This is a genomic window from Micromonospora sp. PLK6-60, assembly GCF_019890675.1.
GTDB lineage: Bacteria > Actinomycetota > Actinomycetes > Mycobacteriales > Micromonosporaceae > Micromonospora.
In genome coordinates this window covers 114,939-169,853 of record NZ_JAIOAA010000009.1, presented here as the reverse complement: position 1 = coordinate 169,853, position 54,915 = coordinate 114,939, and the positions used below count along the sequence as shown (strand labels likewise).

At 74.1% G+C, this 54,915-nt stretch carries 57 protein-coding genes, 1 tRNA gene, 1 other RNA gene and 3 pseudogenes (2 of these 62 running past the window's edge); 18 read left to right on the top strand and 44 right to left on the bottom strand.

From position 1 onward, the window contains the following. The 5 genes from K7640_RS18980 to K7640_RS18960 form a co-directional block, all read right to left on the bottom strand. Window positions 1–1,399: the 5' portion of an RNB domain-containing ribonuclease gene (locus K7640_RS18980; protein WP_222956203.1), read on the bottom strand. The gene continues 32 nt to the left of window position 1, outside the view; only the first 1,399 of its 1,431 coding nucleotides appear in the window; the start codon lies at window positions 1,397–1,399; its stop codon lies off the left edge, out of view. Window positions 1,400–1,461: 62 nt separating this feature from the next. After that, window positions 1,462–2,250 (bottom strand): histone, encoded by a 789-nt coding sequence (locus K7640_RS18975; protein WP_222956202.1) that lies wholly within the window; start codon window positions 2,248–2,250, stop codon window positions 1,462–1,464. Window positions 2,251–2,334: 84 nt separating this feature from the next. Then, window positions 2,335–2,535, bottom strand: a complete 201-nt coding sequence (locus K7640_RS18970) for a hypothetical protein (RefSeq protein WP_222956201.1) — start codon at window positions 2,533–2,535, stop codon at window positions 2,335–2,337. 129 nt (window positions 2,536–2,664) lie between these two features. After that, complete coding sequence (locus K7640_RS18965) at window positions 2,665–3,630, bottom strand: hypothetical protein (RefSeq protein WP_308042597.1); 966 nt, start codon at window positions 3,628–3,630, stop codon at window positions 2,665–2,667. Beyond that, entirely contained in the window at window positions 3,624–3,956 is a 333-nt protein-coding gene (locus K7640_RS18960) for a PadR family transcriptional regulator (RefSeq protein WP_222956200.1), read from the bottom strand. Before K7640_RS18960 ends, K7640_RS18965 begins: the two co-directional genes overlap by 7 nt. 263 nt (window positions 3,957–4,219) lie before the next feature. Between K7640_RS18960 and K7640_RS18955 the strand changes: the two genes are divergently transcribed. Both K7640_RS18955 and K7640_RS18950 read left to right on the top strand, forming a co-directional pair. Further along, window positions 4,220–4,591, top strand: a complete 372-nt coding sequence (locus tag K7640_RS18955; RefSeq protein ID WP_222956199.1) for a hypothetical protein — start codon at window positions 4,220–4,222, stop codon at window positions 4,589–4,591. After that, on the top strand, window positions 4,588–5,079 hold the full coding sequence (locus tag K7640_RS18950; RefSeq protein WP_308042596.1) for a roadblock/LC7 domain-containing protein: 492 nt from the start codon (window positions 4,588–4,590) through the stop codon (window positions 5,077–5,079). The genes K7640_RS18955 and K7640_RS18950 overlap by 4 nt, the downstream gene beginning before the upstream one ends. Before the next feature lie 91 nt (window positions 5,080–5,170). Here the strand turns inward: K7640_RS18950 and K7640_RS18945 are convergent, their stop codons facing one another. From K7640_RS18945 to K7640_RS18935, 3 genes are all read right to left on the bottom strand, one after another. Next, complete coding sequence (locus tag K7640_RS18945) at window positions 5,171–5,746, bottom strand: hypothetical protein (RefSeq protein WP_222956198.1); 576 nt, start codon at window positions 5,744–5,746, stop codon at window positions 5,171–5,173. Between the two features lie 123 nt (window positions 5,747–5,869). Next, window positions 5,870–6,022 (bottom strand): hypothetical protein, encoded by a 153-nt coding sequence (locus tag K7640_RS18940; protein WP_222956197.1) that lies wholly within the window; start codon window positions 6,020–6,022, stop codon window positions 5,870–5,872. Between the two features lie 130 nt (window positions 6,023–6,152). Then, window positions 6,153–6,785: a LysE family translocator gene (locus tag K7640_RS18935; RefSeq protein WP_222956196.1), complete on the bottom strand. Its 633-nt coding sequence runs from the start codon at window positions 6,783–6,785 to the stop codon at window positions 6,153–6,155. Between the two features lie 99 nt (window positions 6,786–6,884). Between K7640_RS18935 and K7640_RS18930 the strand changes: the two genes are divergently transcribed. Both K7640_RS18930 and K7640_RS18925 read left to right on the top strand, forming a co-directional pair. Then, entirely contained in the window at window positions 6,885–7,346 is a 462-nt protein-coding gene (locus K7640_RS18930; RefSeq protein WP_222956195.1) for an Lrp/AsnC family transcriptional regulator, read from the top strand. 413 nt (window positions 7,347–7,759) lie between these two features. Continuing rightward, window positions 7,760–8,299, top strand: a complete 540-nt coding sequence (locus K7640_RS18925) for a cupin domain-containing protein (RefSeq protein ID WP_222956194.1) — start codon at window positions 7,760–7,762, stop codon at window positions 8,297–8,299. Window positions 8,300–8,609: 310 nt separating this feature from the next. On the opposite strand, the gene rnpB is transcribed toward K7640_RS18925, so the two are convergent. The 3 genes from rnpB to K7640_RS18910 all read right to left on the bottom strand — a co-directional run bounded on the left by rnpB (window position 8,610) and on the right by K7640_RS18910 (window position 11,123). Continuing rightward, an RNA gene (gene rnpB, locus K7640_RS18920) (RNase P RNA component class A) lies at window positions 8,610–9,024 on the bottom strand. Window positions 9,025–9,183: 159 nt separating this feature from the next. Further along, window positions 9,184–10,614 (bottom strand): hypothetical protein, encoded by a 1,431-nt coding sequence (locus tag K7640_RS18915; RefSeq protein WP_222956193.1) that lies wholly within the window; start codon window positions 10,612–10,614, stop codon window positions 9,184–9,186. Then, a complete protein-coding gene (locus tag K7640_RS18910) occupies window positions 10,611–11,123 on the bottom strand; it encodes a SigE family RNA polymerase sigma factor (RefSeq protein ID WP_222956192.1) in 513 nt (170 codons plus the stop codon). The genes K7640_RS18915 and K7640_RS18910 overlap by 4 nt, the downstream gene beginning before the upstream one ends. A gap of 157 nt (window positions 11,124–11,280) precedes the next feature. Here K7640_RS18910 and K7640_RS18905 point away from each other — a divergent pair, with 157 nt between their 5' ends. Further along, window positions 11,281–12,042 (top strand): sulfite exporter TauE/SafE family protein, encoded by a 762-nt coding sequence (locus K7640_RS18905; protein ID WP_222956191.1) that lies wholly within the window; start codon window positions 11,281–11,283, stop codon window positions 12,040–12,042. A gap of 82 nt (window positions 12,043–12,124) precedes the next feature. Here the strand turns inward: K7640_RS18905 and K7640_RS18900 are convergent, their stop codons facing one another. Next, window positions 12,125–13,348: an MFS transporter gene (locus tag K7640_RS18900; RefSeq protein WP_222956190.1), complete on the bottom strand. Its 1,224-nt coding sequence runs from the start codon at window positions 13,346–13,348 to the stop codon at window positions 12,125–12,127. A 58-nt stretch (window positions 13,349–13,406) separates the two neighbouring features. Here K7640_RS18900 and K7640_RS18895 point away from each other — a divergent pair, with 58 nt between their 5' ends. Further along, window positions 13,407–13,886, top strand: a complete 480-nt coding sequence (locus K7640_RS18895) for a MarR family winged helix-turn-helix transcriptional regulator (protein ID WP_222956189.1) — start codon at window positions 13,407–13,409, stop codon at window positions 13,884–13,886. Between the two features lie 83 nt (window positions 13,887–13,969). Here K7640_RS18895 and mctP read toward each other — a convergent pair whose 3' ends face one another. From mctP to K7640_RS18860, 7 genes are all read right to left on the bottom strand, one after another. After that, a complete protein-coding gene (gene mctP / locus K7640_RS18890; protein WP_222956188.1) occupies window positions 13,970–15,625 on the bottom strand; it encodes a monocarboxylate uptake permease MctP in 1,656 nt (551 codons plus the stop codon). A 58-nt stretch (window positions 15,626–15,683) separates the two neighbouring features. Then, window positions 15,684–15,941, bottom strand: coding sequence for a DUF3311 domain-containing protein (locus tag K7640_RS18885; RefSeq protein WP_222956187.1), 258 nt, complete (start codon window positions 15,939–15,941; stop codon window positions 15,684–15,686). Between the two features lie 139 nt (window positions 15,942–16,080). Continuing rightward, complete coding sequence (locus tag K7640_RS18880) at window positions 16,081–17,199, bottom strand: bifunctional RNase H/acid phosphatase (RefSeq protein WP_222956186.1); 1,119 nt, start codon at window positions 17,197–17,199, stop codon at window positions 16,081–16,083. Between the two features lie 4 nt (window positions 17,200–17,203). Beyond that, complete coding sequence (locus tag K7640_RS18875; RefSeq protein ID WP_222956185.1) at window positions 17,204–17,941, bottom strand: zinc ribbon domain-containing protein; 738 nt, start codon at window positions 17,939–17,941, stop codon at window positions 17,204–17,206. Continuing rightward, entirely contained in the window at window positions 17,931–18,806 is an 876-nt protein-coding gene (locus K7640_RS18870) for a Nif3-like dinuclear metal center hexameric protein (RefSeq protein WP_222956184.1), read from the bottom strand. The genes K7640_RS18875 and K7640_RS18870 overlap by 11 nt, the downstream gene beginning before the upstream one ends. A 39-nt stretch (window positions 18,807–18,845) precedes the next feature. Continuing rightward, on the bottom strand, window positions 18,846–19,424 hold the full coding sequence (locus K7640_RS18865; protein ID WP_222956183.1) for a flavoprotein: 579 nt from the start codon (window positions 19,422–19,424) through the stop codon (window positions 18,846–18,848). Between the two features lie 16 nt (window positions 19,425–19,440). Continuing rightward, window positions 19,441–20,673 carry a helix-turn-helix domain-containing protein gene (locus K7640_RS18860; RefSeq protein ID WP_222956182.1) on the bottom strand — a complete coding sequence of 411 codons (1,233 nt, stop codon included), beginning with the start codon at window positions 20,671–20,673 and terminating at the stop codon, window positions 19,441–19,443. 205 nt (window positions 20,674–20,878) lie between these two features. On the opposite strand from K7640_RS18860, the gene K7640_RS18855 reads away from it, so the two are divergent. Beyond that, on the top strand, window positions 20,879–21,550 hold the full coding sequence (locus K7640_RS18855; RefSeq protein ID WP_222956181.1) for a bifunctional DNA primase/polymerase: 672 nt from the start codon (window positions 20,879–20,881) through the stop codon (window positions 21,548–21,550). 47 nt (window positions 21,551–21,597) lie between these two features. On the opposite strand, the gene K7640_RS18850 is transcribed toward K7640_RS18855, so the two are convergent. The 5 genes from K7640_RS18850 to K7640_RS18830 are packed head-to-tail and all read right to left on the bottom strand — an operon-like array spanning window position 21,598 to window position 27,810. Then, window positions 21,598–22,332 carry an FAD:protein FMN transferase gene (locus K7640_RS18850; protein WP_222956246.1) on the bottom strand — a complete coding sequence of 245 codons (735 nt, stop codon included), beginning with the start codon at window positions 22,330–22,332 and terminating at the stop codon, window positions 21,598–21,600. Between the two features lie 47 nt (window positions 22,333–22,379). Continuing rightward, window positions 22,380–22,985, bottom strand: coding sequence for an FMN-binding protein (locus K7640_RS30620; protein WP_222956180.1), 606 nt, complete (start codon window positions 22,983–22,985; stop codon window positions 22,380–22,382). A 15-nt stretch (window positions 22,986–23,000) separates the two neighbouring features. Next, window positions 23,001–24,413 carry a ferric reductase-like transmembrane domain-containing protein gene (locus tag K7640_RS18840; protein ID WP_222956179.1) on the bottom strand — a complete coding sequence of 471 codons (1,413 nt, stop codon included), beginning with the start codon at window positions 24,411–24,413 and terminating at the stop codon, window positions 23,001–23,003. After that, window positions 24,410–25,789, bottom strand: coding sequence for a DUF1501 domain-containing protein (locus K7640_RS18835; RefSeq protein ID WP_222956178.1), 1,380 nt, complete (start codon window positions 25,787–25,789; stop codon window positions 24,410–24,412). The genes K7640_RS18840 and K7640_RS18835 overlap by 4 nt, the downstream gene beginning before the upstream one ends. Window positions 25,790–25,797: 8 nt before the next feature. After that, window positions 25,798–27,810: a DUF1800 domain-containing protein gene (locus K7640_RS18830; protein WP_222956177.1), complete on the bottom strand. Its 2,013-nt coding sequence runs from the start codon at window positions 27,808–27,810 to the stop codon at window positions 25,798–25,800. Window positions 27,811–28,204: 394 nt separating this feature from the next. Here K7640_RS18830 and K7640_RS18825 point away from each other — a divergent pair, with 394 nt between their 5' ends. Continuing rightward, a complete protein-coding gene (locus K7640_RS18825; RefSeq protein ID WP_222956176.1) occupies window positions 28,205–28,462 on the top strand; it encodes a DUF3040 domain-containing protein in 258 nt (85 codons plus the stop codon). 220 nt (window positions 28,463–28,682) lie between these two features. On the opposite strand, the gene K7640_RS18820 is transcribed toward K7640_RS18825, so the two are convergent. The 3 genes and pseudogenes from K7640_RS18820 to K7640_RS31010 form a co-directional block, all read right to left on the bottom strand. Continuing rightward, window positions 28,683–29,648 (bottom strand): SWIM zinc finger family protein, encoded by a 966-nt coding sequence (locus K7640_RS18820; RefSeq protein WP_222956175.1) that lies wholly within the window; start codon window positions 29,646–29,648, stop codon window positions 28,683–28,685. Then, window positions 29,645–32,320: pseudogene (locus tag K7640_RS18815) on the bottom strand (DEAD/DEAH box helicase); the annotation flags it as partial. The gene K7640_RS18820 and the pseudogene K7640_RS18815, both read right to left, overlap by 4 nt. A gap of 140 nt (window positions 32,321–32,460) precedes the next feature. After that, window positions 32,461–32,920: pseudogene (locus K7640_RS31010) on the bottom strand (ATP-dependent helicase); the annotation flags it as partial. Between the two features lie 154 nt (window positions 32,921–33,074). On the opposite strand from K7640_RS31010, the gene K7640_RS18810 reads away from it, so the two are divergent. Beyond that, a complete protein-coding gene (locus tag K7640_RS18810) occupies window positions 33,075–33,947 on the top strand; it encodes a carbohydrate kinase family protein (protein ID WP_222956173.1) in 873 nt (290 codons plus the stop codon). A 41-nt stretch (window positions 33,948–33,988) separates the two neighbouring features. Here the strand turns inward: K7640_RS18810 and K7640_RS18805 are convergent, their stop codons facing one another. After that, a complete protein-coding gene (locus K7640_RS18805; protein WP_222956172.1) occupies window positions 33,989–34,510 on the bottom strand; it encodes a DinB family protein in 522 nt (173 codons plus the stop codon). 82 nt (window positions 34,511–34,592) lie between these two features. Here K7640_RS18805 and K7640_RS18800 point away from each other — a divergent pair, with 82 nt between their 5' ends. Next, window positions 34,593–34,796, top strand: a complete 204-nt coding sequence (locus K7640_RS18800; protein WP_222956171.1) for a hypothetical protein — start codon at window positions 34,593–34,595, stop codon at window positions 34,794–34,796. Window positions 34,797–34,811: 15 nt separating this feature from the next. On the opposite strand, the gene K7640_RS18795 is transcribed toward K7640_RS18800, so the two are convergent. Continuing rightward, the gene (locus K7640_RS18795) at window positions 34,812–35,957 is read right to left on the bottom strand and encodes a polysaccharide pyruvyl transferase family protein (RefSeq protein ID WP_222956170.1); all 1,146 of its coding nucleotides are present in this window, start codon (window positions 35,955–35,957) and stop codon (window positions 34,812–34,814) included. A 77-nt stretch (window positions 35,958–36,034) separates the two neighbouring features. Beyond that, complete coding sequence (locus K7640_RS18790; protein WP_222956169.1) at window positions 36,035–36,625, bottom strand: TetR/AcrR family transcriptional regulator; 591 nt, start codon at window positions 36,623–36,625, stop codon at window positions 36,035–36,037. Between the two features lie 91 nt (window positions 36,626–36,716). Between K7640_RS18790 and K7640_RS18785 the strand changes: the two genes are divergently transcribed. From K7640_RS18785 to K7640_RS18770, 4 genes are all read left to right on the top strand, one after another. Next, window positions 36,717–37,289, top strand: coding sequence for a dihydrofolate reductase family protein (locus tag K7640_RS18785; protein WP_222956168.1), 573 nt, complete (start codon window positions 36,717–36,719; stop codon window positions 37,287–37,289). Window positions 37,290–37,341: 52 nt separating this feature from the next. Then, window positions 37,342–38,280, top strand: coding sequence for a phosphotransferase (locus tag K7640_RS18780; RefSeq protein WP_222956167.1), 939 nt, complete (start codon window positions 37,342–37,344; stop codon window positions 38,278–38,280). A gap of 127 nt (window positions 38,281–38,407) precedes the next feature. Beyond that, window positions 38,408–38,911, top strand: coding sequence for a SigE family RNA polymerase sigma factor (locus K7640_RS18775; protein ID WP_222956166.1), 504 nt, complete (start codon window positions 38,408–38,410; stop codon window positions 38,909–38,911). Next, window positions 38,908–40,350, top strand: coding sequence for a hypothetical protein (locus tag K7640_RS18770; protein WP_222956165.1), 1,443 nt, complete (start codon window positions 38,908–38,910; stop codon window positions 40,348–40,350). Before K7640_RS18775 ends, K7640_RS18770 begins: the two co-directional genes overlap by 4 nt. An 18-nt stretch (window positions 40,351–40,368) precedes the next feature. On the opposite strand, the gene K7640_RS18765 is transcribed toward K7640_RS18770, so the two are convergent. Next, window positions 40,369–41,142 carry an alpha/beta fold hydrolase gene (locus tag K7640_RS18765; protein ID WP_222956245.1) on the bottom strand — a complete coding sequence of 258 codons (774 nt, stop codon included), beginning with the start codon at window positions 41,140–41,142 and terminating at the stop codon, window positions 40,369–40,371. Window positions 41,143–41,271: 129 nt separating this feature from the next. Here K7640_RS18765 and K7640_RS18760 point away from each other — a divergent pair, with 129 nt between their 5' ends. Further along, entirely contained in the window at window positions 41,272–41,901 is a 630-nt protein-coding gene (locus K7640_RS18760) for a maleylpyruvate isomerase family mycothiol-dependent enzyme (protein WP_222956164.1), read from the top strand. Between the two features lie 26 nt (window positions 41,902–41,927). Next, entirely contained in the window at window positions 41,928–42,347 is a 420-nt protein-coding gene (locus tag K7640_RS18755; RefSeq protein WP_222956163.1) for a VOC family protein, read from the top strand. On the opposite strand, the gene K7640_RS18750 is transcribed toward K7640_RS18755, so the two are convergent. The 11 genes and pseudogenes from K7640_RS18750 to K7640_RS18705 form a co-directional block, all read right to left on the bottom strand. Continuing rightward, window positions 42,344–42,556 carry a hypothetical protein gene (locus K7640_RS18750; protein ID WP_222956162.1) on the bottom strand — a complete coding sequence of 71 codons (213 nt, stop codon included), beginning with the start codon at window positions 42,554–42,556 and terminating at the stop codon, window positions 42,344–42,346. The two genes, K7640_RS18755 and K7640_RS18750, sit on opposite strands and share 4 nt — an antisense overlap. A 79-nt stretch (window positions 42,557–42,635) precedes the next feature. Beyond that, entirely contained in the window at window positions 42,636–43,598 is a 963-nt protein-coding gene (locus tag K7640_RS18745; RefSeq protein WP_222956161.1) for an FAD-binding oxidoreductase, read from the bottom strand. Between the two features lie 135 nt (window positions 43,599–43,733). Continuing rightward, entirely contained in the window at window positions 43,734–44,219 is a 486-nt protein-coding gene (locus K7640_RS18740; protein ID WP_222956160.1) for a hypothetical protein, read from the bottom strand. A gap of 25 nt (window positions 44,220–44,244) precedes the next feature. Next, window positions 44,245–44,682, bottom strand: coding sequence for a MarR family winged helix-turn-helix transcriptional regulator (locus K7640_RS18735; protein WP_222956159.1), 438 nt, complete (start codon window positions 44,680–44,682; stop codon window positions 44,245–44,247). A gap of 134 nt (window positions 44,683–44,816) precedes the next feature. Continuing rightward, window positions 44,817–44,888, bottom strand: a tRNA-Val gene (locus K7640_RS18730). A gap of 81 nt (window positions 44,889–44,969) precedes the next feature. Then, entirely contained in the window at window positions 44,970–45,437 is a 468-nt protein-coding gene (locus K7640_RS18725) for a peroxiredoxin (protein WP_222956158.1), read from the bottom strand. 80 nt (window positions 45,438–45,517) lie between these two features. After that, window positions 45,518–45,955 (bottom strand): DUF3052 domain-containing protein, encoded by a 438-nt coding sequence (locus K7640_RS18720; protein WP_222956157.1) that lies wholly within the window; start codon window positions 45,953–45,955, stop codon window positions 45,518–45,520. Between the two features lie 113 nt (window positions 45,956–46,068). Further along, a complete protein-coding gene (locus tag K7640_RS18715) occupies window positions 46,069–48,408 on the bottom strand; it encodes a transketolase C-terminal domain-containing protein (RefSeq protein WP_374198104.1) in 2,340 nt (779 codons plus the stop codon). Beyond that, window positions 48,406–48,888: pseudogene (locus tag K7640_RS30865) on the bottom strand (transketolase); the annotation flags it as partial. The pseudogene K7640_RS30865 and the gene K7640_RS18715, both read right to left, overlap by 3 nt. Beyond that, complete coding sequence (locus K7640_RS18710) at window positions 48,888–49,418, bottom strand: MarR family winged helix-turn-helix transcriptional regulator (RefSeq protein WP_222956155.1); 531 nt, start codon at window positions 49,416–49,418, stop codon at window positions 48,888–48,890. The gene K7640_RS18710 and the pseudogene K7640_RS30865, both read right to left, overlap by 1 nt. 53 nt (window positions 49,419–49,471) lie before the next feature. Continuing rightward, window positions 49,472–50,887: an MFS transporter gene (locus K7640_RS18705; protein ID WP_222956154.1), complete on the bottom strand. Its 1,416-nt coding sequence runs from the start codon at window positions 50,885–50,887 to the stop codon at window positions 49,472–49,474. A gap of 91 nt (window positions 50,888–50,978) precedes the next feature. Here K7640_RS18705 and K7640_RS18700 point away from each other — a divergent pair, with 91 nt between their 5' ends. Beyond that, a complete protein-coding gene (locus K7640_RS18700; protein WP_222956153.1) occupies window positions 50,979–51,797 on the top strand; it encodes an AraC family transcriptional regulator in 819 nt (272 codons plus the stop codon). An 80-nt stretch (window positions 51,798–51,877) separates the two neighbouring features. Here the strand turns inward: K7640_RS18700 and K7640_RS18695 are convergent, their stop codons facing one another. Next, window positions 51,878–52,282, bottom strand: coding sequence for a YjbQ family protein (locus K7640_RS18695; protein ID WP_222956152.1), 405 nt, complete (start codon window positions 52,280–52,282; stop codon window positions 51,878–51,880). 23 nt (window positions 52,283–52,305) lie between these two features. Continuing rightward, window positions 52,306–52,590: a hypothetical protein gene (locus K7640_RS18690; RefSeq protein WP_222956151.1), complete on the bottom strand. Its 285-nt coding sequence runs from the start codon at window positions 52,588–52,590 to the stop codon at window positions 52,306–52,308. Between the two features lie 161 nt (window positions 52,591–52,751). Between K7640_RS18690 and aceE the strand changes: the two genes are divergently transcribed. Next, on the top strand, window positions 52,752–54,915 hold the 5' portion of the coding sequence (gene aceE, locus K7640_RS18685; RefSeq protein ID WP_222956150.1) for a pyruvate dehydrogenase (acetyl-transferring), homodimeric type. The gene runs 581 nt beyond the window's last position; the window shows 2,164 of its 2,745 coding nt (coding positions 1–2,164); it begins with the start codon at window positions 52,752–52,754; its stop codon lies beyond the right edge, outside the window.

Here is a 54,915-nt window from a genome sequence, read left to right as displayed (position 1 = left end):
CCGGGTCGGCGGTAACCAGCCGTACCCGGACCCGCTCGCCGAGCGGCAGCTCGCCGACGCAGCGGGCGCGCACCGGCGGCTCGTCCAGCGCCACCGTGCCGCCCGGCTCGCGGCCAGGCTTCGCCTCGCCGGCGGGCGGCGCGTCCACGTCCAGCACCGCCGCGTCGAAGGTCTCCCCCACCCGGTGTTCCAGCAGCACCGCCTCGGCCAGCTCGATCGCGCCGCGGGTGGCGGCGCCGGCCGTCCGGTCGGTCACCGCCATCACCTCCGGCAGCTTCGGCAGCGCGGTGCGCGCCCAGTCCGGCACCTCCCGGCCCGCGTGCAGCGCCAGGCAGACCTCGGCGACGTACCGGTCGGCCAGCCGGCGCAGCGGCGCCGTGACATGGGCGTACGCGGCCCCGACCCCGCCGTGGCCGGGCTGTTCCGGCAGCTCGCCGTCGAAGGCGGTGTACCCGGCGCCGCGCATCAGCTCGGCGGCCTGGTCGATGAAGGCCGCCGACCGGGGCTCGGCGGCGTCCAGCCCGGCGAGCAGCTCGCCCACGCTCATGCCGGCGGGCCAGTCGACGCCGAGCGGGGCGGCGGCGGTACGCAGCCGCTGGACCGCCTCCGGTTTGGGCGGGGGCATGGTGCGCAGCAACCCGACCCGGCCGGCGAGCATGATGTCGGCGGCGGCCATGCCGGTGAGCAGCGAGATCTGCGCGTTGTGGTCCTCCATCGGCACCGGCCCGCGCAGCACCAGCCGCCAGCCGTCGCCGTCCGGCTCGACGTCCTGCTCGGGCAGCGGCAGGTTCATCGCGCCACGCCGCAGCCCCCGGGCGGTGAGCAGGGCGCCGATCTCGGGCAGCAGGGCGATCGGGTCGGGCAGCCGGCCGGCCTCCGCGTCGGCCTGCACCCCGCGGTAGTCCAGCTGGGCCCGGCTGCGCACCCGGGCGCGTTCCAGCTCGACCGCCACGATGCCGCCGTCGGCGTCCAGGTCGATGGTCCACAGCACCGCGGCCCGGTCCTGGCCGGGCAGCAGGCTGGCCGCGCCCTCGCTGAGCGTGTGCGGGTGCAGCGGGACGTTGCCGTCGGGCAGGTAGACGGTCTGCCCGCGCCGCCAGGTCTCCTCCTCCAGCGCGCCGCCGGGGCGTACGTGGGTGGCGACGTCGGCGATGGCGTACCGGACCCGGTAGCCGCCCGGCCGGCGGCCGAGGTGCATCGCCTGGTCCAGGTCGCGCGAGCCGACCGGGTCGAGGGTGACGAACTCGACGTCGGTGCGGTCCGCGGCGGGGGGCAGCGGGGCCGCCGCCGCCTCGTCGGCCTCGCGCCGCGCCGCGGGCGGGAACTGCTCGGGCAGTTTCAGCTCGCGGCGCAGCGCGCCGAAGTCGATACGGGGTGCCAGTACGCGTCGGATGACCACGTGTCAATCTTGGCAGCGGGCCGCCTGATCCGCCTTCCGGCGTTCGGCCCGTGCCCCGACCGTCAGCCGGTGGCCCGGCGGGAGGTGGCCCGTACCCCGCGCGGAGCGGTCGCCCGGGCGGCGGCCGTGCGGGCCGGCGCCTTGCGGGCGGTGACCTTCTTGGCGGCGGTGGTCTTGCGGGCCGGCGCCTTCTTGGCCGCCGTCGTCTTCTTGGCGGTGGTGGCCTTCTTCGCCGGTGCCTTCTTCGCCGCCGCCGTGCGCGCCCCGCCCGGGCGGGTGGTGGTCGTCTTGCGGGCGGTGGTGGTGGTCTTGCGCGCCGGCGCCTTCTTGGCCGTGGTCTTCCGCGCGGCGGTGGTCTTCTTGGCGGCCGTGGTCTTCTTCGCCGCCGTGGTCTTCTTCGCGGCGGGCGCCTTCTTGGCCGTGGTGGTCCGCGCCGTGGTGGTCTTCCTGGCCGGAGCCTTCTTCGCCGCGGTGGTCTTCTTCGCCGCCGTGGTCTTCTTCGCGGCGGTGGTCTTCTTGGCCGCGGTGGTCTTCTTGGCCGCCGTGCTCCGCGCCGCGGTGGTCTTCTTCGCGGCGGTGGTCTTCTTCGCCGTGGTCCGGCCGGCCGGCGCCTTCTTCGCGGTGGTCTTCGTGGCCGGCGCCGTCCTGGCGGTCGTCGCCTTCCGGGTCACCGTCTTCTTGGCCGCCGCCTTCTTCGCGACCGCCTTCTTGGCCGGTACCCGTCCGGCGCCGGCACCGGACGCGTTCGCCGAAGCCCGGCCGGCCGACGTCGTCCGGGTGGACCTGGTGGCGCCCGACGTGCTCGTACGCTTGGCGGCCGGGCGGGTGGTGGCCTTACGTGCTTCGGCCATCTGGGTTCCCTCCTTGGGGACATGCGCTCGCGTGCTCCCCCACGGAGCACGGAGTTCCTCGACGCGGCCGTCCCGCGTCGTCTGTCAGCCCTCCCCGGCCCAACGGGCGTCCTCGGTTTCCCACGCTTCGTTGCGCTCCCGCACCTTCTGCAGGGCGTTCTCCGCGTCGGCCGCCGAGGCGTACGGTCCGAGCACGTGCTTCGCGGGACACACGTCAGCATCGGTCTCGACCCGGTGGTGTCGCGTGCACCAGTAGTAGTGCCCACCACTTCCGTTGTCGCTCATGCGCTCACTGTGCACCGCGAACCGCCCGGCCGCCACCGGAACGCCACAAATAGTCGCCGGCACCTCCACATTAGACCTGCTCAGGGCCGTCGCGGGCGGGAACGGCGGAAGTCGCGGAACGGCCGCGGATCAGGCGACCGACGGCACGGCCACCGGCTCGGCCGCCGGGCCCGGACGGGCCACCGCGACGGCGTACGCCACCGCGTACGGGGTGCAGGCGAGGTAGAACATCGGCTCGACCAGCACCCGGTCGGTGATGAGGAACAGCTCCCAGTCGGTCGGGCGGGGCAGCCCCAGCGACGAGTCGGTCAGGCAGTTGAGCAGCCAGAGCGGGGCGGAGACCCGGTCCACCGCGTCGGCGGGCAGCTCGGTGACCGGCCCGACCGGCACCGCCGGGATCGCGGAGACCACCGCGAGCACCACCGCGGCGTCGGCCGCCACCAGCGCGCCGAGCAGCCCGACCAGCCAGGCCAGTCGGGTACGCCCCCGGCGGGCCAGCCACCCCGCCGCCCAGAGGGCGGGCGTCAGCAGGGCGAGCCAGAGCAGCGTGCCGGACACCATGTCGAGCGCGCCGCCCTCTCCCCGGCTGGCGAACAGAGCCAGCAGCACGGTCGCCGTCGCGCCGATCGGCAGCAGCACGCCGAGCGCGGTGGGCAGTGCCCCGACCCGGACGGTGTGCCGGGCGGCCCGGGTGACGGCGAGCGCGAGCACCACGGCCAGGCAGGCGGTGAGCCCGGTCCAGATCGGCAGCTGCGCGTCGGTGGCCCAGGCGACGCGCACCGCGAGCTGGTCGTATCCCATCGCCATCGCGAGGCCGGTGAGCGCGACGACCGCGACGCAGGCCGGCGGGGCGAGCAGCAGCACCCCGGCGGTGCGCCACAGCCGGCGGTGCAGCACGGCGCGGTCCACCAGCGGCGTGGCGGGCCGGCCGGCGGCCAGGCTGGCGGCGAAGCGCAGCATCGGCCAGCGGCGGCCGGCCCGGGCCAGCACGTGCAGCTCGGCGGCCCACTCCCGGGCCAGTTCGGCGCGCAGCTCCGCCGGCCAGCGCCGGACGGCCGCGCGCAGCAGCAGCCCGGCCAGCCGCCGGGTCAGCACGCCGGGGCTCCGGCCGGCGCGGCGCCCCCGGCGGTGGTGGGCGCGGCCGAGGCGAGGGCCCGCAGCTCGGCCAGGGCCAGCCGGGCGGCGCGGGCGCCCTCGCCGGTGAGTTGGTAGTAGCGGCGGGCCGGCCGGCCCTCGGTGACCGGGTCGACCTCCTCCCAGTCGGCCGCCAGCCAGCCGGCGGCCCGGAGCCGGTGCAGCACCGGATAGAGCGTGCCGCTGGGCAGCCCGGTGGCGCGCATCAGGTCGAGGCCGTAACGGGATGTCTCCGGCTCGGCGAGGAGGGCGGAGAGCACCTTCGCCACCGGAACGGTCAGCCGCATGGCCGTACTCTATCGGTTTTCTACATAGGGGTGGGGGCGGCTGTACCAGCCATGGTCGACTTCGGCCATCCCACGGGGAGTCCCATTTGCGGGACCGCAGTAGCGCGTACGGGTCCGCGCGGGTGGTTGAGGGTGCCGCCGGATGCACCGCGGCCCGGCATGTGCGAGCCTCGTCGCAGCACATACGCGGGCCGCTCGGCTGTCACCGCCGGAAACCCCGGCCGGACACCGGACGCACCCGTCAGAACCTGGGGAGAACAAGCGTGAGCAACCTTGACGCGGCGCTGAAGAGCGCGATGAGCATCGACGGAGCGATCGGCGCGGCACTTGTCGACTACACCAGCGGGATGACCCTGGGGGTGGCCGGCGGCACCGGGGAGATCGACCTGACCGTCGCCGCCGCCGGCAACACCGACGTGGTCCGCGCCAAGATGCGCACCATCGAGATGCTCGACCTCAAGGACGAGATCGAGGACATCCTGATCACCCTCGGCACGCAGTACCATCTGATCCGCCCGCTCACCAGCCGCACCGGCAAGGGACTCTTCCTCTATCTGATGGTGAGCAAGTCCCGCACCAACCTCGCGCTGGCCCGGCACCAGCTGCGCAGCATCGAGGAGACCCTGGAGCTGTGAGCGGGGCGGAGAGCACCGGACAGACCCTGCCCCGCCGCGCCGCCCGCGCCGCCGACCTGCCGCCGCCCCGCGAGCTGCCGCCGTCGCTGGCCGGGGACCCGTCGCTGCCGTACGCGGCGATCGGGCGGGAGCTGGCCGACCTGCGTACCCAGATCCCCGGGGTGCACGGCTGCGTCCTCGGCGGCGTGGACGGCCTGCTCGTCGCGCACAACCTGCAGAACGCGGCGGACCCCAACGACCTGGCGGCACTGGCCGCCACCACGTACGGCCTCGGCCGGCAGATCGGCCTGCGGCTCGCGCAGGGCGGCTTCCAGCAGTCCACCGTCCGCAACGAGCACGGCTACCTGAGCGTCTACGCGGTCAGTGAGCAGGCGCTGCTCGCCGTGATCGGCGAGGACAGCATCAACGTGGCCCGGCTGCACCTGCACGCGCCGGGGGTGGCGGCCCGGCTGGCCGCCCTGCTGGCGGACGCGGCGGCGGACGCCTGACCGGCACGGGTCGCCGCGCGTTCCAGGCGGACCTCTGCCCGGCGCGGCCCGCAGATGTGGCGCGGGGTGCCCGAGGGCGGGTGACCGGCGGTCAGCAGGCGGCCCGGTAGTCCGCCTTGGTGGCCCGCCGCAGCTCGACCCGGGTCGGCGGATCGGGCGGGTTGTCGTCGCTGGTGGAGGACCGGGCCACCCCGTCGGGATCGATCTTCGTGATCGTGGCCTGGAGCCGCAGCAGGTCGCCGTCCCGCTCACCGGCGAGGCCGTTGAGGAAGAGGCCCGGTTCGTGCCGCTCGGGGCGGGTCTTCACCGAGAACCTGGTGCCCTTGAAGTTCTCCGGATCGCCCCACACCTCATACACGGTGCGCTGGCCGGCCCCGCACACCTTCGCGGCGCCGTCGATCTCCGGGCAGTCGTAGCACTTCTGGTCGCGCGGGTCACCGATCAGGTGCAGGACCAGCCGGCGGTCGTCGCCGTCCGCCATGGACACCTCGCCCTGCCAGTAACCGGTCAGGGCGGGCCGGCCGGGCGCCGACACCCACGGATTGAGCAGCCAGTGCAGCCCGTAGATGAGGCCGAGGCCGACGACGATCACCAGGACCAGACCCACGATCACGCGAACCGGCCTGCCCTTACGCCGCCGCTGCCGCCACAGTCCAATGAGCGCCATCGCACCCTCCTCCAGGCCGTCTCACCGTACCCATCGGGGTCAACGGTCGAGGACGGCCGCGCGGGGCATCGCGGGCGTCCGGTCGGACGGACTTCGCGGGTCCGGCCGGACCGGGCGGGCCGGTCATCCGCCGTCCGCGCTTCCCGGCCCGAGCCGCGTGACGGCGGCGTACGCGACGCTGGCCGGCAGGACGCCGAGCAGGGACACGAAGCTGCCGTCCCAGGGCTGCGGCCACCGCCCGCCGAACATCGACTCGGCGCCGAGAGCCACCGGCACCGCGAGCGACAGGGCGGCGGCGAGCAGGGGCGGCCGTCGTACTCGTCACCGGCTCGCTCATCCCTCGATGGTGTCAGCATCGGTCGCCAGTGGATATTGGCTGGTAGGCCACCGTGTACTGGCGGCTGGCCTACCTGGCCAGCTCGACGATGCGCTCGGCGAGCAGGGCTGCTCCGACGAGGAGCATGGCCGCCCCGGCGACGGTGGCGGTGAGCTGAGCGACGCGGGGCCGCGCGCCGAGCACCCGATCGGCGGCGTAGCCGAGGGGAAGGTAGAAGAGCGCGGCGATGAGGATGAAGATGCCGCCGAGGGCCGCGAACTGCACCGGCAGGGGCCATCCGCCGGTGCTCCCGGTGAACTGCGGCAGGATCGACAGGAAGATCAGCAGTCCCTTGGGGTTCAGTGCGCTCACGCCGACCCCTCGCGCGAAGGAGCGGCCGGAAGAAGCTGCCGGCGCGGGGGCCGTGTCGACCGGGCCGATGCGCCCCGTGCCGCGTAGGGTGCGGACGCCGAGATAGCTCAGATAGCCGGCCCCGGCGAGGGTGAGCCCGGTCATGACCCCGGGCAGGGCCGCGACGAGCGGACCGACACCGACCACGACCAGGCTCGTGATGAGGGCGTAGCCGGCCATCAGGCCACCCACGGCAGGCGCCACGACATGGTCACGCGTGCCGGCGGCGAGCACGAACGCCCAGTCCGGGCCGGGAACTGCGATGAGGGTGAACGCGACGGCCGCGAACCCCAGCACGGCGGCAAGTTCCACGCTGCCTCCCCTCTCCAGGCAGGAAGCGTATCCATTAGGTGACAGAAGGTGTTTCCCTCTTTTGCGCTCAGGACCATGTTCCGTGGAAGAATCTCGGCTGTGGACGCGCTGGATCGGAAGATTATTGCTGAGCTTCAGGTCGACGGGCGGCTGAGCCTGACCGACCTGGCGGCCCGGGTCGGGTTGACGGTGTCCCCCACGCACCGCCGGGTGCGCGACCTGGAAGCGGCCGGGGCGATCACGGGCTACCGGGCGGTGGTGGATCCGAAAAAGCTGGGGTTGGGCTTCGAGGCCCTGGTGTTCGTCACCATGAGGCAGGAGGACCGCGCGACGCTGCTCGCCTTCGAGGAGGGCGTGGCGGCCGTCCCGAACGTCCTGCTGGCTCAGCGCCTGTTCGGTGACCCGGACTACCTGCTGCGGGTGCGGACCACCGACCTGGATGCGTACGCGCAGCTCGAGGACGACGTGTTGTCGACACTTCCCGGCGTCCAGCGGTTGAACTCCACCCTGGTGATGAAGAGCTTCGTGCACGATCGGCCCTACCCGACCGACCTCGCCTGACGCTCCTCAGGCGTCACCGGGGCGGGCAGCCATCCGATGCGCTGCGCCCACGGCTCCCGGAAGTAGCGCCCACCGAGGCATCTGATCCGCGAGCGCAGCCCGGTTGCGGGCACCGTCACCAAGAACGATGTCGACCTGAGACGCCTCGGTCAGGCCCAGCGCGATGCGCGCTTCCACTTCACGCCGCACACGTCAAACACCATCACGACTTTGCCGGGGCCCTGCTGCGGTCGGCGGTCCGGCCGAACATGCGAAGTTCATCTGCCGGCCCATATTTTTCGGTGTCGATAATCACGAGCCCGGCCGCCTGCACTTGCTTGCACTCAAAAATGAACGGGCGTAATTTTCGAATCAGAAACGGCCGTGAATGCGGCATTCAAAACGAACTCCGACTGTTCGAGGAGGAGAGAAAAATGGACCTGAAGGTGCCTGGGCCGGACAACGACGACCCGATCTGGACCGCCGCGAGGGGTTTCGTGGTGCGCAAGGACGAGGGCCCGCTGAAGCAACTCAACGGCGGCCGCGAGCGTGTCAAGGTCAAGCTGACCGGCGAGCAGAGCGGCAACCAGCTCAGTCTCATGGAGATGGACGTGGCACCGGGCTTCGGCAACCTCGCGCACGCCCACGGGGCCGAGGACGAGGCCTTCTACATCGCCTCGGGCGAGTTCAAGTTCATCAACGGCGCCGGCACCTTCGAGGCCGGAGCCGGTGACTTCATCTACATCCCCCGCATGACACGGCACGGGTTCAAGAACATCGGCTCCGGGACGGGCACGCTGATGGTGTTCTACACGCCGGCTGGGGCCGAGCAGTTCTTCCTCAACTACGGCGACGACCCCGACCCGGACGGAGGTCCGGCACCGGAGTGGACGCAGGAGCGCTTCGAGGAGATGGGCAACGCCCTCGCCGCTCACCACATGATCCTGCTGCCCAAGAGCGGTGACTGGGACTGACCGTCATGGATCGCTGGCGCAACGACCTCCGTCAGCACGAAGCCACGTGAACGGGGTCCGTGTGGCATACATCGACGGGGGGCTCCGGCCCGCTCGTCGTCCTGCCCCACGAATTCCCGGAGAGCATAATCGGAGCCTACTGCGGCATTCCTGCTAACGAATGTGTCGTCAAGCTGGATGCCAGCGGATCACCATTTATCCTTTACCCTATCGATTATGATCCCGCAATTACTACCTGACGTGGGCGTAGTCGGCAGCCACCACTTCAATCCTGATGTGGGATGACGGGCCTGCCTCACGCGGTGGGCGACGGACGAGTCGACCTGTACGCCGGATTCTGTGCCCGACGCGTACCCCGGAAGGCACGCGCCGGCGGCGGCCATCCATCTCGGCCTGCCGTCGCCGGCAGGCTCGTGCGGCCTACCCGCAGACATCGGGCGGGCAGCCCTCAAGCGTCTGCGCGGGTCGTCATCTTGCGGTGACGGCCCATTCTTGGCCTTGCTCCGGGTGGGGTTTACCGAGCCACCCCGGTCACCCGGGGTGCTGGTGGGCTCTTACCCCACCGTTTCACCCTTACCGTCCCGTTACGGGCCGGCGGTCTGTTTTCTGTGGCACTGTCCCGCGGGTCACCCCGGGTTGCCGTTAGCAACCACCCTGCCCTGTGGAGTCCGGACGTTCCTCGGCGGCGGGCCGGAGCCCGCCGACGCGACCGCCCGGTCGACTCGTCCGTCGCACCCCCATCCTAACGACGCCCATACCGCCGCCATTTCCGCCCCGAGGGCGGTCTCGATGATCGTTGGCGGCTGAGCGGTACGACACGCCGTGGGCGCTACCGCTCAGCCGCCAAGGATCAACGGGGCCACCAGCCGCCAAGGATCAACGGGTCACCAGGCGGAGAGGAGGGACTCACCGAAGAGGCGCGGGCCGAATATCGGCTCACGGAACTCCGCGCTGGCCAACGTCGTGCCGCGCGCGTCACGCGCCACCAGGGTGGCCTGCTTGCCGACCGGCAGGGGCACCACGGCGACGCCGTCGGTCACGGTCCCGACGGTGGTGGAGCCGTCCGGCCGCCGCGCCTCGACCCCGGTCGCCCCCTTCGGGACCACCACGAGCACCCGGTCGTCGAGTTCGGCGTGCCCGCCGGCCCGGACCGGCAGCCGCACGGCGGTCAGCTCGCCGGATCCGCTGCCCGTGCTGGCCAGCGCCCAGTCGGCCCGGCTGGCGGCCATCGTCTCGGTGTCGTCCGGGGTGGCGTCCTCGGGCGGGGCCAGCGCCAGCAGCGCGTCGCCGTTCGGGCCGAGTTGCAGCAACGCCGGGGAACCGTCGGTGCCGCCGGTGACCACCGCCGCGGCGGTGCCGTCGGGGAGCCGTCCGCTCCAGCGCAGCACCGGCTCGGCGGCGAGGCCGCTGGCCCCGGTGAGGATCCGGTACGTGCTCTGCGCGGCGGCCCGGGTGCCGACGACATCGGCGAGGTCGGTCGGCGTACCGGAGGGTGGGGCGAGCGCCTCCGAACGACCGCTGACCTCGCTGACACCGAACCCGACGGGGCCCTGTTCGCGGACCTCGCCGTCGCATTCCACCCGCCACCACCCGCGCACATGCGGATCCGTCAGGTGCAGGTAGCCGGGGGTGGGGGACGGCCGCCAGGCGCGCCCGATGGTCCCGTCGGGACGTACCGTGCCGGTCTCGGCCCAGGAGACGGCGCAGCCCTCCGGCGCGAGGCCGGTCACCTGCCGCACGTCGTTGCCGTCCACGCCGCCGAGCACGGTGAACGGCAGCAGGGGTGCGTTGCCGAAGGCGCTGCCGTGCAGCAGCTGCCTCGCCGTCGCACCGGCCGGGGCCTGGTGGACGGCGAGGGCGGCGGCACGGTCCGAGTGGTACGCGACGGCGACCTGCCGGTGGCCGCCCGCCTCGTGGACGAAGAGCACCTTCACCTCGGGCAGCCGGCCCATGCCGCTGTCGCCCCGGCCCGCGGTGAACACCCGGGTCAGTTCGTCGACCAGCCGGCGGTCGCCGGCCAGGTTGCCCCGGGTCGGGGAGTCGATCAGCCGCCACACCCAGGGCGAGTTGACCGCGTACCCGGCTTCGGTCGGGCCGTCGTCGCGCAGCCAGCCGGTCACGCCGCCGACGCCGACCCCGGTCGCGGGCACCACCAGCAGCGCGGCGAGGGCGCCGGCGAGCGCCGCGCCGAACGCGGTCCGCCGCACCCGGCGGCGCCGCCGGGCGTGCCGCAGCAACCGGCCGTACGGGTCCTCGGGCGGCACCACCGTCGCGGCGGCGCGGGCCAGCCCGGCCCGGAGTTCGTCCACGCTCATGCCTGCTCCCCGATCAGTCGGTCGGTGACCGCCGGGCGGCCACCGGGTCGCAACACGTCCCGCAGCCGGGCCAATCCCCGCGCCGCCTGGCTCTTCACCGTCCCCACCGAGCACCCCATCGCCGCCGCCACGTCGGCCTCGGCGAGGTCCTCCCAGTAGCGCAACACCACCACCGCCCGCATCCGCGCCGGCAGCCGGCCCAGCGCCAGCAGCAGTTCGTCCCGCTCGGCCACGCTGTCGGTGTCGTCGGCGCGGGGCCGGTCGGGCAGGGCGCCGGGCAGCAGCTCGCGCAGCCCGATCCGCCGCCAGCGGTTGGTTCGCTCGTTGACCATCGCCCGCCGCACGTACGCCATCGGTTCGTCGACCCGCCGCCAGCGCCGCATGGTCTTCAGCAACGCCTCGTGCACCAGGTCCTGGGCCGCGTCCCGGCCGCCGGTCAGCAGGTACGCGGTGCGTAACAGGTCGCCGTAGCGGGCCTCGACGAACTCGCGGAAGTCGGGATCATCCACCTGGCGTCCCCTCGCCGTCACCGGTCACCTCTGTCGCTCCCTTCGTGGGTCTCGCCCGGTACGACACCGAACCGGCCCGCGAGGTTGAGCGCCACGGGGAAACGCCCGGAACCCGGCGGGCCACGGCCCGGGCCGGTGAGACTAGCCTCGGGACACGATGGATCTCTCCGACGCCGCGCTGCTGCTGGCCGCCGGTCTCGCCGCGGGCACGGTGAACGCGGCGGCCGGCGGCGGTTCCCTGATCACCTTCCCGGCGCTGCTCGCGGTCGGCCTGCCCCCGGTGTCCGCCAACGTCAGCAACTCGGTGGCGGTCTCCCCCGGTTACCTGGCCAGCGTGGCGGGCAGCCGGATGGACCTGCCGCACGGCCGTACGCTGTGGGGTCTGCTGCCCACCGCCGTGCTCGGCGCGGTGGCCGGCTGCGTGCTGTTGCTGGTCACCCCGGCGCGGGCGTTCGAGGTGGTGGTGCCGTTCCTGGTGCTGGGCGCGACGGCGGTACTGGCCTTCCAGGACCCGCTGCGCCGGCTGGTCGGCCACCCCGCCGAGCTGAGCCCGCGCCGCCGGCGGGTCACCGCGCAGGCGATGGTCGCGCTCTGCACGGTGTACGGCGGTTACTTCGGTGCGGCCGTCGGGGTGATGCTGGTGGCTGGTCTGGCGTTGGTGCTGGACGCCACCCTGACCCGGGTGACCGCGATCAAGAACCTGCTGTCGGCGGTGGTGGGGCTGACCACGGTGGCGGTGTTCGCGCTGTTCGGGCCGGTGAACTGGGCGGCGGCCGCGGTGGTCGCGCCGGCCACCCTGGTCGGCGGGTACGCGGGCGCCCGGCTGGTGCGCCGGCTGCCGCCGGTGGTGCTGAAGACCGTCATCGTCGTCTTCGGCACCGTGGTCGGCCTGTACCTGCTCTGGCGCGCGCTGCGCTGAGCCCGCGCCCCCGGCGCGTTAGGAGGGGGCCCTTGTTATCGGCTACGCGATAACAAGGGCCCCGTCCTAACAGCCAACCCGGTCAGTAGGCTTCGCCGACCGGCTCCTCGGGGGTGTGCTCGGCGGTGCGGGCGGCCCGGTTCCACACCACCCGCTCGCCGTAGCCGGCGGCCATCAGGTGCCCGAAGACGAGGTAGACCAGCACGCCGACGGCGAGCACGGCGAAGCCGACCCAGAACGGCAGGGCCGGGCTGTGCTCGGCGAGCTTGCCGGCGATGATCGGGGCGGGCGCGGCGGCGCCCCAGCGGACCAGGTTGAACGCGCCGGTGGCCACCCGGCGGTCGCCGGAGCCGAGCCCCAGGGCCAGGTCGGTGAGGTTGGCGTTGGCCAGGCCCATGAACAGGCCGGCGAGCACCAGCACCACCAGCGACAGCGCGGTGCTGTGCGAGGTGGCGAAGAGGATCATGCAGGCCAGCAGGCCGGTGATGGCCACGCCGACGGTCTGCACCGCGCCGATCCGGTGGGCGAGCCGGTGGCCGATCAGCAGGATGCCGGCGGCCAGGCCGAGCCCCCAGGCGGTGAAGGCCAGCCCCAGCGGCACCACGTCCAGGTGCAGGAAGAGCGGCGTGTAGCCGAGCACCACGAAGAAGACGAAGTTGTAGGCGGCGGTCACCGCGCAGAGGGCGATGAACGCCGGCTTGCGGTAGGTCGCGAAGATCTGACCCACCCGTACGGGCGCCTGCCGGTTGGCCGGCTCGCGCAGCTTGCGGGCGGCGACGCCGAGCGCCAGCACCATGAACACGCCGCAGACGAAGAACGGCAGCCGCCAGCTGATGTGCCCGAGCAGGCCGCCGAGCAGCGGGCCGACCGCGAAGCCGAGGCCGAGGGCGGTCTCGAAGAGGCCGACCACCCACTCCCGGTCGTTGGCCAGGTTGACCAGCACCACCATGGCGGTGGCGAAGAACATCGCGTTGCCCAGCCCCCAGACGCCGCGCAGCACCGACAGCTGCACGATGTCGCCGCTGAACGAGGCCAGGATGGCGGCCACCCCGACCACCGAGACGCCGGTGATCAGCACCGGCTTGAACCCGAACTTCCCGCTGGCCAGGGTCGCCGGGATCATGCCGACCGCCATCACCGCGATGTACGCGGTGAACAGCAGTTCGACCTGCCAGGCGGTGACCCCGATCGCCTCGCCGATGGCCGGCAGGATCGGGTCGACCACCGCGATGCCGGCGATGGCGAGGAAGGCCACCAGCGTGGTGGCGTAGATGGCACTGCGGTTGGGCTCGGTACGCCGATCCACTCCGCGCCTCCAGACAGATAGCTGTATCGTACAGTTAATTCGGTTGTATCATACAGCCATGACCGACGACCACGAGCCGGCCACCACCCCGGACGACGTCACCCTCGGCCGGATCGAGACCGAGGTGGCCATGCTGATGCGCCTCGGCGAGGCGACCCGACGGGCGACCGGCAGCGCCGAGCACCGGGTGCTGGACCGGGCGGCGTACGTGATCCTGCGCCACCTGGACGCCACCGGCCCGCAGAACGTCTCCGCCCTCGCGGCCCGGCTCAACCTGGACGGGTCCACGGTCACCCGGCAGGTCTCCGCCCTGCAACGCGACGGACTGATCGCCCGCGCGCCCGACCCGGCCGACGGGCGCGGCACGGTGATCTCCCCCACCCCGGCAGGGCTGCAACGGATGGCCGCCGTGCAGGCCGCCCGCGCCCGGCTCTACGGCGAGATGCTCGCCGACTGGGCCCCGGCGGACCGGGCGACCCTGGCGGAGATGCTGCGCCGACTCAACGAGGCCCTGGAGTCCCGCGCCCGCCGCCGCTGACCCCGCTCGGCGGTCGCGCTGCCGCTGCTAGGAGGGGGCCCTTGTTATCGCGTACGCGATAACAAGGGCCCCCTCCTAACGCCTCAGGCGACCGGCTCCCGGGCGGAGTCGGCGTCGCGCTCGGGGCCGGGGGTGACCCGCGGGTCGCTCTCGTCGACGAAGTAGTCGTCCGGCTCGGTGCCGTCGACCCCGTCGGGCACCTTGCCGGCCCGCAGCGCCAGCGTCACCAGCGCCGCGACCGCCAGGTTGACCAGCACGGCGACGATGCCGACGTAGATCGTCTTCTTGGTGTCGAAGCCGAAGTCGGCAAGCGGGAACGCCGAGCCGCCGAAGTGCTTGCGCCCGGTCGCGGCGTTCGGGATCTGGTAGAGCATCCACATGCCCAGCCCCATCCCGGCCGCCCAGCCGGCGATCAGCGCGCCCCGGTGGAACCAGCGGGTATAGAGGCCCAGCGCCACCGCCGGCAGCGTCTGGAGGATGATCACGCCGCCGATGAGCTGGAGGTCGATGGAGAACTGCGGGTCGAGGAAGACGATGCAGGCGACCGCGCCGACCTTCACCACCAGCGAGGTGATCTTCGAGACGTTCGCCTCCTGCGCGGGGCTGGCGTCCCGCTTCAGGTACTCCTTGTAGATGTTGCGGGTGAACAGGTTCGCCGCCGCGATCGACATGATCGCCGCCGGCACCAGCGCGCCGATGCCGATGGCGGCGTACGCGACGCCGGCGAACCAGTCGGGGAACTGCTGGTCGAACAGGACCGGCACCACCGTGTTGCTGTCGACGCTGCCCTCCTTCGCGCCCGGCAGCGGCTTCACCCCGGCCGCGATGGCCATGAAGCCGAGCAGCGCGATCAGCCCGAGCAGCAGGCTGTACGCCGGCAGCGCGGACATGTTCCGCTTGATCACGTCACGGTTCCGGCTGGCCAGCACGCCGGTGATGCTGTGCGGATAGAGGAACAGCGCCAGCGCCGAGCCGAACGCCAGGGTGACGTACTGGAGCTGGTTGTTGGCGTTGAGCAGGACGCCGTCGTTCGGGTTCGCTGAGGCGGCGAACTTCGCGTCGGCGGCGTCGAAGATCGAGCCCCAGCCGCCGAGCTTGTAGGGCAGGTAGAGGACCGCCACCAGGATCACGATGTAGATCAGCGAGTCCTTGACGAAGGCGATCAGCGCCGGCGCCCGCAGCCCGGACTGGTACGTGTACGCGGCCAGGATGGCGAACGCGATGATGATCGGCAGGTGCCGGGCCAGCGCGCTCTCCCCGGTCACGCCCATCGTCTTGAGCACCGCCTCGATGCCGACCAGCTGCAACGCGATGTACGGCATGGTGGCCACGATCCCGGTGATCGCGATCAGCAGCGCCAGGACCGGCGAGTCGAACCGGCGGCGGACGAAGTCGGCCGGGGTGACGAAGCCGTGCCGGTGCGACACCGACCAGAGCCGGCAGAGCACCAGGAAGACCATCGGGTAGATGACGATCGTGTACGGCACGGCGAAGAAGCCGGCCGCGCCCGCGCCGAACATCAGCGCCGGCACCGCCACGAAGGTGTACGCGGTGTAGAGGTCACCGCCCACCAGGAACCAGGTGATCCAGCCGCCGAAGTTGCGCCCGCCCAGCCCCCACTCGTCCAGGTGCGCCATGTCCTTCGGGGCGCGCCACCGGGCGGCCACGAAGCCCATCGCGCTGACCAGCAGGAACAGCGCGCTGAAGACGATGATCTCGGTGAGATGGTCCCGCCACATCACAGCACCACCTTCGTTCGCGACTGCGGGACTCGCAGGCCCGGCTCATTCCTCGCGCTCACCGCCCACCACCCCGCTTCTTCTTGGTCATCTGGTAGACCACCGTGGTGGTGGTGACGCCCAGCAGGATCCAGGCCAGCTGGAGCCAGTAGAAGCGCGGGAAGCCGAACAACCGCGGCGAGTCGCCGTTGAAGAAGGCCGGGATCAGGGGCACCACGATCGGGATGAAGAGCAGCCAGTTCCAGGGGCTGCGGTCCTTCGCCCTCGACCGCGCCGCGGTGGGCGCCTCGGGCGCCTCCGGGTCGGGTGCTGTCATGGACACACCTCCGGGAGTTGTCGTAGCTCGCCAGGTGACGGCCGGAGGCTACGACCGTGTGACAGCGATCACGTTCAATGCGGAGGTGGTGGTGCGCCGAACGGCGTGCCGGCTGCGCCGAACGGCGGCAGCCGGTGACTCAACGGGTGACGAGGTGGGCGGTGTCGTTGACCGTACGGACGGCCACGCCGCCGTCGGGCCACATGTCGAACACCGAGATGCCGGCCGCGTCCAGGTACAGCCGGTGCAGGAAGGCGTCCGGGGCGGCCAGGGCGTCGCGCAGCGCCAGCTTGATCGGCGAGACGTGCGAGACGACCACCACGGTCTCCCCCGGGTACGCCTCGCGCAGCGCCACCACCGCCCGGTCCACCCGCTCGGCGACCGCGGCGAACGACTCGCCGCCGGGCGGGGCGACCCGGGTCGAGGCGAGCCAGGCGTCCAGCTCTCCCGGCCAGCCCTCGCGTACCTCGGCGAAGGTCCGGCCGTCCCAGGCGCCGAAGTCGCACTCCACCCAGTCGTCCTGCCGGCGTACCGGCTGGCCGCCCAGCGCCCCGGCGATCGCCTCGGCGGTCGCCGTACACCGGGACAGCGGGGAGCTGACCACGGCCGCGACGGACGGGGCCAGCTCGGCCACCCGGGCGCCGGTGGCGGCGGCCTGGGCCCGGCCGCGGTCGGAGAGCGGCACGTCGGCGCGGCCGGCGTAGCGGCCCTGCACGGTCCACTCGGTCTCGCCGTGCCGGACCAGGATCAGCCGGGTGGCGGTGTCGGTGGGCCGGGGCTCCCAGGACGGCTTGGCGGTGGCCGGGTCGGCGGCCTCGACCGGCTCGACCGGCCTGGCCGGCTTGCCGGCGGCGGCGTCCATCGCCGCGTTGGCCAGGGCGTCGGCGTGCCGGTTGCGGTCGCGCGGGATCCAGGTGAACCGCACCGAGTCGAACCGGTCGGCCAGCGCGGCGGCCCGGGCGGCGAGCGGGCGCAGCCCCGGGTGCTTGATCTGCCAGCGGCCGGACATCTGCTCGACCACCAGCTTGGAGTCCATCCGCGCCTCGACCTCGACCGCGCCCAGCTCGGCGGCGGCCTCCAGGCCGGCGATCAGCCCGCGGTATTCCGCGACGTTGTTGGTGCTGGTGCCGATCGCCTCGGAGCGTTCCAGCAGCACCTCGCCGGAAGCCGGGTCGCGGACCACCGCACCGTAGCCGGCCGGCCCGGGGTTGCCCCGGGACCCGCCGTCGGCCTCCACCAGCACCGCGCGCACCGCCACCGGTCTACAGCCCCGACTCGTTGGTACGCACCATGATCCGGCGGCAGTCCTCGCAGCGCACCACGTCGTCCGGGTCCGCCCTGCGGATCCGGGCCAGGTCCGCGCCGGAGAGCTCCAGCCGGCAGCCGCCGCACCGCCCGCCGGTGAACAGGGCGGCGCCCAGGCCGGTGTCCTCACGGATCTTGTCGTACAGCTTGACCAGGTCGGCCGGGAGGTCGGCGACGACCGGCTGGCGCGCGGACCGCTTGAACTCCTCGTCCCGGCCGATCTCGGCCAGGGTGTCGTCGCGGCGCTGCTCGGTCGCCGCGCGCCGCTCCCGCGCCTCGGCCAGCCGCCCCTCGATCCCGTCGAGCACGCCCTGCGCGGTCTCCCGCTGCTCCATCAGCTCCAGCTCGGCGTCCTCCAGGTCGCCCTGCCGGCGCTGGAGCGAGGCCAGCTCGTGCTGGATCGCCTCCAGCTCGCGGGCCGGGCCGCTGCCGGCAGTCAGCCGGGCCTGGTCCTTGTCCTTGCGCGCCCGGACCTGCTCGACGTCCTTCTCCAACCGGGCGATGTCCCGGTCCAGGTCGTCCACGGCGACCTGGGCGCGGACCCGCTCGTCCTCCAGCGCGGAGAGCTCCCGGGCCAGCCCCTCCAGCTCGGCCTTCTCCGGCAGCGAACGACGGCGGTGGGCGAGCTGGGCCAGGGAGGTGTCGATGGCCTGGAGGTCCAGCAGGCGGCGCTGGTCCTTGGGGTCAGCCTTCACGGTCGCGCTCCTTGTCGTCCGCCGCGGGTGCGGTGGCGTGTACGGTCCACGGGTCGGTGTCCAGGTCGGACACGGTCGTCTCGACGCCCAGGGCGGCCCGCAGGTGGCCGGCCAGGTCGTCCAGCCAGGGTCGCTCGGTCGCCCAGTGTGCCGCGTCCAGCAGGGCGGGGCCACCGGCGGCCAGGTGCTCGCCGGCCGGGTGGTGGCGCAGGTCGGCGGTGAGGAAGGCGTCCACCCCGGCGGCGGTCGCCGCGGCCAGGAAGCTGTCCCCCGAGCCGCCGCTGACGGCAAGGGTACGCACCGTGCGGTCCGGGTCGCCGGCGGCGCGGACGCCCCAGGCGGTGGCGGGCAGCACCGCGGCGGCCCGCCGGGTCAGCTCGGCCAGGGTCAGCGGGGTGGGCAGCTCGCCGATCCGGCCGATGCCCCGCCCGTCGCCGGCGGCGGCGCTGCCCGCCGGGGCCGGGTGCAGCGGGCGCAGCCCGGTCAGCCCGAACCGGGCGGCGAGGGCGTCGGAGACGCCCGGGTTGGCGGTGTCGGCGTTGGTGTGCGCCACGTACAACGCCACGTCGTTGCGGATGAGCTGGTGCACGATCCGCCCCTTGTACGTGGTGGCGGCCACCGAGGAGACGCCGCGCAGCAGCAGCGGGTGGTGGGCGACGATCATGTCCGCGCCGGCGGCGAGGGCCTCGGCGACGGTCTCCGGGACCACGTCGACCACGCAGGCGACCCGGCGCACCGGGGCGGACGGCTCGCCGAGCACCAGGCCGACCCGGTCCCACTCCTCGGCCCAGGCCGGCGGGTAGCACCGCTCCAGCTCGGCCACCACGTCGGCGACGGTCGGCGGCGGGGACGCGGATGGGCTCACGGCGGGTCAGCTTACCGGCGCGGGCGGCCGGTCCACCCCTCAGGCGGCCGGGCTGACCGACTCGGGTCGGTCGCGCAGCGCGGCCAGCCCGAGCTCCCAGGGGAAGGTGTGCAGGTGCCGCTCGCCGGTGCCGGGCGGGTGCAGCGGGACGACGTGGTCGCCGAAGACCACCGTCGTCCCCCAGTCGGCCAGCCGGTCGAGACCGGCCCGGAAGGCCGGGTGGGCGGCCATGGCCGCGTTGGTGAACGGGACCGCCACCACTGGCAGGCCCCGGCCCTGCCCCTCGAAGAGCAGGCCGAGCGCCAGGGTGTCGGTGATCCCCGCCGCCCACTTGTTGATCGTGTTGACCGTCGCCGGGCAGACGATCATCGCGTCGGCGGGTGGCAGCACGTCCCGGTCGCCGGGGTTCTTGTAGTGCGTCCGGACCGGGTGGCCGGTCTGCCGGGCCAGCGCGGCCCGGTCGACGAACTTCGCCCCGTCCGGCGTGGTGACGACGCACACCTCCCAGCCGTCGTGCTGGGCCAGCTCCACCAGGCGGCCGACGTCCCGGGCCAACGGCGAGCCGCAGGCGATGGCGTAGAGCACCGGCCGGCGCCCACTGCTGCGGGTGCCGCTCATCCGGCGGGCACCGCGTTCACACTCCCACTCCCATGTGTTCAGCCAACTCCGCAATCGGCGGAGGCGGCGCACCCCGTGTGCGACGGAGGACGTCCGACATCACTTCGTGGGCGATCGGCCGGCAGCGGACCTCCGACGGCGCCAGCCGGTCGCCGCGCAGCAGCATCTCCCCGGCGTTCGCCACATCGCCGATCTGCGCGTACCCGCGGGCGATGTCCAGCAGGTGGTGGGCCCGGCGCTCGGGCAGCAGCGCGTTGAAGTCCGGTTCCGGGATGCGCTGCTGGTGGATCTCCACCGCCCGGCCGCCGTCGCCCAGCTCCACCGCGGCGGCGGCCCGGTGCAGCTCCAGGTTGGTCGGACCGAACGAGGTCCAGTAGTGGTTGTGGTCGCCGCCGAGCAGGGTGGCGGCCTCCTGGGCGCCGTTGAGCAGGTCGTCCACCGTCGCCGAGTCGCCGATCCGGGAGGCCGCCATCGCCCCCTGGAGCAGCAGCATGCCGTAGACGGAGAGGCGGGCCGGCGAGGCGTCGTTGCCGCCGCCCGGGGCGAGCCGGTTGGCGATGGCCACGTTGAGCTCCAGCGCCGGCCGGGGGCGCCCCATCGCGACCAGCGCGTTGCAGACCCGGGTGGTGGCGATGCCGGCGAGCAGCTGGTCGTCGGCGCGCTGGGCCACCGCCATCGAGCGGTCGGCGGCCAGCCAGGCCAGCTCGCACTCGCCCAGCTTGCGCAGCACCGACGAGGCGATCTGGTAGACCTGCCCGAGCAGGTGGGCCGCCTCCCGGGCCGGGTCCCCGCCGCCGTAACCGGCGTCCGCGGCCTGGGCGTCGCGCAGCAGCTTGGGCAGCGCCCGGGTGAGCATGCCGTAGCGGCCGTACTGGTAGGTCAGCCAGGCGTGGTTGACCGCCTTGCGCATGTCGACGAGCGGTGGCGGGTACGGCGCCGCGTCGAAGTACGCGCTCATCGAGTCGTACCGTTCGAGGGCGGCCCGGATCTCCTGGACCTCGACCTGGTCGATGCAGTTCAACGCGTCGGTCCGGCGTTCCGGGTCCTTGCCGAGCAGCAGTTGGACGTCGATGGCGAGGATGTCGGCGATCTCGTAGACGACGGAGAACTTGTCCAGCCGGCGCACCCCGCGCTCGATCTTGTCGACCCAGCTCTTGGACTTGCCGAGCCGGTCGGCGAAGACCTGTTGGGACATCTTGCGGCGACCGCGCCAGTAGGCGACCCGGCGACCTATGGGTAGTTCGTCCATCCGCCCATCCCTCCCGCGCCGCCGTCCGTCTCCAGGTTTTCGCTGGTCGCACAGCCTGTACGTCAGCCGTAAGGACTGTCCTCGTAGTTTTCGTGCAACTTGCATCAGCCGTTCGTCAGCTCAACGACCGCGGATCAAGGCAGTGACGGGGTTCGACGCGTGCTCCGACGGCTCTCGACCTTCGGGGCGGAGGGAGATCGCACCAATGTGGGGGAATGTCGGTCCACGTGTCGTCCAACTGACACCACTGGAACGGGTCCGGCTGCGCCGGGTCGCGGTGCGCTACGCCGTGCACGGCTGGGAGGTGACCCCGGGCGCCTGCCTGGCGCGCAGCCGGTTCGTCTGCGGCCGGGCGGGCTGCCCGACGGTCGGCTGCCACCCCGCGCTGGAGGACTGGGAGCACGGCGCGAGCCGGGACCCGGCCCGGGTGGCGACCTGGTGGCACAGCCGCCCGCACGGGGTGCTGCTGCCCACCGGGCGCGCGTTCGACGTGCTGGAGGTGCCGGCCCACCTCGGCCGGCAGGTGCTGGAGGCGGTCCGCTCCCACCCGGCCGGCGCGGGCGTACGCGGACCGGTCCTGGTCACCCCCACCGGGCGCTGGATGTTCCTGGTCCGCCCCGGCGACCCGCTCCGCCCCGAGTTGGAGCACTGCTACCAGGTGGTGCGGCACGGCCCCGGCTCGTGGGTGCCCGCGCCGCCCACCCGGCTGCCGGAGGGGGTGGTGCGCTGGGCGGTCGCCCCGGAACAGGCCCGCTGGCAGGTGCCCGACTCGTACCTGGTGCAGAACGCGCTGATCGAGACGCTGCGGACCGCCGGGGTCGCGCTGCCGCCCGACTCCCTCCCGCACCACCTTCCGCTGCCGCGCCGGGCGAGCTGACCATCGGTCCGAGGTGTTAACCGGGGGCCCTTCCGCTACCGAATGCGTTAAGAAGGGGCCCCTCCTTCCAGCGGCAGGGCGGTGGAGTGCAGCAGGCGGGCGTCGTCGGTGACGATGGCGTGCCGGTGGTCGGGGAGGCGGTCCAGCCAGCCGATGCCGGCCGGGCCCATCGCCACGGCGGCGGTGGCGTACGCGTCGGCCAGCCCGAGATCGGCGCCGACCACGGTGACCGAGCGCAGCCCCCGGGCGGGCGCGCCGCGCCGCGGGTCGAGCACGTGCGGCCCGCGCTCGTAGACCCCGGAGGTGGCCACCGCCAGGTCGGTGCCGGTGAGCACCAGGCAGGTGGCGGCCGGCTCCCACGGGTGCCGCACCCCGACCCGCCAGGGCCGGCCGGCGGCGGAGTGGCCGCGTACCCGCACGTCGCCGCCGGCGTTCAGGCAGTGGTTGGCCGCCCCGGCGGCGAGCAGCCGGTCCGAGGCGACCTGCGCCGACCAGCCCTTGACGTAGCCCGACGGGTCGAGCCGCCCGGTGGCGTACGCGTCGAAGAACCCGTCGGTGGCGCCCCACAGCTCGGCGCAGCGCTCCAGCACCGTACGCAGGTCGGCGGAGGTCTCCGCGAACGACAGCTCGCCCCGGTCGAAGCGGCACACCTCGCTGTCCGCCCGGTACGTGCTGAACCGGGCGTCCACCTCGCGCAGCCAGCCGAACACCTCGTCGGCCAGCTCGCGCAGGGTGGCGGCGGGCAGGTCGTCGGCCAGGTCCAGGCTGATCGCCGTACCCATGACCTGCTCGACCCGGCGCAGGCCGGGCCGGGTCGCGGCGGCGGTCATCAGCGGGCCTGGTCCAGCGCGGCCTGCAACGACTGCTGGTACGACCGGCTGGTGTAGGTGGCCCCGGAGACGGTGTCCAGGCTGGCGCTCTGCCGCTGCACCACCTGCCCCGAGGTGCCGCTGTACGCCGCGTCCACCCGGTCGCTGCGCTGCCCGGACTGGCCGCCGGACGGCAGTTCCAGGGCGACGCAGTTGACGATCTTCGTGCCGGAGACGGTGATCTGCACCTGCACGTTGCCGAACTCGTTGGTGACCACCGGCCCGGTCACCTTGCGGTTGGTCGCCGGCGGGGCGGCCGTGGTGGTCCGGGGCGCGGCGGTGGTCCGCCGCGGCGCGCTGGTGGTGGCCTTCGTGGTGGCGCTGGCGGTGGGCTTCGGGCGGGGGGTACGGCTGGCGCTCGCCTTCGGCGCGGGGGTGCCGCTGGGCCGCGCGGACGGTGGCCGGGTCGCCGCCCGGTTCGCCGGGGCGGACTCCCCCGGCACCGCCACCGTCCCGGCCGGCAGTTCCCCGGCCGCGACCGGGGTGGCGGCGGGGGAACCCTTGAGCACCACCAGCGCGGTGGTGCCGGCGGCCAGACCGGTGATGGCGAACAGCGCGCGACGCATGACGGGGATACCCCTCTACAGCTCGAAGTTGGCGAGGTGGATGTTGCGGCGGCGCACGCCGGCCGCCCGCAGCACCTGCACCGCGTGGTCGACCAGGCCGGGCGGCCCGCACAGGTAGACGTCGCGGCGCAGCAGGTCGGGGACCAGCCGGCGCAGCCCCGGCGGGCTCATCACCTGCCGTGGGCCCGGATCGTCCCGGCTGCCGATGACGTACCAGACCGAGGTCTGCCGGGACCGGGCGATCCACTCCAGCTCCTCGTGCAGCAGCACGTCGGCCGGCTGCCGGGCCCGGTAGATCAGCGCCGCGCCGGCGGGCAACTCCTCCAGCATCGCGCGCAGCGGGGCGATCCCGCTGCCACCGGCGATCAGCAGGGCCCGTTCCCGGGTGCGGTGGGCGGCGGTGAACGTGCCGAACGGTCCCTCGGCCCACGCCCGGGTGCCCGGCTCCAGGTCCCGCAGGTCGGCGGTGTGCGAGCCGACCACCTTGACGGTCAGCCGCAGCCAGCGGCCGTTCGCGGCGGCGGAGACCGAAAACGGGTGCGACTGCCACCAGCCGCCCGCGTTGAGGAACCGCCAGCGGAAGTACTGGCCGCCGAGCAGGTCGATCTGGTTGAGCCGGCGCCCGGTCAGATAGATCGAGACGGTGTCGGTGCTCTCCGCGACCACGTCCGCCACCTCCAGCCGGTGCCGGAGGTTGAAGTGCAGCGGCCGGAGCAGCCGCCCCCAGAGCAGCGCGGCGACCAACGCCAGGTAGGCGGCGATCCAGCCGGTGCGCACCGGACCGGGCTCGTAGAGCTGCGCGCCGTTGCTGAACTGGTGCCCGTAGCCGAGCAGCAGCGCCAGGTAGCTGGTCAGGTGCAGGTGGTACCAGAGCTCGTAGGGCAGCACCCGCCGGATGGCGCGCACCCCGGTCACCCCGACCGTGACCATGATCCCGGCGGCCACGAACGCGGAGACCATGTCCTGGTAGTCAGTGAGCAGCACGCCCACCTCGGCGAGGACCGAGTTGCCCTCCACCTGGGCGTAGCCGACCACCAGCAGCGCGAGGTGGGCGAGGACCGCGACCAGCAGGGTGGCCCCCAGGTCGCGGTGCAGCCGGGAGATCCGCTCCCCGCCGAGCAGCCGCTCCAGCACGCCGAGGCGGCTCATCAGCAGCACCTGCACCAGCAGCAGGTAGCCGGCGACCAGGCCGGTGATCCGGCCGGCGGCGGTGAGCAGATCGGCCGGGCCGGCCAGCGAGCCCGGCGGGGTGTCCAGCCACCAGGGCAGCACCGCGGCCGCCAGGCCGAGCCAGAAGAGCGCGCCGAGGGTACGCCGCCCGGCCGGCCCACGCCGGGGCAGCGCCAGCGGCGGGGCAGCCGAACGGCCGCCGTACGGGGTGGGTGTCCCGGTACGACGGCCGGCGGCGTCGAGTTCCTGATACGTCACGCGTACAACTTCATCGGGGTGAACTTCTGCCTCGGAAAGACCTTGTCCACCTGCGCGGTCGTCAGCCCGAACCGTCCCTGAGCGACCGAACCGTAGACGTCGAACATGTTGTTGTACTCGGGTACGTCGCCGCTGTCCAGATCGTTCAACCCGTTCCAGCGGCCGAGCAGCGAGCCGGCGAGCTTGCGGCCGGACAGGATGGTGACCACCCCGCCGTGACCGTGGTCGGTGCCACCACTGTTGGAGGCGACCCGGCGGCCGAACTCGCTGGACACCATGACCGTCACGTCGGCGGCCCGGTCACCGAGGTCGGTGAAGAACGCCGCCAGCGCGCCGGCCAGCTCGTTGAGGCTGCGCCACAGCTGGCCGCCGTCCTGGGTGCCCTGGTTCTCGTGGGTGTCGTAGCCGCCCATCCCGACGGTGGCCACCCGGACGTTCGCCCCGCCCTTGATGAGCTGGGCGAGCTGCTGGAACGCGTACCCGACGCCCTGGTATTCCACCCCCTGCGCCGGCTGGTACGGCTTGGCCGCCAGCCGCTGCGCGGTGGACAGCGCGCCCACGCCGTCGCGGACCGCCTCCTCCACCGGGTGGTTGATCCCGGTGAACAGCCCCCGGATCGCCTTCTCGGTGGCCGCCCGGTACTTCTCGTCGCCGTTGAGCCGCAGCGAACCGACGCTGTTCAGCGACAGCGCGCCGTTGTTGCCGACCAGCGAGCGGGGCAGCGTGCTGCCGATGCCGACGCTGCGGAACGCGGTGCCCTTGCCGAGGGTGTCGACCAGGCTGTCCAGCCAGCCCCGGCCGCCGGTCTCGCTGGGCAGGCCGCCCAGGTTGCAGGCGTCCGCGGCCTGGAAGTGGCTGCGGGACAGCCGCTCGTCGGAGACCGCCGGGACGAAGCCGAGCTGCCCGGCGCCGAGCCACTTCTCCAGCGGCCGGAACGCGCTGGTCAGCTTGAACCCGCGGCCCAGCGCCAGCGAGTCGTTGCCGAGCAGCAGGTCCGGCCGGACCTTGCCGAGCACCGGGTCGTCGGCCGGGGCGACCAGGCTCAGCCCGTCCAGGCCGCCGTAGAGGAAGACGTGGATCAGCGTGCCGGTCTTCGTCGCCGCGAACGACGCCGAGGTGGTCACGAACTGGGCGGTGGCCAGCGCGGTGGCGGTCGCCGCGGCGCCGGCCACGAAGGTACGGCGGGTGACCCCCCGGCCGTCCTGCTGCGCCTCCTCCATCTCCTCCAGCCGGCGGTAGCGGTCCCGCTCGGCGGCGTTCTCCGCCGCGACCAGGTCGGCCTCGGCGCGCAGCACCGCCTCGGCCGGGTTGGCGGCCAGCCGGCTCAGGTCGGGGCATTCGGGGTGCAGGGGGAACGGGTGCACAGTCTTCTCCATCGGGTGCCTCACCGGAGGTGGTGCTGGGGGGACGCGAGGAGCGCCCGCACGACGGCGGTGATCGCTCCCTGGAACGTCTCGTCGACCTTGGTGCTCGCCTCGACCCCGGCCACGTCCAGGATCAGCGCCCGCTCCCGGGCGGTCAGCTTCTGGTGCACCAGCCGCTTCGCCAGCGCGTCCAGGTACGCCCCGGCCGTCGCCGGCGGGTCGGCCACCAGCTTCTCCGGCTTGCTGAAAGTGAAGTGGGTACGCCACCCACCGGCCAGGTCGCCGGCCTCGTTCCAGCCGTTGACCATCGTGCCGGCGGAGGTCCAGGCGACGTAGACGTCCGGGTAACCGTCGGGCGTGGGCTGTCCCATCGGGTACTGGCCCAGCTCCCGCAGCTTGTCCTGGATCTGGCGCAGCCCCTCCGCGTACGGGGTGCGCCGGCCGTCGCCCGGCTTGTGCTCCGGGGCGGCGTCCGGCTTGACGCCCAGCGTGCGGTAGGTGGCGACCAGGTACTCCATCGGGCGGCGCACCTTCTGCCCCACCGCGGCCCAGAACTCGGAGGTGCTGAACAGCGACATCAGCACCGGCCGGATCATGCCCCGGTTCGCCGTGTAGACCTTCGCCAGCCGGTCCACCAGGGCCTTCGGCGGGGTGTCCGAGACGAACCTGGTGGCCAAGCTCTGCGCGACGTACCGGGCGGTGGACGGGTGCAGCGCGATGTAGGTGATGTACTGGTCGATCACCTTGTCGGCCTTGACCGGGTCGTCCGAGGCGTTCGGGTGGCTGAACCCGAGGATCTTCACCTTGCCGAGGTAGTGCCGGTCGGGGCGGAAGACGTACTCCCCGTCGTTGACCCCGCGGCCGGTCTGCAGCAGCGCCGCCTGGCGGACGTCCTTCTCGGTGTAGCCGCCGTCCACGCCGACCGAGTAGAGCTCCAGGTTCTCCCGGGCCAGGTTCTCGTTGACCGCGTCGGCGCGGGAGTCGTTCTGGCTCAGGTAGAGCAGCAGCGCCGGGTGCCGGTTCGCGGCGACCAGCATCTCCGGGTAGCTGCCCATGGCGTGCCGGCGGACGACGTCCCGGTCGAAGGAGTTGCGGTGGATCTCGCCGCCGTCGAAGTCGGCGGCGACGTGCAGGAAGTCGTTCCAGAAGTCGACCATCACCTCGTACAGCTGGCGGTCGGACCAGATCTGCCGGGCGATCGTCGCGTCGACCATCTCCCGGTCCGGCTGGGCGCCCCGCTGGTTGAGCTGGTCGCGCTGCTCCTCCAGCTGCTTGGCGTTCAGCGTGAGAGTGCTCAGCTCGGTGAGCTTCAGCTCCGCCTTCGTCGGCGCGATCTTCTCCGGTTCCAGCTGCCAGCGGATCCAGCCGTCGATGCCCAGCCGCCGGATGTCGGCCAGCACCTTCGGCGTCGGCCCGAACGTGGCCCGGCTGGCCAGGTGCCGCACCGGGTCCTTGGCGAGCACGGTCTTCACGGTCACCTTGGTCGCCGCCGCGGCGGCGGCCGGCCCGGAGAAGGTCCGTCCGCCGGTCGGGGCGTTCTTCTTCAGCACCGCGCCGGCCCGGGAGCCCATGTAGCTCTCGTTCTGCTCGGTGTAGGTGCGTACCGTGCGCGGCTCCTGGCCGCTGGGGCGGGCCGCGGTGCCGTCCGTCGTGGTGGTGGGGGTGGCGTCGCCGGCCACCCGGTCGGGCTCGTCGTCGTCGGTGAACAGCCCGCGCACCTGGGGCGACAGGGCCAGCGCGGTGCCGCCGGCGATGACGGCCGCGCCGCCGAGCACGGTGAGGGCGCGGCGCCGGCCGCCGCGCCGGCCACCGGGCTCGTCGTCGTCCAGGTTGGGCAGTCCGGCGCCGGGCGGGCCGGCGAGGCTCTGTCCGGCCAGGCCCTCGGGGCCGACCCACTGCGGGGCGGTGGTCACCGTGGGGGTGGGCCGGGCGTACGGCGTCGGGGCGCGGTAGGCGTCCAGCTCGGGGGGTTGCGGTCCGTCCCATCCGCGGTCGTCCCGTGGACGATGCGGTGGCACGTTCTGGTCGGCCATGTACCAATCCCGTTTTCGTGGAGGCGAAGTTGCCCGGGACGGTAGTGACGGGGATTGTGGCCTTCAAGGCGTGCGCCGGCGGCGGGACAGGGCACTTAAGACACCGCTCAACGAACGTCACCGGGGCGGGCCGGGCCCGGGTGCCGACCGGGCTGCCCGGAACTGGGCGGACGTTCCCCCGATCGGCCCGGATGTAACGTTCCGCGCCCAACCGGCGCTACTTGTCGCGTTCAGCCCCTTAGCGAAACTTAAGCCGCGGATAAGCCGGAGTTGCAGCCCGCTCGGCGAGCGTGGCGGCCCCGAGCAGCGAAAGTAGCAGCGGCGGGTGAGCGTGAGCCACCGCCGCAGCGGGTATGCCGCCGAACCGCTGAAGCCGTGAGGGGAAGGCACCGCCATGCTCAGCAAAGAGGATCAGCGCAGGTTCGAACAGATCACCCGTCAGCTGCGGGAGAGCGACCCGCAGTTCTTCGCCCGCCTCGACCAGCGGGCCCGGGCCCGCCGTGGCCGGTATCTGATGCTGTTGACCATCGTGCTCTGGGCCTCGCTGCCGGCGATGACCGTACTCGCCGGCCGGTTGGCCGGCGCGATCTGCGCCGTGGTGCTGGTGGCCAACGCCGGTCTGATGTGGCGCTTCCGCCGCCGGTGGCTGTGAGCACGAGCCGCCGCCGGGTGTCGGGGCCGCGCGGGGACGAGGTGCGATCGAGCGTGATACCTCAGAGTCATATTGATACCTGAGAGGTATCACGCACGAAGTGGCGTCATCGCCCCCACCAGGTCACCCACAGTGACCACCGCTGGCCCGCCGGGTCGCGGTCGGCCCGCCCGGGCCGCCGTCAACCGCCGCGACACCGCCGGCCCGGGCCACCGTCGGGTTACGACGAGCCGAGAGCGCGGTACGCCCGGCGCAGCCGCTCCACCAGACCGGGGCCACCGATGGCCGGTGCCGGGGCGCCGAGCTGCCGCAGCAGGAGGTCCGGCTCGGTGACCAGGCTCGGCGGCCGGTCGGGCAACGGCACCGGCAGGCCCCAGAACACGTCGACGGCCTCGTCGAGCGGGGCGACCGGCAGCGCGTCCAGCGCCCGCGCCGCGCCGACGGCCGGCCGGGCCCGGTCCACCGTGGACGCCCCGCCGCCGCCCGCGCGCCCGGCGGCGTCCGCCCGCTCGTGATCGGCGCCGTCCGGCTCCGGCCCTCGGTCCGCGGCGCGGGTCGTCCGCTGCGGGTCGCCGGCGGTGCCGCGCAGCGCGCGGAGCCGGTCGAGCAGTTCGGCGCGGCCCCGGCCACGCCACCGCAGCAGCTCGAACGGGTCCGCGTCGAACGCCTCGGCGAGCAGATAGAAGGTGGCCGCTAGGTGCTTGCAGGGCACCGCGAAGTCCGGGCAGCTGCACCGCTGGGTCAGCTCGTCCACCTCGGCCGGGAACAGCGGCGCGCCGGCGGCGGCGAACACCTCCTCCAGCTCGGCCGGCAGGTCACCGGCGAGCAGCCGCGCGCTGAAGAACGCCTGGGCGGCCAGGTCCCGCTCCAGGCGGGCCCAGACCCGGGCCGGGAAGGCCGCCAGCCCGATGGTCACCCGGTACGGCTGCGGCCGGGAACCCTGCACGGTCGCGGTGACCCGGCCGGGGGTGATCTCCAGGCTGCGCACCTGGCCCTTGCGCGCGTAGGAGCGGCCCCGGGTCAGCCGGGTGCCCAGCGCGAACGACTCCAGCACCTCCAGGAACCGCCGGGACCACCAGGAGACGCCGATCGCCCCGCGGGTGCTGCGCGCCCGCAGCCCGCCGTCGACGGGCAGCGGCGGGCCGTAGTCGGCGAACCGGCCGTCGCCGTTCTCCCGGGGCGTCACTCGACCACCGCCCCGGCCTCCAGCGCGAACAGGTCACGCAGCTGGCCGGTGGACAGCTCGGTGACCCACTGCTCGCCACTGCCGACCACGCTGCGGGCCAGCTGCCGCTTGTCGGCGATGACGGCCGCCACCTTCTCCTCCACGGTGCCGGCGCAGACGAACTTGCGTACCTGCACCCGGCGGCGCTGGCCGATCCGGAACGCCCGGTCGGTGGCCTGGTCCTCGACGGCCGGGTTCCACCACCGGTCGACGTGCACCACGTGGTTGGCGGCGGTCAGGGTGAGCCCGGTGCCGCCCGCCTTGAGCGAGAGGACGAACAGCGGTGGCCCCTGCGCGGACTGGAACCGGGTGACCATCGCGTCCCGGTCGGCCTTGCCCACCCCGCCGTGCAGGAACAGCACCTCCCGGCCCACCCGGGCGGAGAGGTGCCCGCGCAGCATCCCGCCGAACTCGGCGTACTGGGTGAAGAGCAGGGCCTTCTCCCCCGCGGCGAGGACCTCGTCGACGATCTCCTCCAGCCGCTCCAGCTTGCCGGAGCGCCCGCCCAGCGGCGAACCGTCGTGCAGCAGCTGGGCCGGGTGGTTGCAGACCTGCTTGAGCCGGGTCATGGCGGCCAGCACCAGCCCGCGCCGCTCGATGCCCTCGGCGGACTCGATCTTCGCCAGCATCTCGTCGACCACCGCCCGGTAGAGCGCCGCCTGCTCGGCGGTGAGGTTGCAGAGCACCTCCATCTCCAGCTTCTCCGGCAGGTCGGAGATGATCGACGGGTCGGTCTTGAGCCGGCGCAGCACGAACGGGCCGGTGATCCGGCGCAGCCGCTCGGCCGCCTCGACGTCGCCGTGCCGTTCGATCGGCTCGGCGAACCGCTTGCGGAAGCCGGCGGCCGGGCCGAGCAGCCCCGGGTTGGCGAACTGCATGATCGACCAGAGGTCGGCGAGGCGGTTCTCCACCGGCGTACCGCTGACCGCGACCCGGTGCCGCGCGGGCAGCGCGCGGACCGCCTCGGCCTGGCGGGTGGCGGCGTTCTTGATGGCCTGGGCCTCGTCCACCACCACCCGGTGCCAGTCGACGCCGGCCAGGTCCAGCGCGTCCCGGGCGGCCACCGAGTAGGTGGTCAACACCAGGTCCGCGGCGTGCACGGCCGCGGTGAAACTCTCGCCCCGGGCCCGCTCGGCGCCGTGGTGCACGTGTACGCGCAGTTCCGGGGTGAACTTCGCCGCCTCCCGCTGCCAGTTGCCGACCAGCGACATCGGACAGACCAGCAGGGTCGGCCCGGCCTCCGGCGGATCCCCGGCGAGCAGGGCGAGCAGCTGCACCGTCTTGCCCAGCCCCATGTCGTCGGCGAGGATGCCGCCCAGCCCGAGCGACTGGAGGAACGCCAGCCAGGCCAACCCCCGCCGCTGGTACGGCCGCAACGTGCCCCGGAAGCCGGCCGGCGGATCGGCCGGGGTGAGCCGCCGCTCCACCTGCCCGGCCAGCAGCTCACCGAGAGCGCCGTCGGCGGTCACCTCCAGCACCGGCAGCTCGTCGGGGCGGTCCGCCTCGGAAAGTCCGAGCCGCAGCAGGTCCGCGACGGTCAGCTCGCCGCCGGAGCGGATCAGCCGCAGCCCGGCGGCGAGTCGCTTCGGGTCCAGCTCGACCCAGCGACCCCGGACCCGGATCAGCGGCGCCTTCGCGGCGGCCAGCGACTCCAGCTCGGCCGGGGAGAGCGGCTGGTCGCCGAGCGCCACCTCCCACCGGTAGTCGACCAGGGCGTCCAGGCCCAGCGCGCCGGCGGTGCCGGCGACGGTGCCCGGCGCGGTCCGGCCGCTGGCCCGCAGCCGCGCGCCGAGCCGCGACGACGGGCGCCGCCACCAGGAGGGCAGCAGCACCCCGAACCCGGCCGCGTGCAACGCCGGCGCGCCGTCGCGCAGGAACCGGTGCGCGCCCTCGACGTCCAGCTCCACCTCCTCCGGGGCGGCGGTACGCAGCGCCCGCTCCAGCTCCGGCCAGAGCCGGCTGGCCCGGCCCAGCTCGGCCAGCAGCGTCTCCTGCGGGTCGGCGCCCCGCCCGACCAACGCGGTGACGCTCGCCGGCTCCCGCCACACCTGGCCGGCGGCGACGTGCAGACCCGGTTCGTCGGCGGCCTGGAGCCCGAACTCCAGCCGCCACGGGCCGGCCGGGTGGACCACGGCCGCCGGGTCCGCCGGCACCACCACCAGCGCCTCGACGACCTCGTCGGGGTCCGGCTCGACCAGCCGGAAGCTGGCCCGCACCGCGCCGCCGGCCGCGTCCCGCTGCCAGGCGTCCAGCTCGCGCCCGAGCGTGTCGAGCGCCACCGGGTCGGCGGTGAAGGCCCGCTCCGGGCCGGTCAGCGCCCGCAGCCAGGCCGCCACCACCCCGTCCCGCCGCCCGCCCCGGACCAGGTCGATGTCGGCGAGCCCGGCCCGCGCGGCGGCGTCGGTCAACGCGCCCAGCGCGTCGGCGACCACCGCGCCGGCCCCCGGCTCACCGGCCTCGGCTCCCCGCCCGTCGGCGCCGGCTCCCCGCTCACCGGTGCCGGTCCGCGACGGGCGCGTGGCCGGGGCCGGCCCGGCGGCGGCGCGGGCGGCCGGTGGCAGGGCCAGCGCGAGCGAGCGCGCCCACCCGGCGTCGGTGCCGGTCAGCAGGGGCCGCCACACCGCCCGGGCCAGGCCGGCACCGGCCGGACCCGCACCGGCGGCACCGGGCCGCCGGTCGTAGCCGACGGCAGCGCCGGGCCGGTCGTCGCCGACGGCACCGTCCCAGCGGACCTCGGCGGATCCGGCCGGCCGGTGACCGTCGTCCGGGTGGGCCGGGGCGAGGCCCGGCAGCAGGCGGCCCCGGGTCACCAGGTCCCCGGCGAACTCGGCGATCCGGGCCAGGTGGCGCAGTGTGGCACCGGGCACGGCGGGTTGGTCGTCGAGCGCGGCCAGCAGCGCCAGCGCCGCGTCGGGGGCGTACGTCAGGGCGGGGGTCCGCCAACCGGCGAGGGTGACCGGGCCGCGGACCGGTTCGGCGACGGCGGTCCGGACCAGCTCCGGGGAGTCCAGCGGGGAGCCGGCCCGGGTCGGCAGGCGCAGCAGCACCGTGCCGGCCACGGCCGGTGGGTGGCCCAGCGCGGCGGCGAGGGTGTCGTGGTCGGCGGCGAACGGGTGGGGCCGCTCGCGCGGTGCCCGGCCGGGGCGGCGGGGGGCGCGGGCCGGCAGCGCGCTGTCCTCGGCCCAGACGGCGAGACCGGCACCGACCAGCCACGCCCCGTGAACGACCAGCACGCACTCCCCCTCGCCGACGACCGAGGCCAGCTTAGGCCCTGCCCGGCCGATGACCGGGCGGCCACGGCGGGCCGGGCCGATGACCGGGCGGCCCCGGCGGGGCGGGCCGATGGCCGGGCGGTGGCGATGGGCCGGGTCGACTAGCGTTCGCGCCATGGTGGATCTGCTGGTGATCGGTGGGCTCGGGGTGGATCTGCGGGTGCGGGTGCCGGCGATCCCGCTGCCGGCCGCCGACTCGCTGACCGTGCCGGGGATCGAGGCGCGGATCGGCAACACCGGCGCGGGCGTGGCCCTGGCCGGGCACGCCCTCGGGCTGCGGGTGGGGCTGGTCGACGTGCTCGGCGCGGACCCGGCCGGCGGGGTGGTCCGGGCCGCGCTGGGGCGTACCTCGGTGTCGGCGCTGCTGGCCGAGGGCCCCGCGCGGACCCGGCAGTCGGTGAATCTGGTCGACCCGGCCGGCCGGCGGATGTCGCTGTACGACCCGAGCCCCTGGTCGGGGCCGCCGCCGTTCACCGACGACGAGCTGGCCGGGCTGGTCGGTGCCGCCGCCCACGTGCACGTGTCGATCATGGACTGGGCCCGGGACGCGCTGCCCGTGCTGCGCAAGGCCCGGCCCGACGGGGTGCTCCTCTCCACCGACCTGCACGACTGGGACGGCGAGAACCCGTACCACCGGCCGTTCGCGGATGCGGCGGAGCTGGTCTTCGTCAGCGGCGTACGGCTCGGCGACCGGGCGCCGGCGGTGGCCGCCGGCCTGGCGCCGCGCACGGTGGTGGTGACCCGGGGCGCGGACGGCGCCGACCTGTACCGGGGCGACGGGACGGTGACCCACGTGCCGGCCGACGTCCCGCCGGCCGGGGTGGTGGACACCAACGGCGCCGGTGACGCGTTCGCGGCCGGGCTGATCGCCGGCCGGCTGCGCCGCGCCGGGCTGCCGGAGGCGGCGGCGTACGCGGCCCGGGTGGCCGCCGCGGCCTGCACCCACGACGGGATGGAATACCCGGCGGGACTGCTGCCCCGCGCCTGATCCCCGCCCGACGCGCGATGTCGCGCATCGGCGGCCCGGGTTCAGAGCGCGCCGGTCTCGCCGTCGGTCAGCTCGCGCAGGATGTCGGCGTGCCCGGCGTGCCGGGCGGTCTCCTCGATCATGTGCACGAAGATCCAGCGCAGCGACACCTCGCCGAGCTGCGGCTGCGGCACGACGTGGTCCAGCGGGAACCGGGCGGCCACGGACCGGGACCGGGCGCACGCCGCCGCGTACGCCTCGGCCAGCGCCGCCAGGGTCTCCCCCTCGGCCACCGTGAAGCTGGCCACCGCCTCGGCCTCGTCGGTGCGGAAGTAGTCTCCCGGCCCGGGGTCGAGCAGCGCCGGGAACCAGTTGCCCTCCACCAGGGTCAGGTGTTTGAGCAGGCCGGCGAGGTTTGTCGCGGACGGCACCAGCCGGCGGGTGGCCTCGGCGTCGCTGAGCCCCCGCACCTTGCGCAACAGGATCGCCCGGTGGAAGTCGAGGAACGACTCGAGGACGGCGCGTTCGTCGCCGGTGCGGGCCAGCACCGGACCGAGGGTCGGATCGATCGAGATCTCCGCCATCCGTCGACCGTATCGGTCGGCGGCGCGCTCCACTGCCCCGCAAATCCTGCGGGGCTGGCCGTCCGGACGGCAGGATGGGCGCATGGCGACAACCGTGGAGATCCCCCTGGTGGGCGGTACGGCCGACGGCGAGACGGTCACCGTCGAGCTGGACAGCAACGACCGGCCACCGCTGACCCACCACCACCTCGGCCCGGAGGGGTTGGCCGCCGCGGAGATCTACGAGTTGGAGTCCGACCACGACGGCAACCCCTGGGTCTACGCCTGGCGCGGCCCGGCCGTCTGACCGTCCCGCCGCAGGTCAGGAGGCCGGCATCCGGGTCAGCGTCCGGGCGCGCAGGCTCTCCAGCACGCCCCGGATGACGTGCGAGGTGCCGCGGGCCTGCTCGCACACCTCGGCCACCCGCTGCGCGGTGGCCGCGGCCCGGGCCTCCCGCTCGTCCCAGAGCCGGTCGACCTCCGCCAGCAGCGGGCCCTCCACCTCCCGCTCCACGCCCTTGAGCGCCGGCACGCCGAGCCGCTGGGCCAGGTCGAAGACCTTCCCGGCGTACGGCAGTGGCAGGAACGGGGTGCCCATCATGGCGGCGAAGATCAGGAAGTGCAGCCGCATACCGACCGCGAGGTCGAAGTGCCGCATCAGCCCGAGCACCTGCGAGGGTGAATAGTCGTTGTGCAGGATCCGGCCCCGGTCGGCCGCCGTCATGTGGGTCATCACCCCGTGCGAGTGCCGGATGTCGTCGCGTTCCATCGGCACGAAGAGCACGTGCGCGTCGATCCGGTGCACCAGGAAGTCGGCGATCTGGGCCAGCAGCCGGTGGTAGCCGTCCACGTCGAGGCGTTCGGCGGCCCGCCCGGGTTCCCGCACGCTCATCCCCACCAGCCGGGTCCCGGCCGGCACGCCCTCCTCGCGCAGCCGCTCCCGGGGGAACTCCTCCGGATCCAGCAGGAACGCCGGGTCGGCGGTGACGGTGATCGGGTTCACCAGCCCGGCCTCCTCCAGCACCATCCGGGACTCCTGGTCACGGACGGTCACCTCGATCGCCCTGGCCAGGGTCTCCTGGACCATCCCGGTGTCCACGCCGTCGTTGAGCGGCCCCACCCCGACGGCGTACGTGAGCAGCGGCAGGCCGCGTTCCTGGGCCACCCGCACCACCCGCAGGTAACGGCGGGCCTCCTTGTCGTAGAGGATCCCGCCGCCGCCGAGGATCAGCAGGTCGAGCTGGCCGAGCACCGCCGCCGAGTCGACGCGGCTGACGCCCTCCCACGGCACCGCCTCGACGTCCGGATGGGTGAGGGCGGTGTGTGCCGGGTTGCGGGAGAAGACGATGATCCGGGCGTTCGGTTCCTGGTTGCGCAGATCCGCCAGCAGGCCGCTGAGGATCGCCTCGTCGCCCAGGTTGCGGCCACCGTACGAGCCGAGCACCCCGATGCACAGGCTGTTGGCCATCCGTCGCTCCTCCCCGCCGCGGACGCTGCGCGACCGGTTTCCCGGTGCGGGGAGGGACATACCTGCGCCGGCCGGCGCTACCCGCCTTCCCCTGCGGTCGCCCCGCCGACCAGGCGGGACACCAGGGCGGAGACCACCTGGTCGACGTCGAACCCGGCGTCGGTGGAGGTGGTGAGCAGGTCGAGCAGCAGCCCGTCCACCGCGTAGTGCAGCAGCGCTACCTCGAAGGCGCCGCCCGGCAACCCCGCCGCGACGTGGTGCGCGACGTCGTCGGCGTAGCCGCGGCGCAGCACGGCGCCGAGCGCGACCCGCAACTCCGGGTGGCGGGCCGCCTCCAGCCGCAGCGCGAACAGGGCCCGGGTGAGGTCGGGCTCGCGGGTGGTGCGGTCGACGATGTCCCGCAGGTAGTCGGTGACCAGCGCCAGGGAGGGCTCCCGCCGGCCGAGTGCGGCGAGCACGACGGGGTCGGGCGCCATCCGGTCGAAGATCCGCTCGGCCAGGCCGGCGAGCAGCGCCGCTCGGGACGGGAAGTAGTTGGAGGCGGTGCCGGTGGGCACGCCGGCCTCGGCGTCGACCGCCCGGTGGGTCAGGCCCCGCGCGCCGCCGGCGGCGAGCACCCGCAACCCGGCGTCGGCGAGCAGGGTACGGCGGTGCGGGTTCCGGGCCATGCGCACACCCTAGCAACAACCACGACAGGTGTTGTATATTCGCCTCCGACCACGACAGCCGTCGTGGTTGCCCTCGGTCATCGGAGCCGGTTTGCGCAAGCTCGTGTACTTCGTCGCCAGCACCCTCGACGGCTTCATCGCCGCCCCCGACGGGTCGTACGACTTCTTCCCGCTGGAGCCCGACCCCGTCCAGGTGGCCGAGTGGCCCCAGACGCTGCCCACCTTCGCCCACGCCCCGCTCGGCATCGACTCGCCGCCGGCCGGCCGCTTCGACGCCGTGCTGATGGGTCGGGGCAGCTACGAGCCGGGCCTGAAACTCGGCGTCCCCAGCCCGTACGCCCACCTCACGCAGTACGTCTTCAGCCGTTCACTGGCCCCGGCCGACCACCCCGAGGTGGAGATCGTGGCCGGCGACCCGGCGGCCTTCGTCCGCGAGCTGAAGGACCGGCCCGGTGGCGACATCTGGCTCTGCGGCGGCGGGCAGCTCGCCGGGCAACTCCTCGACGAGATCGACGAACTCGTGGTCAAGCTCAACCCGATGGTGGCCGGCAGCGGCATCCCGCTCGTCGCACGGGACTTCGCCGCCCACCGGTTCGCGCTGGCCGACGCCCGGCCGGTCGACAACGGGGTGGTCGTGCTGCGCTACCTGCGGCCGACCACCTGACGGGTCGCCAATTGGGTTGCCCGGCCGACCCGCGTCGCCGACGCTGTCCAGGATGAGCGGTACGACACGAACCCGGATCGGCTGGACCGACCTGCCCGCCAGCGTCCGGGACGCGGTCGAGGCCATCCTCGGCGACCGGGTGGTGGCCGCGCGGTCGCAGCCCGGCGGCTTCTCCCCCGGCACCGCCGACCGGGTCCGCACCGCGCGGGGCGGGCGGGCGTTCGTCAAGGCGGTCAGCCCGGCGCAGAACGACCGCAGTCCCGCGATGCACCGGGCCGAGGGGCGGATCGCCGCCGTGCTGCCGCCGGCCGCGCCGACCCCCCGACTGCTCGGCAGCCACGACGACGGCGACTGGATCGCGCTGGTCTTCGCCGACGTCGAGGGCCGGCACCCGGTCACCCCCTGGGACGCCGGCGAGCTGGCCGCCGTGCTGTCCACCCTGGAGACCATGGCCACGGCGCTCACCCCGGCCCCGGCCGAGGTGAGCGCCACCGCGACGGAAGCGCTCGCCGTCGACTTCGCCGGCTGGCGGCGGATCACCGCCGACCCGCCGGCCGACCTCGACCCGTGGGCCCGGGCCCGGCTGCCGCAGCTGTGCGCCGCCGCCGACCGGGGCCTGGCCGCGCTGGCCGGCGACACCCTCTGCCACCTCGACGTGCGGGCCGACAACCTGCTGCTCGGCCCGGACGGCACGGTCACCGTGGTGGACTGGCCCTGGGCCTGCCGTGGGCCGGCCTGGCTGGACACCCTGCTGACCGTGCTCAACGTGCAGGTGTACGGCGGGCACGACCCGGACGCGCTGCTGGCCGCCCGGCCGCTCACCGCGACCGTCGACCCGGCCGACCTGACCGGGGCGCTCGCCGGGCTCACCGGCTTCTTCCTCGACGGCGCCCGCCAGCCGCCCCCGCCCGGCATCCCCACCGTGCGGGCGTTCCAGCGTCTGCAGGGCGACGCGCTGCTGCCGTGGCTGGCCCGTCGGCTCGACGGGTGAGCCTCCACCTTCCAGCGGTGCGCCGGCTTGACCGGTGACCTCGACCTTCCGGCGGTGCGCCGGCTTGGCCGGGGAGCCTCAACCCTTTGCCGGGGCGGCGGCGTTCATAGCGGGTGAGGGGGTGGGGATGTCGGAGTCGTTCCACGAGTTCGTGGTGCAGCGGTCCCCGGCGCTGTCCCGCACCGCCTACCTGCTGACCGGCGACCACCAGCTCGCCGAGGACCTGTTGCAGAGCGCGCTGGCCCGCACCTACCGGCACTGGCGGCGGATCCACGGCGGCGACCCCGAGGCGTACGTGCGCCGGGCCATGTACCACCAGCAGGTCTCCTGGTGGCGCCGGCGCCGGGTCGCCGAGCGGCTGGAGGCGGTGCCGACCGAGCTGCCCCGAGGCGACCACAGCGACGCCACCGCCCTACGGCTGACCCTGGACGCCGCGCTGCGCCGGCTCACCCCCCGGCAGCGGGCGGTGCTGGTGCTGCGCTACTACGAGGACCTGACCGAGGCGCAGGTGGCCGAGGCGTTGGGCTGCTCGATCGGCACCGTCAAGCGGCACGGCCACGACGCGGTACGCCGGCTGCGGGCCATCGCCCCCGAGCTGGTGGACCGGCCGGCGGAGCGGAGCCTGCGATGAGCGCCCGGCTGCGCGACGCGCTGCGGGAGACCGCCGAGGCCGTGCCCGCGTACGACGTGCACGACCGGGCGGTCGCGACGGCGCGGCGGACCCGGCGCCGCTCGATGGCCGCCGCCCTCGCCGCCCTGGCCCTGGTCGCGCTGGTGCCGCTGGGGCTGCGGGCCGCCGGTCCGGCGACCTCCGCCGCCGCCCCGGCCGCCGACGGGGCGCTGCCGGACCGGGTCAGCTCGCCGGCCTTCGGCGAGCTGCACGCCACCGACCGGCCCCGGCTCGGCCCCGCCTCGGTCATCTTCAGCGGCCAGGCGCCCGGCCTGGTCTGGCGGGAGGAAGGCAGCCGGGTGGTGGCCGTCGGCGCCGACGCGGACCGGTACCGGACCTTCACCGTCGGGTACGAGGCGCGCACCGGCGAGGACGTGGTCCTCTCCGCCGACGGGCGACTGGTGGCCCACGGCTCCGGCAGCGCCGACCGGCCCCGGGTGACGGTGATCGATCTGGTCACCGGCCGGGCCCGCGAGCTCACCACCGACGTGGCCGGCAGTGTCACCAGCACGCCGGTCGCCTGGTCGCCGGACGGCACTCGGCTGGTGGTCCGGGACACCACGGCGATCGACGAGTTGCGGACGGGCTACCGCTCGACGCTCAGCCTGCTTCCGCTCGACGGTGGGCCCCGGGTCGAGGTGGCCGAGGGGCCGCACAACGCCAGCTTCGGCCGGTCCGTCGCGTTCACCCCCGACGGCCGCCGCCTCGCGTACGAGATGGGCAGCCCGGCGCCGGTGGACTCCGCCGGCGGCCGGCACCCCGCCGACCCGGGCGGGGGCGCCATCCGGGTCACCGACCTCGACGGCCGGCAGACGGCCTCCTTCCCGCTCCCCGCATCGACCTGGCTGGCCGGCAAGGGCGCCTGGACGCCCGACGGCCGGTGGTTGACGCTGGCAGTGCGGCAGGGCGACACCTGGCGGCTACGTCACGCCGACCCGGCGAACGGGCGTGAGGTCCGGATGGTCGACCCGGGCACCGGTCGGGAGACGGGCGCGGCGGAGCTGCCCGGGGTGTCGGGCGTGACCGCGATCCGGCTGCTCGGCTGGACCGACGCCGGTGCGGCGATGGTGGTCGGTTACCTGCCGCACCCGAACGCGCCGGCCCGGTTCGACCAGCCGCTGGAGATGGACCAGCGGACCGCGTACGGCAACGTCGGCAGCGTTCGGGTGCTGGCCCTGGACCCCGGCACCGCCACACCCCGGACCCTGCTCACCGCCCCCGACGAGGTGGTCGCCGTGGACGTCGCCGACGACGTGGTGCGCGCCGCCCGGGTCCGGAAGGCCGACCCACCGGCCGGGCTGGGCCCCCGGTTCTGGCTCGGGGCCGGGCTGGCCGGCGTGGCCGGGTTGGCGGTGCTCGGCGTGGCGCGGTGGCGCCGCCGGCGGGCGTACGGGGGGTGACGGCGGGCCGGACGCCGGTCAGCCCGGCTCGTGGACGGGGTGGGTGAGGAACGGCAGCACGGCGGCCGGCAGGGCCGGGGCGCCCGGCATGTCGTCGTGGGTGTGCCCGGGCAGCACCGCGAGCCGGGCGGTGGAGCGACCGTCGCCGCCGCCGAGCAGCCCGAAGAACTCCGCGACGTGGCTGACGGGCACCGAGTCCGCGTCGGCGAAGACCAGCAGCACCGGCAGCGCCAGCGCGGCCACCTCGGCGGACCAGTCGTAGTCGTGGCGCAGCAGCTCACCGCTCTTGGCCCAGAGCACCGGCCAGTCCCCCGGCCGGGGCGCCACCCGCTCGTACCGCAGGTGCGCCGGGGTGCCCCGCATCCGCTCGGCGGTCCGCTCGTCGTGCCCGGCCAGCGCGGCCAGCACCGCCGGCCGCCACCCGGCCCGCTTGCACGGCGCCGACACCACCACCAGCCGACGCGGCAGCCCCGGATGCCGGATCGCGGTACGCAGCGCCACCGCCCCGCCGAGCGAATAGCCCATCAGGTCCGGCTCGACCAGGCCGAGGCGCCGGATCAGCGCGGCGACGTCGTCGGCCAGCGACTCGTACCGCAGCGGCCGGTCCACGTCGGCGGTGCGGCCGTGTCCCTGCAGGTCGACGGCGACCACCCGACGCCGGGCGGCCAGGGCGGGCAGGATCGGCGCGAAGGTCTCCCCCGTGCCGTAGCTGCCGTGCAGCAGCACCAGCGGACGGCCGGCGCCGCGCACCTCGTACCAGAGGCGCAGCCCGTTCACCTCCGCGTAGCCCACCCCCCGATCCTCCGGCAAGGAGGGGCACCTTATTAACGCATTCGGTAGAGGCGGGACCCCTTGTTAACACCCGCTCGCGCGGTGCGCCGGGGGCAGCGCGGACGGGCCCGCGTCGGTAGCGTCGGCGGGGTGGCTCTCCTCGACATGGTGGCGGCGGAACGCCGCCGGTTCGCCGACCTGATCGACTCGCTGACCCCCGAGCAGCTGGACACGCCCAGCCTGTGTGGCGCGTGGACGGTCAAGGAGGTGGCCGGCCACGTGGTCGCCCCGTTCGCCGCCTCCCCGCGCTGGTTCCTGCCGCTGATCCTGCGCAGCCGCCTCAGCCTGCACCGGGCCAACGCCGAGCTGGCCCGCATGGTCGCCCGCCGGCCGGCCGCCGAGCTGGCGGCCGAGCTGCGACGCAACGAACGGAACGCGTTCTCGCCACCGGTGGTCGGGCTGTACGGCCAGCTCACCGACCTCCAGGTGCACGGTCAGGACGTACGCCGTCCGCTCGGCCTGCCCCACCGGCTCGACCTGGCGCATGCCCGGGTGTCGCTGGACTTCCTGGTCAGCCGCCGGTCCGTCGCGTTCGGGCCGCGCCGGCTGCGCGCCGGGTTGCGGTTCGCGGCCACCGACCTGGACTGGGCCCGGGGCGACGGCCCGGAGGTACGCGGCAGCGCGGAGGCGCTGATGATGGCGCTCACCGGCCGGCTGGTCGTCCTGCCGGAGCTGACCGGCGACGGGGCGGACACCTTCCGCGCCCGCGCCACCCGCTGACCCATCCCAACGACGCGAGGAGAACCATGGAACGGGTGACCGGCATCGGTGGAGTGTTCTTCCGGGCCCAGGATCCTGACCGGCTGAACCACTGGTACGTCACCCACCTCGGGATCGACCCGGCGCCGGAGTCGTACGACGTGTCGTCCTGGTGGCAGCGACCGGGGCCGACCGTCCTGGCGGCCATGGACGCGGAGTCCGACCACTTCGGCGGCCCGGCCCACTCCTGGTCGTTGAACTTCCGGGTGTCCGACCTGGACGCCATGGTCGGGCAGCTGCGGGGCGCCGGCGTGGCGGTGGAGGTCGACCCCGAGGAGTACCCGAACGGACGGTTCGCCAGCCTGCGCGACCCGGAGGGCAACCCGATCCAGCTCTGGGAGCCGGCGGGGGCGGACCTGCGGGGGCCCACCGCCGCGCCGCGCCGCGACGGCGGGCACGAGGTCTAGTCCGCGAGGTAGCCCGTGGCCGGGTCGATCTGCGCGAGGAAGTCGCGGATGGCCTGCGTCATCTCGGCGTGGCTCAACACCAGGTCGCGCGGGCCGGAGAGCGCGAAGCCGTACTCGTGCGGCCCGGTGAGCCAGTCGAAGTCGTACGTGCGCGGCTCGCCCACCCGGACGCGTACCCGGAACTCCTGCCCGTCGACCGTCAGCGTCACCGGCTCCCCGCGATGGCGGACGCGCTGGTCCGCGGGAGCGACGCCCGGTTGTGGCTCGGTCGACATACCGGCGTTCCCCTCACTCGGCGGACCGGTCGGTCCGCCCGCCCAGCGCCAGCGCCGCCGCGTCCCGGGCGCACCCCCAGGACAGCATGACGCCGCTGCCGGCGTGGCCGTAGTTGTGCACCACCAGGGCGTCGCCGCGCCGCTCGGCCGCCACCCGCGGCACCGGCCGGCCCGGTCGCAGCCCCACCCGGTGCTCGATCACCTCCGCGTCGGTCAGCGCGGGTTCGATCCGCGCGCACCGCGCCACGATGTCGGCCTCCTCCGCCGGGTCCGGCGTGGTGTCCTCGCTGCGCCGCTGCGCGCCGCCGAGCACCACGTGGTCGCCGTGCGGGAAGATCGACGCCCAGGTCGGCGTCATCGGCGCCTCCATGAAGAACCGCTCGATGCCGGGATTGCGCACCACGATCCTGGGCCCGCGTACGGGATGGAGCTCGGCGTCGTCGGTCAGGTGCCGCGCGGCAAGCCCGGTGCAGTTGACCACCACCGGGGCCACGGCGGCGGCCTCCCCGAGCGATCCCACCGGCTCCTCGCGCACCTCGCCGCCGGCGCCCTGGAAGCGTTGCAGCAGGTGGGCGAGGTAGACGGGCATGTCGACGAGCGGCAGGCGGACGGTGAAGGCGGTGCCGAACCCGGTCGGGCGCTCATCGTCGTCGAGTGGCCGGAAGCCCAGCGTCCGCTCCGCGAACGGCGGCGTGGCCCCGGCGGGGCGGGCGGCGAGCGTGCCCTCCCGCAGCGTCACGCCCGGCATCGGCTCGTCGCGCAGCACCCGCAGGGTCTCCTCGGTCCAGGCGCGCTGCGGGTCGTCGGGCGGCGACAGGTTCGGGCCGACGAGCGCCGAGGCCAGGCTCGACGTCGTCCGCGCGGGTGGGGCCGCGGTGCGGATCAGCACCCGCGCACCGCCCTCGACCAGGCGGATGGCGGTGCTGAGGCCGGTGACGCCGCAACCGAGGACGACGACGTCTGGACGTAGGGTCATCGCGGATCCCCCGAATGCGGCGGCGGTCGACTCTCTCCTGACGAGCATTGTCCACAACAGCCGCCGTCTCCGCGCCCCGCCCGGCCGGGCGCGAAGCCCGACGTCGGCTCGGCGGGAAGCGGACCTCGGAGGCGCTCAGTTGGTGGCGTGCTGGCCGTGATCGCTGACCTGGGCGTCGAACCACACGTGCAGCGCGTCGCGAAGCCCCGGGTCGGTGGTGGTGTAGGTGATGCGCCCGCCATCGGCGGTGGTCTCGTAGTCGATCGTGATCCGCCCGCCGTGACCGCGAAGCGCTTCCAGGCCGGGCATCTTCTGGCCGTGGATACGGCCGGGATCGGTGAAGTCGCCGCGCCGGAAGCGGTCAACCTCTTCGGTCAGGTGTTGCCGGATGAGGCTCATCTGGGTGGTGTCCTGCGGGTCGTCGGCGACGACCGTCTGCACGCCACCGCCGTCGGTCTTGGTGAACTGGTGTGTGGTGCGGTCCAGGTCGAACGGCATGACGGACGCACCCCGCTCGGCCACCTCCACCTGGCGGCTGGACGAAGCCGGCGTCGGTGTCGACGAGCCACCGGAGCAGCCAGCACTCAGCGCCGCGACGGCGGTCGCCACCACCAGCAGCACGGTCCCCCTACGAGCGTAGGGGCGGTCAGGACGGTCCATCAGCGGCCTCCGCAAGGGTCTGTAGCGCGCGCACCACCGCGGAGCGCTGCTCGCCGGGGATGCGATCGAGTAGGGCGGTGAGTCGGTCGCGGCGCGCGTCGGCAAGCCGAGCCGCCGCAGCGGCTCCGGCATCGGTGAGTACGAGCAGCACGCCGCGACCGTCACCGGCGGCGGCCTCCCGGTCCACCCACCCGCGGCCCACCAGGTTGGCGGTCAGGCGACTGACGGTGCTCTTCTCCAACCGCAGCCGGCGTGCCAACTCCACCTGACGGATCCGCCCCGCTCCGGCGATCTCCACCATGGCGTGTGCCTCGGAGACAGGCAGCGGCTGCCCACACGGCGTGCGGTCGGGCTGATGGAGGCCGAAGTTGCGGATGAACCGCATCAGGGCCTTCTGCGCCGTGTCCACCTCGCCGTCCTGCATGGTTCGACGGTACAACCAGATGGTTCGAGCGCACAACCATATTCGCGTTGCGCCCGGTCGGCTCGCGTGCAGGTCAGGTGGCAGGCTCGATGTCACGCCAGGCGACAGCGGGACCTCTTCGAAGTGATGAAGGGTGGGCGCGGCAGGTTTCGAACCTGCGACCCCTCGCTTGTAAGGCGAGTGCTCTCCCACTGAGCTACGCGCCCGGAACGCCCGTACGGCGGGCCGGAGGGAGGCTAGCTTACCTGTCGCCCTCCGGCCCGGTCGAACGGTGTGCCCGGTGTCGGTCAGGCGGCCACGGTCGCGGTGAGGGCCTTGCGCCAGCCCGCCTGGTCCCGCGCCTCGCCCGGCATGTTCATCTCGGCGAACCGGACCACGCCGGCCTTGTCGATCACGAAGGTGCCCCGGTTGGCGATGCCGGCGACGTCGTTGAAGACGCCGTACGCCTGGGCGACCGCGCCGTGCGGCCAGAAGTCGGCAAGCAGCGGGAACTGGTAGCCCTCCCGGTCGGCCCAGATCTTGTGGGCGTAGACCGAGTCGACGCTGACCGTCAGCACCTGGACGTCGTCGTTGACGTACTCGTCGAGGTTGTCCCGCAGCTCGGACAGCTCGCCCTGGCAGATGCCGGTGAACGCCAGCGGGTAGAAGACCAGCAGCACGGCCCGCCGGCCGCGGTGGTCGGAGAGCCGGACCTCCTGGTTGTTCTGGTCCTTCAGCACAAAGTCCGGCGCCTCGGCGCCTACCTCGATGGGCATCCGGGAACTCCTCGGGTCACCTCTGGGACGGGCTCAGCCTGCCACACCTGGCGCGGCGGGACCGGGCTGGACCCGCCGCGTCACTTACGGCCCTTGGAGCCTCGGCGTAGCACGAGACGGGCGCCGCTCCAGTCCCGACCGGCGTTGACGGTGGAGGTCTGCTGGAGGCCGGCGGTCTGCGCGGACTCGGCGATCTCACTCGGCTCGACGTGCCCGTCCCGCCCGGCCTTGGGCGTCAGGAGCCACACCACACCGGCGTCGGCCAGCGGGCCGAGGGCGTCGACGAGCACCTCGAACAGGTCACCGTCGCCATCCCGGTGCCACACCAGCACCGCGTCGACCACCTCGTCGGTGTCCTCGTCGACAAGTTCTCCACAGCGGTCGGTCAGGGCGTCGCGGAGATCCTGGTCGACGTCGTCGTCGTACCCCATCTCCATGACGACCATCCCCGGCTCGATCCCGAACCGGTCCGCCAGGCTGCGTACCCCGTCGGCGGCCTGACCAGCGGTCGCGCTCACTGTCGCGTGCCTCCTCATCTCGTCCCTGCTCGCGGCGTCGCCACCGACGCCGTCAGGCAAAGTCCACACACCAAACCCGCCCCGCGCAAGTGGCGCACCGGGTGGAACGGAATTTACCGTGCCAGCAGCGTACGGGCACCCTGGGTAATGGCATCCTCGGAGACCAGAACCTGACGCGCCGCCGGACCTAATGGTACAAACGAGTCAACTGCGGCCACTCTCCTCACCGCCCCCACATATCCGGCGTCGACCAGGGCCGCGATGATCCCCTCGCCGACCCCGCCGGAGCGGCGCGTCTCGTCCACCACCAGCACCCGGCCGGTCGCGGTGGCCTCCCGGATGACGTCCGCCACCGGCAGCGGGGCGAGCCAGCGCAGGTCCACCACCCGGGTGCCCACCCCCTCGTCGGCGAGGGTGGCCGCCGCCCGCAGCGACATCGGCACCCCGTTACCGAAGGTGATGATGGTGACGTCCTCGGCCGAACCGACGCCGTACACCCGGGCCCGGCCGACCGGCACGTGCCCGCTCGCCCAGGCGCCCGGTTCGGCGTACCCGGCGAGCCACTCCTCGTCGCCCGCCGTGTACAGGTCGCGGGTGTGATAGAGCGCGATCGGCTCCAGGAAGACGCAGACGCTGCCGTCCACCGCCGCGCTGGCCAGGCAGGTCCGCAGCAGCGGCGCGGCGTCGTCCGGCCGCGCCGGCACCGCGATCACCAGGCCGGGCACGTCCCGGAGTACGGCCACCGAGTTGTCGTTGTGGAAGTGCCCGCCGAACCCCTCCTGGTACGCCAGCCCGGCCACCCGCACCACCATCGGGTTGCGGAACGCGCCCTGCGAGAAGAACTGCATGCTGGCCGCCTCGCCGCGCAGCTGATCCTCGGCGTTGTGCAGGTACGCCAGGTACTGGATCTCCGGCACCGGCAGTAACCCGGCCAGCCCGGCGCCCAGCCCGAGCCCGAGGATCGACGTCTCGTCGAGCAGCGTGTCGAAGACCCGGGCCGGCCCGAACCGGTCCCGCAGCCCCTTCGTCACCCCGTACACCCCGCCCTTGGCGGCCACGTCCTCGCCGAAGACGGCCAGCCGGGGGTGGTCGAGCATCGCGTCGGCGAGCGCGGCGTTGATGCTCTGCGCCAGGGTGAGCGGGCCGGCCAGCTCGGGCGGCTTGCCCCCGAACGCCTCGGCCCGCGCGGCGGCGCGCGGGCCGGCGGCCCGGGTCGCCGCGTCGGCCACCGCCCGGGACACCCGGGCCGGCCGGCGGGGCGCCAGCGGGGCGACCACGTCCGCCGCGGCGGCCAGCTTCGGCTCGCCGAGCACCTCCTCGGCGACCCGGCGCACCTGCCAGCCCCGCGCGTCGTACCGGCCCAGCAGTTCCTCGCCGGTGGCGACCCCGGCGGCGACCAGCAGCCGCGCGGTGGCGAGCAGCGGGTCACGGGCCAGGTCACCGGCGATCTCGTCGGCGCTGCGGTACGCGCTCTCCACGTCGGCCCCGGCGTGCCCCATCAGCCGTACCGTGCTCAGGTGCAGCACCGCCGGCCGCCGGTGCCGGCGCACCCAGGCCGCCGCCTCGGCCGCCCCCGCGTACGCCTCGACCGGGTCGGTGCCGTCCGCGGCGAAGTAGCGGATCCCCGGCTTCGACCGCAGCGCCGTCGCCACCCAGCCCTCCGGGGACCGGACGCTGATGCCGAGGCCGTTGTCCTCGCACACGAACAGCACCGGGATGCGCAGCCCGGTGTGGTCGTACCAGCCGGCGGTGTTGAGCGCGGCGGTGGCGCTGGCGTGGTTGACCGAGGCGTCCCCGAACGAGCAGACCACGATCGCGTCGGGCGGCCAGGGCGGGCGGGTGGCGTCGTCGGGGCCGGCCTCGCCCTCCGCCGCGCCGCGCCGCCCGGCGCCGTCCAGCCGGCGCAGCCGCTCCAGCGCCAGCCCCATCCCGACGGCCCGGGGCAGATGCGAGGCGATGGTGGAGGTGGTCGGGACGACCGCCAGATCGGCCCGGCCGAAGACCTTGTGCCGCCCACCGGCGATCGGCTCCCGGGCCGAGGCGACCAGGCCGCGCAGCACGTCCCGGGCCGCCTCGGTGTACGCGTCCGCCACGTCCCCGGGCGGCTCCGGCCCGGCGACCACGTCGGCGGGTACCTCCGGCGACGGGCCGGCCTCGATCACCGCCTCGCCGGTGGCGTCGACGGCGATCGCGACACCGGGCGGCGCGAACCGCGGTTTCCCGGTCGCCGACGCGCCGACGCCCGCGCCGGCCGGGTCGCCGGTCTCGCTGACGGCCTGCTCCGCGGCGGCCCGATCGGCAACGGCCCGGTCGGCAGCGGCCGGGTCGGCGGCGGTCGGGTCGGCGGCGGACCGATCGGCGGCGGCCTGATCGGCAACGGCCGGCTCTGCGGCGGTCGGGTCGGCGCCGGCCCGATCAGCGCCGGCCGGGTGGGTCGGCCCGTCGCCGGGCAGGTCGGCCGGCGAGGCGGGCGGCCCGGCGTCGGTCCGCCAGCCGGCGGGGTCGACGTCGACCGGCCGTCCCGAGGGATCGTCGGGGCGGTTCGCCGACGACGCCGCGTCCCCCGGGCCGGCTGCGGGCCACCGGCCGGCCGCCTGCGCCGCGCGCAGGCAGTAGAACGCGCCGGAGCGGTAGTGCAGCAGCGCGGGGTCGGTGGGCCGCAACGCGGCGGCCACCGCCGCGTTGCCCTCGTGACCGGCGGAGCCGATGGTGTAGAAGCCCTCACCGAAGCTGCGCAGCCAGCGCCCGGCCAGGTCCAGCTGGCGGCTGGTGACCTGGGCGTCGAAGAGCTCCAGCAGCTGCCGCCCGGTCAGCGGGGCCGTGCCGGTCACCGGCTCGTCCGGGTCCCGCCGGTCCGGGCCGGCGGCGAGCGCGGCCAGGACCGCCCGGAGCCGGTCGTCGAGATCTTGCGGCGTGGTCACGTGGGACAGCATTACCGAATCAGGGCCGGGTCGCCCAGTCGGACACGATCATCCCGGCATGGCTCACTCCGGGCCGCAGGACCCGGGCACCCGCCGTCGGAGACCTTCCAGACCAGTTCGCGCAGCGCGGCCAACTCGTCGGTGCCCAGCCCGGCCAGGAGTCGGGAGTCCGACATCACCCGGAGCACCCGGTCCCGTACCGCCCGACCGGCCTCGGTGACGAGCAGGGTCTTCTGCCGCCGGTCGGCCGGGTCGACCCGCCGCTCGACCAGGCCGGCCTGCTCCAGCTTGTCGACCAGGGCGGTGACGTTCGACCGGTCGCAGCCCAACTGCTCGGCGAGGTCGCGGGCGGGCAGCGGACGGTCCGGGTCGAGTGCGCCCAGGGCGCGGGCGGCGGCCGGGGTGAGGCCGAGCCCGGCGATCTCCTCGTCCTGGTGGTGCCGGATCGCCCCGGCGACGTGCAGGATCCGGCGCACGGTCTCCCCGGCCAACGCCGAGCGGCCCGCGTCGGCGGGGCCGGTGGAGGAAGCGGTGGACGCCATACCCCAGATGATACCGGCGTACCAATAGTGGAGATTGTCGATGATCGGTCATGTCACGCATCCGCCGGCGCGCGGGACGGCGACGCCGCGACCCCCGACCGGGGCGGCACCGCCCGGGTGGCCAGCCGGGCGCAAGCCGCGCCGGCCAGCAGCAGGAGCGCGGTGACGGTCGGCGCGCCGGCCGCCACCCCGGCCAGGTGCAGGCCGCCGATCACCGTCACGCCCAGCACCGCGGCGAGCAGCGTGCCGGTGGAGACCAGGGCGGACAGCGCCGCCGCCGCGCTCGCCGGCACGGCCCCCGCCAGCCGGGTGACCAGCGGGCTGAACGAGGCGGCGTGCGCCGCCCCGCCGGCCAGCAGCAGGACACCGGCCGGCAGCCAGGGCCACCCGTGGCGGGCCAGCACCGCCACCGCCACCACCACCGCCGCGAGCACCGGCGGCCCGGCCACCGGCAGCCGGTCCCGCACCCGCTCCGGCAGCCGGGGCACCGCCAGGCCGCACAGCGCGAAACCCGCGGCGTACGGGAGGAAGGCCAGCCCGGCGGCGAGCGCGCTGAAGCCCAGCCCGTCCTGCAAGCGGAGGGTGAACACGAAGAGGAAGCCGGCGTAGCAGCCCATCACCACGCAGCAGGCGAGCAGCCCGGCGCGCACCCCCGGATACCGCAGCACGGTCACGTCGAGCAGCGGGTCCCCGCCCCGGGCGGACCGCCGCGCCGCGTACCGCAGGAAGAGGCCGAGCCCGGCGGCGCCGGCGGCGGCCGCGGCCGGGGCCGTCCACCCCGGCCAGCCCAGGTCCCGGCCGAGCACCAGCGGCAGCACCAGGATCAGCATGGCCACCGCCAGCAGCACCGCGCCGGGCAGGTCCAGGGTCTGCCGCCGGCCCGGCGCGGCCGGCAGCCCGGCCAGCACCCGCCGACCGGCGACCAGCAGCGCCACCCCGACCGGCACGTTCACCAGGAACGCCGTCCGCCAGGTCAGCCCGCCCAGGTCCAGGCTGACCAGCAACCCGCCGGCGACCTGCCCGGCCGCGACACCGAGGGCCAGGACCATCGAGTACGCCCCGATCGCCCGGGCCCGGGCGGCGCCGCCCAGGTACGCCTGGATCATCGACAGCACCTGCGGCACCATCAGCGCCCCGCAGGCGCCCTGCGCCGCCCGGGCCAGCACCAGCGGCACCGCCCCGGGGGCCAGCCCGCAGGCCAGCGAGGCGAGGGTGAACCCGGCCAGGCCGAGCCGGAAGACCCGGGCGTACCCGTGCCGGGCGCCGAGCCGCGCCCCGACGACCACCAGCACGGCGAAGGTGAGCGTGTAGCCGGCCAGCACCAGTTGCTGCACGGCCGGCGGCCCGGCCAGGTCGGCCCGGATGGCGGGCGCGGCGACCGCCGCGATCGAGGTGTCCATGGAGGCCATCGCCTGGCCGGTGAGCAGCACGGCCAGCAGGGCGCCGGTACGGCGGTTCGGCTCGGTCATGGCGCCACCCTGCCGGGGCGTACGGCCGCCGGTCTTGTCGATCCTTGCGCCGCGCCCGGCGGCACCCGGCCGACGCCCTAGGCTGGGCGGCATGCGGACGGTCACCACGCTGGCCCGGCACCCCGACTTCCGGATCGCCGCGGTGCGCTGCCGCGACGACCACGCCGGCTGGTCGGCGCCGGAGCCGAGCCGGGCGCACGGCGTGGTGCTCACCCGCCGGGGCGGCTTCCGGCGGCGCGGGCGCGACGGCGATGAATTCGTCGACCGCACGGTGGCCTACCTGACCGTGCCCGGCGAGGAGCAGCGGTTCGCCCATCCGGCCGGCGGTGACGACTGCACCTCGCTGCACCTGTCCGGCCGGCTGTGGCGGGACCTCTTCGCCGACCGGCCGGCGCCGGCCGTGCGGCACGTCGACGCCCGGATGGACCTGGCGCACCGGTTGCTGCTGCGCTCGGCCGCCGCCGGCGACCCGGACTACGCCGTCGCCGAGCGCCTGGTCCGGCTGGTCGGCGCCGCCACCGGGCCGGCCGGCGGCGGGCGGGACGGCCGGCTGGTCGAGCGGGCCCGGGCCGCGCTGCACGACCAGGATCCGGCCGCCGCCGGGCTGATCCCGCTGGCCCGCGCGCTGGCGGTGTCGCCGTACCGGCTGAGCCGGGAGTTCCAGGCGCGGGTGGGGGTGCCGCTGACCCGGTACCGGAACCGGCTGCGGGTCGGCCGGGCCCTGGACCGGCTGGAGCAGGGCGCGACGAACCTCGCCGACCTCGCCGCCGAGCTGGGCTTCACCGACCAGGCGCACCTGACCCGGACGGTCCGCGCCCAACTCGGGCACACCCCAGCACAGCTCCGCCGCCTGCTGGGTAAGGAAGGGCCCCTTGTTAACGCCTCCGGTAGAGCAGGGGCCCCCTATTAACACCTGCGGTCGCGCGCCCGGCCAGCGGCGGGCGGGGGTCAGGCCGGCGGCGGGCGGGGGTCAGGCCGGCGGGGGCGGGGTCAGGCCGGCAGGAAGGAGAAGCGGACCTGCCGGCTGGGGTTGTCGCCGTTGGTGTCGACCAGGCAGACCGACTGCCAGGTGCCGAGCTGGAGCCGGCCGCCGAGCACCGGCAGCGTCGCGTACGGCGGCACGAAGGCCGGCAGCACGTGGTCCCGCCCGTGCCCCGGCGAGCCGTGCCGGTGCCGCCAGCGGTCGTCGGTGGGCAGCAGGTCGTCGATCGCCCGCAGCAGGTCGTCGTCGGAGCCCGCGCCGGTCTCGATGATCGCCAGGCCGGCGGTGGCGTGCGGCACGAAGACGTGCAGCAGGCCGTCGCCCTGGCCGGCGACGAACCGCTCGGCCTCGCTCGTGATGTCCCGGACGGTCGGCCGCGACCCGGTCTGGACGGTGATCACCTCGCTGCGCATACGCCGCATTCTGCCCGACGGGCTCACCAACCGCCCCCGCTCTCGGCGCCGCCGTCCCCGGCGGTCCCGCCACCGTCGGGCGGCGGCTGTCCGACGCCGCCCCCGGAGTCGTCGTCGGATCGGCGCGGGCGGCGCGGGCGGCGGGCGTCGAGGATCAGCCCCGCGCCGAGCACCACCAGCATCAGGCCCGCGAAGACGAGCAGCAGTCGGTCGGGGTCGCCGGTGCGGAGCCCGTCCGCGCCGAACAGCCCCACCACGGGTCCGGCGAGGCACAGCAGGACACCGAGGACCACCAGCCGCCACCGCATGGCGGCAGGGTAGCCGGCCAGGTCGAGTCGGTCCCGGGCGAAGTTACTGCTCAGTACCTGTGTTCAGCGTCGCGTCTGTGCCAGGCGGAGGTGACGCAAGGTGCCACGAGGGGGCAGGATGGCGCTAGAGACCTGTCCCACACACAACCGAGGGAACGCCTGTGGCTACGGAACGCAAGCGCCCGGTGATCACCGCTGGTCTACCGAGCCAGCTTCCGGACATCGACCCCGAAGAGACCGGCGAATGGGTCGAGTCACTCGACGGTGTCATCGACGAGCGCGGAACCAAGCGCGCCCGGTACGTCATGCTGCGCCTGCTCGAGCGGGCCCGTGAGCGCCAGGTCGGGGTGCCGTCCCTGACCACCACCGACTACATCAACACCATCCCGCCGGAGCGGGAGCCCTGGTTCCCGGGCGACGAGCACATCGAGCGGCGGCTGCGGGCCTACATCCGCTGGAACGCCGCGATGCTGGTGCACCGGGCCCAGCGTCCCGAGATCGGCGTGGGCGGGCACATCTCCACCTTCGCCAGCTCGGCCTCGCTCTACGAGGTGGGCTTCAACCACTTCTTCCGGGGCAAGGACCACCCGGGCGGCGGCGACCACATCTTCTACCAGGGGCACGCCTCCCCCGGCATGTACGCGCGGGCCTTCCTGGAGGGGCGGCTGTCCGCCGACCAGTTGGACGGGTTCCGCCAGGAGCTGTCCCACCCGGGTGGCGGGCTGCCGTCGTACCCGCACCCGCGGCTGATGCCGGACTTCTGGGAGTTCCCCACGGTGTCCATGGGCCTCGGCCCGCTGAACGCGATCTACCAGGCCCGGTTCAACCGGTACCTGCACCACCGCGGCATCAAGGACACCTCCCAGCAGCACGTCTGGGCGTTCCTCGGCGACGGCGAGATGGACGAGGTCGAGTCGCTCGGCGCGATCGGCGTGGCCGCCCGCGAGGAGCTGGACAACCTCACCTTCGTGATCAACTGCAACCTGCAGCGCCTGGACGGCCCGGTCCGCGGCAACGGCAAGGTGATGCAGGAGCTGGAGGCGTTCTTCCGGGGCGCCGGCTGGAACGTGATCAAGGTCGTCTGGGGCCGGGAGTGGGACCCGCTGCTCGCGGCGGACACCGACGGCGCGCTTGTCAACCTGATGAACACCACGCCCGACGGCGACTACCAGACCTACAAGGCGGAGTCCGGGGCGTACGTGCGGGAGCACTTCTTCGGCCGCGACCCGCGCACTCGCAAGATGGTCGAGCAGCTCAGCGACGACGAGATCTGGAACCTCAAGCGGGGCGGGCACGACTACCGCAAGCTCTACGCGGCCTACAAGGCGGCGATGGAGCACACCGGCCAGCCGACGGTGATCCTCGCCAAGACCATCAAGGGCTGGACGCTGGGCTCGCACTTCGAGGCCCGCAACGCCACCCACCAGATGAAGAAGCTGACGCTGGAGGACTTGAAGCTCTTCCGCGACCGCCTCTACCTGGACATCCCGGACAAGCAGCTGGAGGAGAACCCGTACCTCCCGCCGTACTACTCGCTCGACGAGAAGTCCGACGAGCTGGCATACCTCAAGGAGCGGCGGCAGCAGCTCGGCGGCTACCTGCCGTCGCGCAACACCAGCCACAAGGTGCTGTCGATCCCGGGCAGCGAGCGGTTCTCCGACGTCAAGCGCGGCTCGGGCAAGCAGAAGGTGGCCACCACGATGGCCTTCGTCCGGCTGCTCAAGGACGTGCTGAAGGACAAGGAGTTCGGCAAGCGCTGGGTGCCGATCATCCCGGACGAGGCCCGGACCTTCGGCATGGACTCGCTCTTCCCGACGGCGAAGATCTACTCGCCGCACGGCCAGCGGTACACCTCGGTGGACCGGGAGCTGTTCCTGTCGTACAAGGAGTCGACCACCGGCCAGATCCTGCACGAGGGGATCAACGAGGCAGGTTCGGTGGCCTCGTTCACCGCGGCCGGCACCTCGTACGCCACCCACGGCGAGCCGATGATCCCGCTGTACATCTTCTACTCGATGTTCGGCTTCCAGCGCACCGGCGACGGGTTCTGGGCGGCAGCCGACCAGATGGCGCGGGGCTTCGTGCTCGGCGCGACCGCCGGGCGGACCACGCTCAACGGTGAGGGCCTCCAGCACGAGGACGGCCACTCGCTGCTGCTGGCCGCCACCAACCCGGCGGTGGTCGCCTACGACGCGGCGTTCGCGTACGAGCTGGCGCACATCATGGAGAACGGCCTGCACCGGATGTACGGCGAGGGGCAGGAGAACATCTTCTACTACCTCACCGTCTACAACGAGCCGATCCACCAGCCGGCGGAACCCTCCG

Bases quoted from the DNA above. Each gene is read 5' to 3' on its own strand.
- K7640_RS18830 (WP_222956177.1), bottom strand. From the start codon at position 27,810: ATGGCCGACCAGAACGTGCCACCGCATCGTCCACGGGACGACCGCGGA.
- K7640_RS18945 (WP_222956198.1), bottom strand. From the start codon at position 5,746: ATGGCGCTCATTGGACTGTGGCGGCAGCGGCGGCGTAAGGGCAGGCCG.
- K7640_RS18735 (WP_222956159.1), bottom strand. From the start codon at position 44,682: ATGCAGGACGGCGAGGTGGACACGGCGCAGAAGGCCCTGATGCGGTTC.
- K7640_RS18790 (WP_222956169.1), bottom strand. From the start codon at position 36,625: ATGGCCCGGAACCCGCACCGCCGTACCCTGCTCGCCGACGCCGGGTTG.
- K7640_RS18700 (WP_222956153.1), top strand. From the start codon at position 50,979: ATGCGGACGGTCACCACGCTGGCCCGGCACCCCGACTTCCGGATCGCC.
- K7640_RS18885 (WP_222956187.1), bottom strand. From the start codon at position 15,941: ATGACAGCACCCGACCCGGAGGCGCCCGAGGCGCCCACCGCGGCGCGG.
- K7640_RS18970 (WP_222956201.1), bottom strand. From the start codon at position 2,535: ATGAGCGACAACGGAAGTGGTGGGCACTACTACTGGTGCACGCGACAC.
- K7640_RS18850 (WP_222956246.1), bottom strand. From the start codon at position 22,332: ATGGGTACGGCGATCAGCCTGGACCTGGCCGACGACCTGCCCGCCGCC.
- K7640_RS18895 (WP_222956189.1), top strand. From the start codon at position 13,407: ATGACCGACGACCACGAGCCGGCCACCACCCCGGACGACGTCACCCTC.
- K7640_RS18770 (WP_222956165.1), top strand. From the start codon at position 38,908: ATGAGCGCCCGGCTGCGCGACGCGCTGCGGGAGACCGCCGAGGCCGTG.
- mctP (WP_222956188.1), bottom strand. From the start codon at position 15,625: ATGTGGCGGGACCATCTCACCGAGATCATCGTCTTCAGCGCGCTGTTC.
- K7640_RS18755 (WP_222956163.1), top strand. From the start codon at position 41,928: ATGGAACGGGTGACCGGCATCGGTGGAGTGTTCTTCCGGGCCCAGGAT.
- K7640_RS18725 (WP_222956158.1), bottom strand. From the start codon at position 45,437: ATGCCCATCGAGGTAGGCGCCGAGGCGCCGGACTTTGTGCTGAAGGAC.
- K7640_RS18860 (WP_222956182.1), bottom strand. From the start codon at position 20,673: ATGGACGAACTACCCATAGGTCGCCGGGTCGCCTACTGGCGCGGTCGC.
- K7640_RS18705 (WP_222956154.1), bottom strand. From the start codon at position 50,887: ATGACCGAGCCGAACCGCCGTACCGGCGCCCTGCTGGCCGTGCTGCTC.
- K7640_RS18825 (WP_222956176.1), top strand. From the start codon at position 28,205: ATGCTCAGCAAAGAGGATCAGCGCAGGTTCGAACAGATCACCCGTCAG.
- K7640_RS18905 (WP_222956191.1), top strand. From the start codon at position 11,281: ATGGATCTCTCCGACGCCGCGCTGCTGCTGGCCGCCGGTCTCGCCGCG.
- K7640_RS18775 (WP_222956166.1), top strand. From the start codon at position 38,408: ATGTCGGAGTCGTTCCACGAGTTCGTGGTGCAGCGGTCCCCGGCGCTG.
- K7640_RS30620 (WP_222956180.1), bottom strand. From the start codon at position 22,985: ATGCGTCGCGCGCTGTTCGCCATCACCGGTCTGGCCGCCGGCACCACC.
- K7640_RS18960 (WP_222956200.1), bottom strand. From the start codon at position 3,956: ATGCGGCTGACCGTTCCGGTGGCGAAGGTGCTCTCCGCCCTCCTCGCC.
- K7640_RS18975 (WP_222956202.1), bottom strand. From the start codon at position 2,250: ATGGCCGAAGCACGTAAGGCCACCACCCGCCCGGCCGCCAAGCGTACG.
- K7640_RS18835 (WP_222956178.1), bottom strand. From the start codon at position 25,789: ATGGAGAAGACTGTGCACCCGTTCCCCCTGCACCCCGAATGCCCCGAC.
- K7640_RS18855 (WP_222956181.1), top strand. From the start codon at position 20,879: ATGTGGGGGAATGTCGGTCCACGTGTCGTCCAACTGACACCACTGGAA.
- K7640_RS18805 (WP_222956172.1), bottom strand. From the start codon at position 34,510: ATGGCGGAGATCTCGATCGATCCGACCCTCGGTCCGGTGCTGGCCCGC.
- K7640_RS18915 (WP_222956193.1), bottom strand. From the start codon at position 10,614: ATGAGCGTGGACGAACTCCGGGCCGGGCTGGCCCGCGCCGCCGCGACG.
- K7640_RS18865 (WP_222956183.1), bottom strand. From the start codon at position 19,424: ATGAGCGGCACCCGCAGCAGTGGGCGCCGGCCGGTGCTCTACGCCATC.
- K7640_RS18695 (WP_222956152.1), bottom strand. From the start codon at position 52,282: ATGCGCAGCGAGGTGATCACCGTCCAGACCGGGTCGCGGCCGACCGTC.
- K7640_RS18780 (WP_222956167.1), top strand. From the start codon at position 37,342: ATGAGCGGTACGACACGAACCCGGATCGGCTGGACCGACCTGCCCGCC.
- K7640_RS18810 (WP_222956173.1), top strand. From the start codon at position 33,075: ATGGTGGATCTGCTGGTGATCGGTGGGCTCGGGGTGGATCTGCGGGTG.
- K7640_RS18690 (WP_222956151.1), bottom strand. From the start codon at position 52,590: ATGCGGTGGCGGCTGGTGGTCCTCGGTGTCCTGCTGTGCCTCGCCGGA.
- K7640_RS18795 (WP_222956170.1), bottom strand. From the start codon at position 35,957: ATGGCCAACAGCCTGTGCATCGGGGTGCTCGGCTCGTACGGTGGCCGC.
- K7640_RS18745 (WP_222956161.1), bottom strand. From the start codon at position 43,598: ATGACCCTACGTCCAGACGTCGTCGTCCTCGGTTGCGGCGTCACCGGC.
- K7640_RS18710 (WP_222956155.1), bottom strand. From the start codon at position 49,418: ATGGCGTCCACCGCTTCCTCCACCGGCCCCGCCGACGCGGGCCGCTCG.
- K7640_RS18925 (WP_222956194.1), top strand. From the start codon at position 7,760: ATGGACCTGAAGGTGCCTGGGCCGGACAACGACGACCCGATCTGGACC.
- K7640_RS18800 (WP_222956171.1), top strand. From the start codon at position 34,593: ATGGCGACAACCGTGGAGATCCCCCTGGTGGGCGGTACGGCCGACGGC.